Source organism: candidate division TA06 bacterium B3_TA06, from assembly GCA_005223075.1.
Classification (GTDB): domain Bacteria; phylum Hydrothermota; class Tepidihabitantia; order B3-TA06; family B3-TA06; genus B3-TA06.
Genome location: NJBO01000008.1, coordinates 1 through 57,671, shown reverse-complemented (window position 1 = coordinate 57,671; position 57,671 = coordinate 1). Strand labels below are relative to the sequence as shown.

Annotated in this window: 57 protein-coding genes and 1 tRNA gene (1 of these 58 running past the window's edge); 8 read left to right on the top strand and 50 right to left on the bottom strand. The window is 52.9% G+C overall.

Going from position 1 to position 57,671, the window contains the following annotated elements:
- The 3 genes in view from CEE36_06260 to CEE36_06250 are tightly spaced (at most 1 nt apart) and all read right to left on the bottom strand, a layout consistent with a single transcriptional unit that may run on beyond the window.
- Positions 1–536 carry the 5' portion of a hypothetical protein gene (locus CEE36_06260; GenBank protein TKJ42865.1) on the bottom strand. Its footprint begins 472 nt before the window's first position, so the window shows 536 of its 1,008 coding nt (coding positions 1–536); the start codon lies at positions 534–536; its stop codon lies off the left edge, out of view.
- On the bottom strand, positions 536–1,156 hold the full coding sequence (locus tag CEE36_06255; GenBank protein TKJ42864.1) for an electron transport complex subunit RsxA: 621 nt from the start codon (positions 1,154–1,156) through the stop codon (positions 536–538). The genes CEE36_06260 and CEE36_06255 overlap by 1 nt, the downstream gene beginning before the upstream one ends.
- 1 nt (position 1,157) lies before the next feature.
- Complete coding sequence (locus CEE36_06250) at positions 1,158–1,835, bottom strand: electron transport complex subunit RsxE (GenBank protein ID TKJ42863.1); 678 nt, start codon at positions 1,833–1,835, stop codon at positions 1,158–1,160.
- Between the two features lie 104 nt (positions 1,836–1,939).
- Here CEE36_06250 and CEE36_06245 point away from each other — a divergent pair, with 104 nt between their 5' ends.
- Both CEE36_06245 and CEE36_06240 read left to right on the top strand, forming a co-directional pair.
- Entirely contained in the window at positions 1,940–3,850 is a 1,911-nt protein-coding gene (locus CEE36_06245; GenBank protein TKJ42862.1) for a S9 family peptidase, read from the top strand.
- Between the two features lie 179 nt (positions 3,851–4,029).
- Positions 4,030–4,863, top strand: coding sequence for a hypothetical protein (locus CEE36_06240; GenBank protein ID TKJ42861.1), 834 nt, complete (start codon positions 4,030–4,032; stop codon positions 4,861–4,863).
- Between the two features lie 64 nt (positions 4,864–4,927).
- On the opposite strand, the gene recO is transcribed toward CEE36_06240, so the two are convergent.
- From recO to CEE36_06210, 6 genes are all read right to left on the bottom strand, one after another.
- On the bottom strand, positions 4,928–5,659 hold the full coding sequence (gene recO, locus CEE36_06235) for a DNA repair protein RecO (GenBank protein TKJ42860.1): 732 nt from the start codon (positions 5,657–5,659) through the stop codon (positions 4,928–4,930).
- A complete protein-coding gene (gene mgtE, locus CEE36_06230; protein ID TKJ42859.1) occupies positions 5,659–7,005 on the bottom strand; it encodes a magnesium transporter in 1,347 nt (448 codons plus the stop codon). The genes recO and mgtE overlap by 1 nt, the downstream gene beginning before the upstream one ends.
- Before the next feature lie 163 nt (positions 7,006–7,168).
- Positions 7,169–8,707 carry a hypothetical protein gene (locus tag CEE36_06225; GenBank protein ID TKJ42858.1) on the bottom strand — a complete coding sequence of 513 codons (1,539 nt, stop codon included), beginning with the start codon at positions 8,705–8,707 and terminating at the stop codon, positions 7,169–7,171.
- A gap of 219 nt (positions 8,708–8,926) precedes the next feature.
- On the bottom strand, positions 8,927–10,774 hold the full coding sequence (locus CEE36_06220) for a hypothetical protein (protein TKJ42857.1): 1,848 nt from the start codon (positions 10,772–10,774) through the stop codon (positions 8,927–8,929).
- 145 nt (positions 10,775–10,919) lie between these two features.
- Positions 10,920–11,822: a DUF58 domain-containing protein gene (locus CEE36_06215; protein TKJ42856.1), complete on the bottom strand. Its 903-nt coding sequence runs from the start codon at positions 11,820–11,822 to the stop codon at positions 10,920–10,922.
- A gap of 7 nt (positions 11,823–11,829) precedes the next feature.
- Entirely contained in the window at positions 11,830–12,675 is an 846-nt protein-coding gene (locus CEE36_06210; GenBank protein TKJ42904.1) for a pantoate--beta-alanine ligase, read from the bottom strand.
- Positions 12,676–12,806: 131 nt separating this feature from the next.
- On the opposite strand from CEE36_06210, the gene CEE36_06205 reads away from it, so the two are divergent.
- From CEE36_06205 to CEE36_06190, 4 genes are all read left to right on the top strand, one after another.
- The gene (locus CEE36_06205) at positions 12,807–13,475 is read left to right on the top strand and encodes a hypothetical protein (GenBank protein ID TKJ42855.1); all 669 of its coding nucleotides are present in this window, start codon (positions 12,807–12,809) and stop codon (positions 13,473–13,475) included.
- 210 nt (positions 13,476–13,685) lie between these two features.
- Positions 13,686–14,939, top strand: coding sequence for a hypothetical protein (locus CEE36_06200; protein TKJ42854.1), 1,254 nt, complete (start codon positions 13,686–13,688; stop codon positions 14,937–14,939).
- The gene (locus CEE36_06195) at positions 14,936–16,399 is read left to right on the top strand and encodes a sodium:glutamate symporter (protein TKJ42853.1); all 1,464 of its coding nucleotides are present in this window, start codon (positions 14,936–14,938) and stop codon (positions 16,397–16,399) included. The genes CEE36_06200 and CEE36_06195 overlap by 4 nt, the downstream gene beginning before the upstream one ends.
- A gap of 62 nt (positions 16,400–16,461) precedes the next feature.
- Positions 16,462–17,979: a sodium:glutamate symporter gene (locus CEE36_06190; GenBank protein ID TKJ42852.1), complete on the top strand. Its 1,518-nt coding sequence runs from the start codon at positions 16,462–16,464 to the stop codon at positions 17,977–17,979.
- A gap of 86 nt (positions 17,980–18,065) precedes the next feature.
- Here the strand turns inward: CEE36_06190 and CEE36_06185 are convergent, their stop codons facing one another.
- From CEE36_06185 to CEE36_06115, 15 genes are all read right to left on the bottom strand, one after another.
- Positions 18,066–18,341 carry a hypothetical protein gene (locus CEE36_06185; protein TKJ42851.1) on the bottom strand — a complete coding sequence of 92 codons (276 nt, stop codon included), beginning with the start codon at positions 18,339–18,341 and terminating at the stop codon, positions 18,066–18,068.
- Positions 18,338–19,294: a hypothetical protein gene (locus CEE36_06180; GenBank protein TKJ42850.1), complete on the bottom strand. Its 957-nt coding sequence runs from the start codon at positions 19,292–19,294 to the stop codon at positions 18,338–18,340. The genes CEE36_06185 and CEE36_06180 overlap by 4 nt, the downstream gene beginning before the upstream one ends.
- A gap of 237 nt (positions 19,295–19,531) precedes the next feature.
- Positions 19,532–20,587 carry a hypothetical protein gene (locus CEE36_06175; GenBank protein ID TKJ42849.1) on the bottom strand — a complete coding sequence of 352 codons (1,056 nt, stop codon included), beginning with the start codon at positions 20,585–20,587 and terminating at the stop codon, positions 19,532–19,534.
- Complete coding sequence (locus CEE36_06170; GenBank protein ID TKJ42848.1) at positions 20,506–21,477, bottom strand: hypothetical protein; 972 nt, start codon at positions 21,475–21,477, stop codon at positions 20,506–20,508. Before CEE36_06170 ends, CEE36_06175 begins: the two co-directional genes overlap by 82 nt.
- A gap of 66 nt (positions 21,478–21,543) precedes the next feature.
- A complete protein-coding gene (locus tag CEE36_06165) occupies positions 21,544–22,602 on the bottom strand; it encodes a hypothetical protein (protein ID TKJ42847.1) in 1,059 nt (352 codons plus the stop codon).
- Positions 22,603–22,775: 173 nt separating this feature from the next.
- Complete coding sequence (locus tag CEE36_06160) at positions 22,776–23,825, bottom strand: hypothetical protein (GenBank protein TKJ42846.1); 1,050 nt, start codon at positions 23,823–23,825, stop codon at positions 22,776–22,778.
- Positions 23,755–25,077 carry an S-adenosylhomocysteine deaminase gene (locus tag CEE36_06155; GenBank protein TKJ42845.1) on the bottom strand — a complete coding sequence of 441 codons (1,323 nt, stop codon included), beginning with the start codon at positions 25,075–25,077 and terminating at the stop codon, positions 23,755–23,757. Before CEE36_06155 ends, CEE36_06160 begins: the two co-directional genes overlap by 71 nt.
- Before the next feature lie 114 nt (positions 25,078–25,191).
- On the bottom strand, positions 25,192–25,557 hold the full coding sequence (locus CEE36_06150; protein TKJ42844.1) for an iron-molybdenum cofactor biosynthesis protein: 366 nt from the start codon (positions 25,555–25,557) through the stop codon (positions 25,192–25,194).
- A gap of 28 nt (positions 25,558–25,585) precedes the next feature.
- Positions 25,586–25,936, bottom strand: a complete 351-nt coding sequence (locus tag CEE36_06145; protein TKJ42843.1) for a hypothetical protein — start codon at positions 25,934–25,936, stop codon at positions 25,586–25,588.
- A gap of 18 nt (positions 25,937–25,954) precedes the next feature.
- Positions 25,955–26,179, bottom strand: a complete 225-nt coding sequence (locus CEE36_06140) for a hypothetical protein (protein TKJ42842.1) — start codon at positions 26,177–26,179, stop codon at positions 25,955–25,957.
- The gene (locus CEE36_06135; GenBank protein TKJ42841.1) at positions 26,179–26,601 is read right to left on the bottom strand and encodes an iron-sulfur cluster assembly scaffold protein; all 423 of its coding nucleotides are present in this window, start codon (positions 26,599–26,601) and stop codon (positions 26,179–26,181) included. The genes CEE36_06140 and CEE36_06135 overlap by 1 nt, the downstream gene beginning before the upstream one ends.
- A gap of 49 nt (positions 26,602–26,650) precedes the next feature.
- Positions 26,651–26,998, bottom strand: coding sequence for a hypothetical protein (locus tag CEE36_06130; GenBank protein ID TKJ42840.1), 348 nt, complete (start codon positions 26,996–26,998; stop codon positions 26,651–26,653).
- A gap of 34 nt (positions 26,999–27,032) precedes the next feature.
- A complete protein-coding gene (locus CEE36_06125; GenBank protein ID TKJ42903.1) occupies positions 27,033–27,224 on the bottom strand; it encodes a hypothetical protein in 192 nt (63 codons plus the stop codon).
- 11 nt (positions 27,225–27,235) lie between these two features.
- A complete protein-coding gene (locus CEE36_06120) occupies positions 27,236–29,044 on the bottom strand; it encodes a cobyrinic acid ac-diamide synthase (GenBank protein TKJ42839.1) in 1,809 nt (602 codons plus the stop codon).
- Positions 29,045–29,413: a hypothetical protein gene (locus CEE36_06115; GenBank protein TKJ42838.1), complete on the bottom strand. Its 369-nt coding sequence runs from the start codon at positions 29,411–29,413 to the stop codon at positions 29,045–29,047.
- A 1,062-nt stretch (positions 29,414–30,475) separates the two neighbouring features.
- Between CEE36_06115 and CEE36_06110 the strand changes: the two genes are divergently transcribed.
- A complete protein-coding gene (locus CEE36_06110) occupies positions 30,476–32,563 on the top strand; it encodes a hypothetical protein (protein TKJ42837.1) in 2,088 nt (695 codons plus the stop codon).
- Positions 32,560–34,617, top strand: coding sequence for a hypothetical protein (locus CEE36_06105; protein ID TKJ42836.1), 2,058 nt, complete (start codon positions 32,560–32,562; stop codon positions 34,615–34,617). Before CEE36_06110 ends, CEE36_06105 begins: the two co-directional genes overlap by 4 nt.
- A 292-nt stretch (positions 34,618–34,909) precedes the next feature.
- Here CEE36_06105 and CEE36_06100 read toward each other — a convergent pair whose 3' ends face one another.
- From CEE36_06100 to tuf, 26 genes are all read right to left on the bottom strand, one after another.
- Entirely contained in the window at positions 34,910–35,131 is a 222-nt protein-coding gene (locus CEE36_06100; protein TKJ42835.1) for a hypothetical protein, read from the bottom strand.
- Between the two features lie 284 nt (positions 35,132–35,415).
- Positions 35,416–36,603: a hypothetical protein gene (locus tag CEE36_06095; protein TKJ42834.1), complete on the bottom strand. Its 1,188-nt coding sequence runs from the start codon at positions 36,601–36,603 to the stop codon at positions 35,416–35,418.
- 220 nt (positions 36,604–36,823) lie between these two features.
- Complete coding sequence (locus CEE36_06090) at positions 36,824–37,345, bottom strand: hypothetical protein (protein TKJ42833.1); 522 nt, start codon at positions 37,343–37,345, stop codon at positions 36,824–36,826.
- A 944-nt stretch (positions 37,346–38,289) separates the two neighbouring features.
- The gene (locus CEE36_06085) at positions 38,290–39,156 is read right to left on the bottom strand and encodes a hypothetical protein (GenBank protein ID TKJ42832.1); all 867 of its coding nucleotides are present in this window, start codon (positions 39,154–39,156) and stop codon (positions 38,290–38,292) included.
- Positions 39,157–39,296: 140 nt separating this feature from the next.
- A complete protein-coding gene (locus CEE36_06080) occupies positions 39,297–40,181 on the bottom strand; it encodes a hypothetical protein (GenBank protein TKJ42831.1) in 885 nt (294 codons plus the stop codon).
- 211 nt (positions 40,182–40,392) lie between these two features.
- Positions 40,393–41,166, bottom strand: coding sequence for a hypothetical protein (locus CEE36_06075; protein ID TKJ42830.1), 774 nt, complete (start codon positions 41,164–41,166; stop codon positions 40,393–40,395).
- A 28-nt stretch (positions 41,167–41,194) separates the two neighbouring features.
- Positions 41,195–41,908, bottom strand: coding sequence for a hypothetical protein (locus CEE36_06070; protein ID TKJ42902.1), 714 nt, complete (start codon positions 41,906–41,908; stop codon positions 41,195–41,197).
- A gap of 15 nt (positions 41,909–41,923) precedes the next feature.
- On the bottom strand, positions 41,924–42,478 hold the full coding sequence (locus tag CEE36_06065) for a ribosome recycling factor (GenBank protein ID TKJ42829.1): 555 nt from the start codon (positions 42,476–42,478) through the stop codon (positions 41,924–41,926).
- Positions 42,475–43,197, bottom strand: a complete 723-nt coding sequence (locus tag CEE36_06060; GenBank protein TKJ42828.1) for a UMP kinase — start codon at positions 43,195–43,197, stop codon at positions 42,475–42,477. Before CEE36_06060 ends, CEE36_06065 begins: the two co-directional genes overlap by 4 nt.
- 27 nt (positions 43,198–43,224) lie before the next feature.
- Positions 43,225–43,821 (bottom strand): elongation factor Ts, encoded by a 597-nt coding sequence (gene tsf, locus CEE36_06055; protein ID TKJ42827.1) that lies wholly within the window; start codon positions 43,819–43,821, stop codon positions 43,225–43,227.
- Positions 43,815–44,573, bottom strand: a complete 759-nt coding sequence (gene rpsB, locus CEE36_06050) for a 30S ribosomal protein S2 (protein ID TKJ42826.1) — start codon at positions 44,571–44,573, stop codon at positions 43,815–43,817. The genes tsf and rpsB overlap by 7 nt, the downstream gene beginning before the upstream one ends.
- Entirely contained in the window at positions 44,570–44,956 is a 387-nt protein-coding gene (locus tag CEE36_06045; GenBank protein TKJ42825.1) for a 30S ribosomal protein S9, read from the bottom strand. Before CEE36_06045 ends, rpsB begins: the two co-directional genes overlap by 4 nt.
- Positions 44,956–45,393: a 50S ribosomal protein L13 gene (locus CEE36_06040; protein TKJ42824.1), complete on the bottom strand. Its 438-nt coding sequence runs from the start codon at positions 45,391–45,393 to the stop codon at positions 44,956–44,958. Before CEE36_06040 ends, CEE36_06045 begins: the two co-directional genes overlap by 1 nt.
- Entirely contained in the window at positions 45,387–45,857 is a 471-nt protein-coding gene (locus tag CEE36_06035; protein TKJ42823.1) for a 30S ribosomal protein S7, read from the bottom strand. Before CEE36_06035 ends, CEE36_06040 begins: the two co-directional genes overlap by 7 nt.
- A 9-nt stretch (positions 45,858–45,866) precedes the next feature.
- Positions 45,867–46,244, bottom strand: a complete 378-nt coding sequence (locus CEE36_06030) for a 30S ribosomal protein S12 (protein TKJ42822.1) — start codon at positions 46,242–46,244, stop codon at positions 45,867–45,869.
- 2 nt (positions 46,245–46,246) lie between these two features.
- Positions 46,247–50,278 carry a DNA-directed RNA polymerase subunit beta' gene (gene rpoC, locus CEE36_06025; GenBank protein ID TKJ42821.1) on the bottom strand — a complete coding sequence of 1,344 codons (4,032 nt, stop codon included), beginning with the start codon at positions 50,276–50,278 and terminating at the stop codon, positions 46,247–46,249.
- Entirely contained in the window at positions 50,265–53,969 is a 3,705-nt protein-coding gene (gene rpoB / locus CEE36_06020) for a DNA-directed RNA polymerase subunit beta (GenBank protein TKJ42820.1), read from the bottom strand. The genes rpoC and rpoB overlap by 14 nt, the downstream gene beginning before the upstream one ends.
- Positions 53,970–53,973: 4 nt before the next feature.
- Positions 53,974–54,480 carry a 50S ribosomal protein L7/L12 gene (locus tag CEE36_06015; protein ID TKJ42819.1) on the bottom strand — a complete coding sequence of 169 codons (507 nt, stop codon included), beginning with the start codon at positions 54,478–54,480 and terminating at the stop codon, positions 53,974–53,976.
- Positions 54,477–55,001, bottom strand: coding sequence for a 50S ribosomal protein L10 (gene rplJ / locus CEE36_06010; protein TKJ42818.1), 525 nt, complete (start codon positions 54,999–55,001; stop codon positions 54,477–54,479). The genes CEE36_06015 and rplJ overlap by 4 nt, the downstream gene beginning before the upstream one ends.
- Positions 55,001–55,717, bottom strand: a complete 717-nt coding sequence (locus tag CEE36_06005) for a 50S ribosomal protein L1 (GenBank protein ID TKJ42817.1) — start codon at positions 55,715–55,717, stop codon at positions 55,001–55,003. The genes rplJ and CEE36_06005 overlap by 1 nt, the downstream gene beginning before the upstream one ends.
- Positions 55,714–56,154 (bottom strand): 50S ribosomal protein L11, encoded by a 441-nt coding sequence (gene rplK, locus CEE36_06000; protein TKJ42816.1) that lies wholly within the window; start codon positions 56,152–56,154, stop codon positions 55,714–55,716. The genes CEE36_06005 and rplK overlap by 4 nt, the downstream gene beginning before the upstream one ends.
- Before the next feature lie 19 nt (positions 56,155–56,173).
- Positions 56,174–56,698 (bottom strand): transcription termination/antitermination factor NusG, encoded by a 525-nt coding sequence (nusG, locus tag CEE36_05995; protein ID TKJ42815.1) that lies wholly within the window; start codon positions 56,696–56,698, stop codon positions 56,174–56,176.
- Positions 56,695–56,844 carry a preprotein translocase subunit SecE gene (gene secE, locus CEE36_05990; protein TKJ42901.1) on the bottom strand — a complete coding sequence of 50 codons (150 nt, stop codon included), beginning with the start codon at positions 56,842–56,844 and terminating at the stop codon, positions 56,695–56,697. The genes nusG and secE overlap by 4 nt, the downstream gene beginning before the upstream one ends.
- A gap of 66 nt (positions 56,845–56,910) precedes the next feature.
- A tRNA-Trp gene (locus CEE36_05985) sits at positions 56,911–56,983 on the bottom strand.
- Between the two features lies 1 nt (position 56,984).
- On the bottom strand, positions 56,985–57,134 hold the full coding sequence (gene rpmG, locus CEE36_05980) for a 50S ribosomal protein L33 (GenBank protein ID TKJ42814.1): 150 nt from the start codon (positions 57,132–57,134) through the stop codon (positions 56,985–56,987).
- Positions 57,134–57,671, bottom strand: a 538-nt coding sequence (tuf, locus tag CEE36_05975) for an elongation factor Tu (protein TKJ42813.1), incomplete at its 5' end; no start/stop codon positions are given. The genes tuf and rpmG, both read right to left, overlap by 1 nt.

Sequence of the window (57,671 nt, the reverse complement as noted above, 5' to 3'; positions counted from 1 at the left end):
ACGCAGATGCCGCAGCCCGTGCATTTGGAGCGGTCAACTATAGGCAAGCCGTTAGATCCCATGTGGATGGCGTCAAAGGGACAGACTTCCTCACAGTCGCCGTATCCCAGACACCCGTATTGGCAGGCCTTGGTTCCGCCGGTGATCAGGTTAGCTGCACGGCAGGTGCGGATGCCCTGGTAGTCGGCTGACTCTGCCACGATGTCATTTCCGCACTGACATAAGAGAAACGCCACCTTGTGCTCGCCACCCACCACCTCCACGCCCATTATCTCACCGATCTGTTCTGCAAGGGATGGTCCGCCCACAGGACAGGCATCAGCCGGGGCATCTCCCTTGGCAATGGCAGCGGCAAACGCCTCGCAGCCCGGATAACCGCATGCACCGCAGTTGGCAGCGGGAAGAATCGCACGGATGCTTTCCTCCAAAGGATTCGGCTTAACCCCAAGCTTACGGTGGGCAAAAACAAGTATCGCCACCAGGATTAATCCCAATCCTCCCAGAGAAGCCAGGGCAACAAGAACTATCGTACCCATCAAGGCGAGATCCCGAACATGTTGACAAAGCCGAAGAAGGCGATTGAAACAAGTGCAGCGGCAATGAACGCTATAGGATAGCCTCGGAATGACTTTGAGATGGGCGCCAGCTCCAGACGTTCACGGATGGCTGCAAACAGAACCATGACCAGACCAAACCCAAGGGCCGTGCCGATGGCAAAGATCGTACCCTGAAGGAAGCCGAATTTGTTGTCGATAACAAGGAAAGCAACTCCCAGGATCGCGCAGTTGGTAGTGATTAAAGGAAGATATATTCCCAGAGCCGAATAGAGCACCGGAACGAATTTTTTGAGAAACATCTCAACCAGCTGAACGAGCGACGCGATCACAAGGATGAAGCTCACCGTGCGCAGGAAGACAAGACCTTGGGGGAGTATGCCGCCCAGGATCACCGAACCCGGGACAAGCACCAGATGGTAAACGCCCCAGGTGATCCACGTCGCAAAGGTCATAACAAAAAGCACCGCGCTGCTCATCCCGATGGCGGTGGAGAGGCGCGTTGAAACCCCGAAGAATGGACAAAGCCCCAGGAAACGCATGAGCACGATGTTGTTCACGAATATCGCGCCGAATAGGATAGCAAGAAGTGGAGTATTCATCCTACCCCTCTCTCTTGAATATCTTGTTTATACAGGCCTTAAGAAGCCCGATCACCAGGAATGCACCGGGAGGTAACCCGAAGAAGAGCACCGCGTTGGAGCGAAACCAGGAGGGTGAGACAGACATACCGAACCAGGTACCCTTACCGATAATCTCGCGGATAGAACCCATGAGGATAATCGCTAAGGCAAAGCCTATAGCCTTGCCCAGGCCGTCCAGAATAGATCTCCCCACACCGTTATGGTAGGCGAACCCCTCGGCCCGGCCGAGGATGATACAGTTAACCACGATGAGGGGAACGAAAATACCCAGCACACTGTAAAGGTCAGGGGTGTAAGCCTGCAAGACGTAGTCGGCAATGGTAACGAAGGTAGCGATAATTACGATAAATACCGGAATGCGGATCTCGTTGGGGATGATTTTTCGAAGCGCCGAAACCACGATGTTCGACATAAGGAGTACAAAGAGCACCGCGGCGGACATTCCGGCGGCATCGCGCGCGGTAGTCGAGGTGGCAAGCACCGGACACAATCCCAGCATGAGGATCAAAACCGGGTTCTCAAGGATTATGCCTTTGGAGAATATCTGCCAGTTGGACTCACCCTTGGGCTTGGGTGACAACAGCGGCTCCTTGATTTCTTTTTGGGTGAGGTCAAGATTTCCGGAGTCAGAGCTCATTGCGCGGATTATACCTTGGCCTGCGGTGTTGTCAAGATTTAAGAGAACAACTGCCTCTTGTTGACAAAGCTTCTGTTACTCTTACTATTAACAAAGGAGGAAACATGAAATCCTTGCGCGTTTCAGTTCTTTCCCTGCTGGTTTTGGCATTGACAGCGGGCGCAATACCTGGCTACGCCGAGCTGCCCGAGCTCATCCCAAGAGACATACTGTTCGGCAATCCGGAAAGGGCTATGGTCGAGATTTCCCCTGACGGGAAAAAACTATCTTACGTCGCTTCAAATGAAGGTATTATGAACGTATGGGTTAAGGCCATCGGAGAAGAAAAAGACAGACAGGTAACCTTCGATACCACCAGAGGAATAATCTTCTACGAATGGACAGCGGATTCCAAGCGAATCCTTTACCTCCAGGATCAGGAAGGCAACGAGAATTACCACCTTTACGGAGTGAACCTGAAATCGGGAAAGGTCACCGACTATACACCGTTCGAGAACGTAAGGGTAAATGTAGTAGCTTTCGACGATAAGCATCCCAAGAAGTGGTTCATCTCTATGAACAAGCGTAACCCCCAGATATTCGATGTCTACCTTCTTGATTTGAGGAACGGCAAGATCAAGCCGGTCGCCGAGAATCCGGGCAACATCCTGATGTGGGTTGCCGACTGGGATTTCAAACTGCGCGGTGCTCTTGCCGTAAATCAGGAAGGTGAGTACGATCTTCTTGTCAGGGACGACGAGAAGTCGGATTGGCGTACGGTTTTATCCTGGGAATTTGAGGATACCTGGTCAAGCTATCCATTGTCGTTCACACCGGACGGAAATCATATCTACCTGGAGGACTCACGTAACGCCAACGCCACCCGCTTGGTTAAACTCGGTATCAATACCGGTGAGATCGAGGTGATCGCCGAGGATCCCCAGTATGATGTAGGTCCAGCGATGTTTCACCCTGAAACAGGCGAGGTGCTAGGAGTCTCTTTTTTAAAGGACAAGCGGGAACGGGTGTTCTTCGACGAGGAGGTGAAAGCGGATTTCGAGATAATCAACCAACTCGAGGACGGTGAGGCCGGGTTAGCCGACTGGACCCAGGATTATAATAAATGGCTTATCTCATTCAACAAGGACGACGGCCCCATCCCCTACTACCTTTACGACCGGGAAACCAAGGAGGCCAGGTTCCTGTTTTCCAACCGGCCTGAACTTGCTGAATATACCCTGGCAAAAATGGAACCCATTACATTTACCGCCCGTGATTCCCTGACCATCCATGGATATATAACCTTTCCACCAGGTCTGGAGCGTAAAAACCTACCTATGGTTCTCAAAGTTCACGGCGGACCATGGGTGCGTGATTACTGGGGATACGCCCCAGGGGCACAGTGGCTGGCCAATAGGGGCTACATCTGCCTGCAAGTAAACTATCGGGGATCGAATGGTTACGGCAAAGAATTCCTTAATGCCGGAAACAAGGAGTGGGGTCGCAAGATGCATTACGATCTGGTTGATGCCGTCAACTGGGCTATTGATAAAGGTTATGCAGATCCTGAGCGGATCGCCATATACGGCGGCTCGTACGGCGGATACGCCGCCCTGGTAGGGGCGACCTTCACCCCTGATCTTTTTGCCTGCGCGGTGGACATGTTCGGGCCTTCCAATCTGATAACCGATCTTGAAGCCGCACCACCCTACTGGAAGCTGTACCAGGAGTTGATGTACCGCAGGATCGGACATCCTGTCAAGGACTCTGCCCTTTTGTGGGAACGTTCCCCCCTGTCGCGGGTGGACAGCATCCGCATCCCCATGCTGATTGCCCAGGGAGCCAACGACCCGCGAGTCAAGCAGTCGGAGTCCAATCAGATAGTGGCCGCCATGGAAGAAAAAGGGATTGACTACGAATACATGCTGTTCGAGGATGAGGGACACGGCTTCATGAAGGAAGATAACCGACTCGAGTTCTATGCAGCAGCTGAGAAGTTTTTGGCCAAGCACCTGGGCGGAAGATACGAGAAGTGATACAACCTGATACACTTTCGGGGCGAGGCATACCCTATGAGATGTCAAGCATCTCAAGGGGCAGGCTCTGCGTCGCCCCTACAGGTTCTCCGATCTTTCCGCCGTCAGGCGGAAAGGAGGATTCTGAAAAAGAAGCATTTAAAGGATTGACCTCTTTCCGAATCCGCGTAAGATAGGACATGCGCAGATATCTTTCGATCCTACCCCTTCTGGTGATGCTGGCCTGCAATCCATTTGACCAGCAGGCCGCAGAAGAACGTATCAAAGAGATAGTGGAATCGGAAATCGAGCGGCTGACCCCAATCGAACTATCTCTTGATCTAGCGATACCTGAGGCAGATTCGATTATGGTTGACAGCCTATGGATAGTGACCGGGATCAAGCTAAACACAACCTTTGAGTCCGAGAGCCTTGCCATCTACTTCAATGAGAAGATCAAAGGCGACACCATCGTTACCGTCGGCGACTCGGCGCTTGTGGCAGTTATAAGAAGATACAAAGGCACACTGAACTATAACCTCATAAGCAGAGAAGACGGCACCGAGTATGCAGCAGGGAAGGAACTCTCAAGCGAACGTATCCAGTGGGCGCAGTTTGCAGACAACGGCGACTGGGAGATGGTAGGCTACTCCATCACCGGGGAGCGCTCGGACACCAACACCACCAGGATCTTCTCGGTGGGGATTAAAGGTGGTGAACTTAACACGATAATCGAATCCTCAGACTCGCTCATCACTCTGGAGGAATTCCCAAAGGTTGTATCAGGGACAAAGCTCTCCCTTAATCTGAGAACGGTAGCCGACACAACACTTTTGGTCTCGTTTGCCATAGGAAGCGAAGCGGTAAGGTTTGTTCCTATAGTGAACGAAGCCGAGCATTGGGATGACCGCTGGGAAACCGAAGTGACGCTGGGCGATTCACCGCTGGTAGTCGGGATAATCCGTAAGGATGCGCTGGCGGATTCCGACTATCCCGCTGACTTTAACTTCTGGATATTGCCGATCACAGAATAGCGCGATATTTCTCGTCGTTCACATATTAGGATGTATCGTTGCGAGGATGTCCAGGGGTGGTGTGTTACGGATGGGGTGTTACGGGCGGGATGAGGCGTTCGTCGGCGTGCAGGTGGTAGCTGGCGTATTGTCGGATAAGTCTTGACAGGGTCGAGGAAAGCTTTCCCTTAATCTCGCCAACCGGAGCATCACTCAAGCGAACAAGAATATCGCGCTCTTGAATATTAAGACGAAATACGTTCTTCTCACCCTGGGAATGTTCGGAGCAGACGAAACCTCCTTGAGAAACAGAGAAATTAATCGCCTCGGATTTGCCACATACAAGGCAGACTTCATCTATTCGAGGCGGATAACCGCTAAGTGCAGTAGCTCGCCAGACGAAAAGGTCGTGAAGCGCATCTGGGGCTTTGCTTGTCTCCAGAGCGTTAAGCACTGCAAGCGTGAGATTGTAGAGTCCAGGATTACTCTGACCAGGCTGAGAAAGATGGGCTAAAAGTTTCATTATCCGGGCAAGCAGGGTAAGCGTTTCAGGATTCTCCCTTAAGCTCTGGTGTGAGCGAAGGATGTCCGCAGATGAAAGTGTCCACAAGCTCTTGTTCTCCCGTTCGTAGTAAATAAATTCCCCCTCCGTGCCTATCTCAAGCCCAGCGCCGAAGCGCGATCCTGGCTTACGTGCTCCTCGTGCCAGGAGATCAACGCGACCGGTACGGCGGGTGAGAACGGTGGCAATCTTGGAAGACTCGCGGAAAGCACGGGTCCGCAACACAAGACCTTCGGAACGGACAAGGGCAGACATCAGGCAGGGAAGTATTGAAGAGCCAGCGTGGCAAGACCAAGAAGTACAAGAAACCCCAGGGTATCGGTAGTAGCTGTAAGAAAGATACTGGATGCAAGAGACGGATCAAACTTCAACCTGCGCAGTATCATAGGCACAAGGGTCCCTACTATGCCGCCGATGATGATGTTGATTACGAGCGCAAGAAACACCAGCGGCGCAAGGATTATCGGGAGTCGAAAGATAAGTGCACCCACACCCACAAGAATCCCGGCGCCAAGGCCCAAAAGAAAACAGGTTAAGAGCTGACGCCGCAGCAGTCGCCAGGCGTCGGAGGAAGTAATCTCTCCCAAAGCCAAGCTGCGAATCACCATCACCACGGTCTGTGAACCTGCGTTTCCTCCCAGTCCGGCAACTATAGGAAGAAAGATGGTAACCGCCACCAGGGATCTGATTGTATTCTGGAATAGGCCTATCACGCTTGCCGCCACGAATGCAGTGCCGAGATTAACCAGAAGCCAGGGCAGACGCCTGCCAGCCGAGCGCACCGGCGATTCAAAAAGCGATGTCTCAGCGCCTACACCGCCTGAACGGTAGATGTCCTCGGTGGTCTCTTCCCGGATCACGTCGATGATGTCCTCGATGGTTATTATGCCTCTGAGTTTATCCTGCTCGTCCACAACAGGAACGATGGGCACCTCAGCCTTCTCCGCCTTACGGGCCACGCTCTCCTGATCCTCAAGAAGAAACGCCTTCACAGGATAAGGCACTGCGAGATCGCGAATCTTGGCGCGTGGGGAATGGAAGAGAAGCTTATCTATCTCCAACGCCCCTTCAAAGTGACCCTTGCGGTCGGTTACGAAGAGAAGGCTTGAGTAATGAGGATCAGGCCCCTTGCGCCGAAGGCGTTTGGTAACCTGCTGCACGGTATCGTTGGTATAGGTGTGAAGGAAATCCACTGTCATACGACCGCCCGCGGTGTCTGGGGGGAAGTGAAGGAGCTCGCCAAGGTCCCGGCGGTCATCGGCAGGAAGCCTTGCAATGACCGCGGCGCGGTCCTCTGCAGACATCTCGGCAACGATATCGGCCGCGTCGTCGGAATCCAGCTCCTCTACAAGCTTGGAGATACGCTCGTTTTCAAGCTCGCTCAGAACCACGTCAAGGGTAGCGTCATCGAGTTCCAGGATAACGTCAGCTGCCTTGTCGGTGTCTATCAAACGGAAGAGCGCTATAAGATCGTCACGGTCCAGACGCTCAAGCACACGAGCCAGATGTCGAGCAGGTATTCTCTCAAGAATCTCCTTGAGCTCGGCGGTCTTGCCCTGCTCAAGCAGGTCTTCTACGCGGTCGAGAAAATCCGCATCCATGCACGAATCATACTTTTGTAAACATGATTGTCAACGTGCACCCGCCCCCCGCCATCCGCTCACCGCCTACCGCTCACAGCTTACCGCCTGGCGCTGACCGCACACAGCTGACGACTTACAGCCCACGGCTAACGGCTCACAGCCTACGGCAGGCGGCTGGTGGTTATCTGTGAAGAATCAGCTTTTTTGTAGCGTTGAAGGAACCCGCTTCTAAACGTACGAAATAGACGCCCTGGGCTAACGATGCTGGCGCTTCCCAGATACCTTGGCCTTCCACCATTTCTTCAAGCACCTTTCGCCCATCGGCAGAGTACAGGGTAAGCGAAGCGCTGCCTGAGAGTTCGTAGGACAATCGGTTGAGAGAGGTAGAAACCAGTATGGGGGAGGATTCCGGAGCTTCCGCCACACCTGACCCCTGGCTATACTTTACGGTAGCATAGTCCCAGTTGGTTCCTGAACCTTCGCTCAAGCCTGTTACGTAGACGTTGCCTGTACCGTCAAGCGCCAGAGCAAAGGCTTCATCATTACCGCTTGCCGGGCCGTCGTACCGGGCTACCCATTCCTCGACCCCTGAGGAGTTATACTTTACGGTCGCATAGTCAGTAGAGGTTCCTGAACCCTCGCTGTAGCCTGTAACGTAGACGCTGCCTGTACCATCAACAGCTATGGCATAGACTCCTCCACCGCTTGCCGGTCCGTCGTATCGGGCTGCCCATTGCTCGACCCCTGAGGAATTATACTTTACAGTCGCATAGTCACCGGAGCTGGTGCCTGCCGCGTAGACGTTGCCTGAACCGTCAACTGCCATGGCAAAAGCTAAATCGTTACCGCTTGCCGGGCCGTCGTACCGGGCTGCCCATTGCTCGACCCCTGAGGAATTATACTTTACAGTCGCATAGTCACCGGAGCTGGTGCCTGTCGCGTAGACGTTGCCTGAACCATCAACCCCCATGGCAAAAGCTAAATCGTCACCGCCTGCCGGGCCGTCGTACCGGGCTGCCCATTCCTCGACCCCTGAGGAATTATACTTTACGGTCGCATAGTCATTGTCGACTTCTGAACCCAAGCTCCAGCCTGTGACGTAGACGTTGCCTGCATCGTCTATTGCCATGGCGGTAGCATAATCTTCATCGTCCCCTGGACCGTCGTACCGGGCTACCCATTGCTCGACGCCTGAAGAGTTGTACTTTACGGTCGCATAGTCATCGCCGCTGGCGCCTGTAACGTAGGTGTTGCCTTCACCGTCTATTGCTATGGCAGTGGCTCCATCACTAACGTTTCCCGGACCGTCGTATCGGGCTACCCATTGCTGGACACCTGTGGAGCCGTACTTGACGGTCGCATAGTCATCGGAGGTTCCTGAACCCCAGCTCATGCCTGTAACGTAGACGTTGCCTGCACCGTCTATTGCCATGGCTCGGCCTCCATCTTGAAAGCTTGCCGGGCCGTCGTAGCGAGCTGCCCATTGCTCGACGCCTGAGGAGTTGTACTTTACGGTCGCATAGTCAGAGTTAGTTCCTGAACCGTCGCTGTAGCCTGTAACGTACACGTTGTCTTCATCGTCTATTGCCAAGGCTTTGGCAATATCAAGGCCGTTTGCCTGTCCGTCGTAGCGAGCTACCCATTCTTCGACAACCTGGGCGGTTAAACCAACCGCGCTAACCAGCAGCACGCTGATTGTTAATACGAACACACGCTTCATTACGACCTCCTTGACTGTGTGATTTTTACCAATTACACTCTACCCTCAAAAAAACCCTTGTCAAGAGGGGACTTACGGTTTACGGCTCATGGTATAAGCCCTTAATCTGTGTCATCTGCGACTCCGAAGGAGAACCCTACCAGAGTTCAAATCTGCGGATAAAAATTAATGGATTATAGCACCCGGCGAGTACCCGCTGAGTCTGTTCCCACGTGATTTCTACAGAAAGATGAACAAAAACTCCGCTGCCAGGCACGCTGCGGCAAGAATGAGGAACCAGAACCACAGCTTGCGCGGAACTGATGCACCCAATGGATAGACCTTGACCCCGCGTTTTTGGAGATCGGGAGTGGTTATCTTTGCAACAGATGCCTCCGCAGGATCAGGATTAACAACGAAGCCCTCCGCGCCGATCCTGTAGAAACCACCATCAGAGGTATGGCTAAACTCCACTACATAGCCCCCATCCGATTGTCTTGGGGTAATCTCGTAATGCAACCGGGGCGTTTCCACAAAAAGCGGTTCACCTTTTTGGACCCTCACGCGCAGGGTATCGCCGATAAAACGTTCTCGCTGCGATTTCTCCCCTGCCACGTAGGTAACTATCCGCTGTAAGATAGCCGGAAAGAGCGCACGGTAAACAAGCTCTGTATGCTGGGCTGTGAACCGCGTGGCAAGGTAGTAGATATCCTGTGAGGTATCGGCCAGCATCAGGGGATCACCGCCGCTCAATGGGAGTATAACCTTGGCCCCTGTGGGCTCGAGCCGCGCATAACGCTTAATCCGCATCTGGCGGCGGTCTTGCTCCTCGAGATCCGCGAAGAGTGAGGATGGTCCAAGGATCTCAAAGCCTTCTCCAGATGAGACGCCCAGGGAGTTAAATGCGCCCGCGACATCTTCCACGTCGCCGTCAAGCAGGATGAGAACCGCTAAGCCCTGGGAAGCGGCGGTGCGGGCCTGGAAAGGACACGAAGTGGCACCGTCCCAGATGAGAACATCGTAAGAGGAAGAAGAGAGTCGAGCAGCGCCGGCAGGTCGAACTCTTTGCACCTCCAGGTCGCCTCCGACCCTTAAGGCAAGCTCAAGGAAATCCGAACCCGCATCCCCCACAAGACTTATGCGCAAACGCCTGCCGCCGGATGCGAGAACAAACCGCTGATCGTCTGCAGGAATCGAGTCCGGATCAAGAGCTACCCTTACCTCCTGAGCTGCCTGTGGAAGCCTGAACTCAATCTCCTTCCGGCCCTCGGACAATCTTATCCTGCGCTCCTCAACCATCCGTTCGTCCACCCAGAGCGAGAGGGTTTTCTCAACCTTCTTTCCCGAACGCCCTAATCGAATACGCAAGAACCGTTCTTCGCCCGGCAGCGGGAAACCAGGATAAAGCTCAACATCAAGGATGGAGGTATTGGCTGGAAAACTTGCCTCGTCTATAAAACAGAACACCTCGACGTCTGAAGGGATACGTTGGTTTTCCAGGAAACCGAGCGCGTGCTCCTGTCCGTCGGAGATTAATGCCACGCGCCGCGTAGACGCACGGCTCTTATCTAAAAGCTTTAAGGCCTTTAGCCATGCAGCCTGAAGATCGCGCCCGCTCTGGGAAGATGCAAGGGCTTGTATCCTTTCGGCAGCGGATTCAGGTTCACCCCATACGGTGTCCCATAAAGAGCCGGATGGAGAAAGCAACGCAACTCGGCTGCCAAGCGAGAGTTCGTCAAGAAGCCGAGAGGCGGTTGCTTTCAGATCGCCAAAACGCGCCGTGGTTGAGTAGGAGTCATCGAGGATAACGACTACATCTGCCCTCACCTTACCCAAGGGGAAACGGCCTTTCCATATGGGTCCGGCCAGGGCAAGAACCAGGAACATCAGGAACAAGGTGCGAAGTATGAGGAGGAGAACGTCGCGAAGCTTGAGCCAGCGGAAACGGCGCTCACGAAGCTTTCGCAGGAAGAAAAGCGAGCTGAACTCGGTACGTTTCATCTTCCGGCGACTGAGTAGATGAAGAACCAACGGCCCTGACGCCAGAGGCATAAGTAACAAATACCAGGGGTTGGCAAAGCTGATCATAAAAATGCTCCCTTCGCGCTACGCGTTCTCCACCAAGTGGGAGGAAATAAACATGTAGTGCGAGGCTTTAGCCTCGCGGCGAACCTAAGGGTTCGCACTACGTAGCTTCGGTCACAAAGAAGAACCGGATGATTACCAGCAGTCATCATCTTAGTCTGCGGCGCTTCTCAAGGTAACGAAACAAGGCGTGCTCAAAGCTCTGATCGGTAAGGATCGGATTGTAGTCTATGTGATGTTCCGAGCATGTGCTTCGCAGGCGGAACCGGTAATCTTCAAGCGCCTTGCGATACTCTGCACGAACAAGACGGGGATCAAGGCTTGCCTCCTTACGCGTCTCCATATCAACAAGCCTCGTGGGTGATGAGAAATCAAAGCTCTCCTCCATGGGGTCAAGAATATGAAAGAGAATAACTTCGTGCTTGCGATGACGAAAGTGGCGCAAAGCGAAGAGCACCCGGTCCGGATCGTCGAAGAGATCTGAGAAGAGTATCACCAGACCTCGCTTGCGCAATCGTTCGGCCAGGCTGTGAAGGCTTTCCGCAAGGTTCGTTTCCCCGCCTGCTGTCAGGTTCTCAAGCCTTGCCAGGAGCAGCTGCAGGTAGTTACGCGACGAGCGAGGCGGGATGTAGGACCTGATCCGGGTATCGAAGGTGGCAAGACCCACCGCGTCCTTCTGCTTGATCAGAAGATAGGCAAGTGCTGCGGCGAGTGTGGTGGCGTAATCCAGTTTGGAAAGCGCACTCGTAACACTTCCTGAACGGTAAGCCATCGAGCCTGAGGAGTCCACTAAAAGCATGGCGCGAAGGTTGGTCTCTTCCTGATACTCCTTCACGTAGAAGCGGTCTCGCTTGGCATAAACCTTCCAGTCGATGCGACGAGGTTCGTCGCCTGGGATATACGGGCGGTACTCGGAGAACTCGACAGAAAATCCCTTGTATGGCGAGCGGTGCAGACCTTCCAAAAAGCCTTCCACTACAAGTCGTGCCTTAAGATCCAGGCCTCGAAGCCTTGCCAGGGTCTCAGGCTTGAGAAGTTCTTCCCGCTTCATCTATGGATTAAGGCTCGACCAACCGGTTGTCTATGAGCCGCGACTTGCCGAACTTAGCTGCCAGAGCAAACAAAACCGGGCATTTGATCTCCTGGATAGGTTCTAGGGTGTTAGGATCCACCGCTGATACGTAGTCAATTCGGTCTGGATTCTTTGCCTCAATCATCTCCCTCATCTTTCCAAGGATAGTTTCCACGTTCCTCTCCCCTGCCTTAACCATCCGCTCCGCTTCTTCAAGTGAGTGGTTTAAGACAAGCGCCCTTCGGCGTGCATCAGATGATAGGTATGTGTTACGGGAACTCATGGCAAGGCCGTCCGGCTCTCGAACGATGGGACAGGTGATGATCTGGATATCGAAGTTGAGGTCAGCCACCATCCTGCGGATCACCAGCTGCTGTTGAAAATCCTTGGCCCCGAAGTAAGCCTTGTGAGGTTTGCAGATGTTGAAAAGCTTGGCAACTACCAACGAGACCCCGTCAAGGTGACCGGGACGATCAGCGCCGCACAGGGTCTCGGTAAGCAGGTGAACGTAAACGTAGGTAAGGCTGGGCTCAGGGTACATCTGCGCCACAGAAGGGGCGAAAATCACGTCAACCCGCTCCTTTTGAAGAAGCATCCGGTCGCTATCAAAATCCCTGGGGTAGCTGGATAAATCCTCACCTGGCCCGAACTGAGCAGGGTTAACAAAGATGCTTACCACCACCACGTCGCTTTCTTCTCTCGCTCTGCGGACAAGAGAAAGATGCCCCTCATGCAGATACCCCATGGTGGGAACAAGACCGATGATCTTGCTCCGTCCCCTTGCCTCATCTGCAAACATCTGCATCTCGCGGATAGTGCGGATGATCTCCATAATCGCTATGTTAAGCAGCAACAAAGCATTGTCAACTTTAACTATTGACACTCCTTGAAACTCCCTTATAATCTCTATAAGATTGAAAGTCGCTCGTCGGAGCAACTGCAAACCAGTCAAGGAGGAAAACCATGAAAAAAGCGCTCGTGGTGGTGTTTATGGCAAGCCTTGCGTTTGCCACAACTATCACAAGAACCCTGGAAAGCGGGGAAAAACAGGTCGTGGTCTTTGGCAGACCCACTGTCATAAAAGTAGAGAAGGGTTGCGCATATATTACGGGATACCTGGGAGAATGGCCTGATGGCGCCATCCAAACGCTCAAGATTGATAAAGAGGGCATTGTGGTGGAGAAGACCTATGAAGGCGATTACGCCGAGGACGTGATCTATGCCCAAACAACGGATGAGGCGGGCAACACCTATGTGACATGCTACTCCTTTAATGGACGCGATAACGACTACCGGACGATCAAGTATGACCCGGAAGGCAACGTCTTATGGAACAGCTTCTACGACAATGGTTCCATGGATATTGCCCAGGACATAACGGTGGACGAACTAGGCAACGTCTACATCACGGGTCTCACGGGTTACCGGGGAGAGGAAACCGCCTCCGACATTCTCACAATCAAGTACAACTCGAAAGGTAAGCTGCTCTGGAAAAAGGCTTACGACTCGGGCAAATATGATACGGGGCCACATGTAAGGGTGGACGCCTCCGGCTACGTTTACGTTAAATGCTACTCGGAAGACGAAGGCTTCCACACGATTAAGTATGACAAGCACGGCAGAATTCAGTAAACCGAAACCCATAACTTAAGGAACGAACACGTATAACGTATAGCTAAAGCCATCTGATTAACAATAAGGAATGCCTGCGGACGTTCCCTACCTTTTCTCGGACGTAATAGATTGCCCTGCTGATAGTAAATTGGATTAATATTTTATCCCAATAAATAATCTCTGCCCCCTCCTCTTGACTTTTGGCGAATTTTGTGTTTGCTTAATACTATGCTCGGTGAGAAGCTCTCCTTTCTGTGGAGGGATATCTTCTGGTGGTGGGCCAAGATTTTTTTGGGACCGCCCCTGCGTTTTTTCTTCCACATACAAAGCGAAGGCAAGAGGGGTTTTCCTCCTCGGGGACAGCCTGCGTTTTTGTTGGCTAACCACACAAACACGGTTGATCCATTCATGATCGCAGACTCCATCAACCGTCCCATACGCTACGTTGTTACTGATGAGTACTTCCGATACAAGATCAGCCGCACCTTGCTTGGATGGGTGAAAGGCATCCCCAAGACAAAAAACATCCCGGACTCGGTTACCATGCGCATATTGTTAAGGGCGGTCAAGCGTGGAGAGATAATCGGGGTTTTCCCTGAGGGCAAACGCAACTGGGACGGGCAAACCCTGCCTTTGGGCGACACGATTCCACGCCTTATAAAGAAGCTGAAGATACCGGCGATCTGTGTCAGGCAGCGCGGCTCCTACCTTGCCTGGCCTCGGTGGTCAAACTGGCCGCGCCGAGGCAGGGTGATATTTGATTTCAGCTATCTGTTTGAGAACCCGGATGAGGTCCCTGAGGATGAAAGGGAAATCAAACGAAGGATAGAAGAAAAGCTCTTCTACAGCGAACTGGAGGATCCCGAGGTCATAAAACATATCTTCACGAGTCCCACTGTGGCAGAACACCTCGAGCTTCGCTTATGGCTCTGCCCACACTGCAAGAGATTCTTTGTGCTTGAATCGAAAGGCAAGCATCTTTTCTGCACCGCCTGTGGTGCCCGCTGGAGGTTTGTTGGGAACGGGACCTTCCAACTCAACAAAGTAGGCGAACCGCTCGCAGTCGGAGCACGTAACTTCAAGCGCTACATAGACTGGACGCGCTGGAATGATGCCCAGACCATACCGATGCTTGCAGATCGCAAAAAGCAGGGTAGAAACCCTCTGGTCTCGCTTCCGGCCATGATGTGGTCTGTCCCCACCGAGACCGGAAGGGATCGCGACTTCGAACTCAAAGGAGATGGTATTGCAACCCTCACTCCCGACTTCAGGATGGTGTTTGTTCGAAGCAAGGACGGCAAGGTCCTCTTTGATGCTTCACTTAACGAGCTTAGGGGACCGGGTATCACCTGGAATCACAAGTTCGAGTTCTTCGGCGAAGACATGGCGTATCGTTTCACGTTCTTCGGCCAGTCGGCATACTTCTGGCACTTTTTGACCCAGGAGCTGGATAAAAGTAAGAGCAAAGGAGACCTGAGATGAGCCAGCCCTGGGATATGATGCTTCAGATAGCCTACCTTGCGATATTTCTCTTTATAGCAATGGTCATCCGCCGCGCTATACCCCGCTTCTCGCGTTTTCGCATCCCTGATGCAATCCTGGCCGGGGTGCTGGCTTTGATCGCCGGGCCGGGTATCCTGGGACTCGTTCCCTTCGACACCGGCCGGTTGACCACGCTGGTATACCATCTTCTCGCGATAGGATTCATCGCCTTATCCTTAAAGAGAGATACCCGCCAGGGACGAGGACGCACAGCGTTCTCCGCCGGACTGTTCAATGTGGTCTCCTACTGTGTGCAGGGAGCGGTCGGACTTGGTATTACGCTTGTGCTTATAAAAACCGTTTATCCAGACCTCTTTCCGGCCTTCGGCCTGCTTCTTCCATTCGGGTTCGCCCAGGGACCCATGGCAGGAGAGATGGCGGTTAAATGGGCTAATAAGATCTCTCCGGCAGGTATAAAAGCCTTCCCCAGCGTTAACGCCGCGGCATCGGTAGGATTCAGCTTCTCCACAATCGGTTTCCTGTGGGCATGTTTTGTCGGTGTGCCTTTGATGAATCTCTTAATAAGACGCAGGTCCCGCAGAGGGGAACCGGCTCCAGGTCTTGAGGCCAAACCCATGCCGGTAGTCCTTAAAGAGAAGCGAGAAGAAGGCGGATCGGGACGATTGGTAGAAAGGGCTACAACTCAACTTGTGTTGATAGGTGTCGTCTACATCCTGGTTTTTCTGTCCCTTAAGGGACTGACCTTCCTACTTTACACCCTGGTAGGTGAGATTGGGATAATGCAAACCATAGTGGGGATATTCTGGTCGATACATTTCGTCTTCGGTGCTATCATCGCGACTTTACTTGGCAAGCTAATCCACAAGTTAGAGGACAAAAGGATCTTTAAAACCCCCATCGCCGACAATCGCCTGCTTCAGAACATAGGGGGAGCGGCGATTGACTTCATGATCGTCGCATCTATTGCAGCCATAGACGTAAGGGTTCTGGGCGAGTTCATCGTACCCATCCTTATCATAACCACTGCCGGCGGACTTTCAGTGACCCTGTATACATGGTTCGTCGTCCGGAAGGTCTGGCCCAAGACCTATGTGGAACACTTTGTTGCGTTCTTCGGGGAGCAAACCGGGACGATTGCAACGGGTATGGCGCTTCTTCGCGGGGCCGATCCCTACTTTCGGACCCGAGCCGCATCAGACATAGTGTACGGTTCGGCATTGGCGTTGCCTTTGGTATTCCCATTGATCTTTATCGCCACCCTGCCCATTGAGGGGTTCGAGACCGGCAACCCCAACCTTTACTGGATTACCCTGGTGGCGGTTCTGGGGTATCTCGCGCTAACACTCGTGATCTGGTTTCTCCCGCCGGTCTTCCGCTTCCTCACGAAGTACTCGATAAGAGATGAAGAAGTAAGTTCGGAAGGCATAAGGAGCTTATAGAATTTTAAAGAAATGAAACACACCGATGGGAAGAGGTTAAAGGCAAACAAAGGAGGATTCGGATGCTTGAACCCTGGAGTTTGATCGTTGATCTGGCCCTTCTGGGCGTATTTCTTCTTATCGCGGTGGTTATAAGACGGTTCGTATCGTTCATCCGCAAGTTTCGCATCCCCGACGCCATCATCGCCGGATTCATTGGACTTATCGTCGGCCCCAGTGTACTTAACATACTACCTAAGATAACCCGCATCCACGGAGATTTCACGGAAGTCATAACCCCCCTTCAATCCGGAACCCTTCTGACGTTAATCTATCATCTAATGGGAATAGCATTCATAGCGCTCGCACTCAAGAGCAGCGAAGGAAAAGGCAGGACCCGCTCAGCGGTCTCCGGTGGATTCTACATGGTGGCCTCCTACGCCATCCAGGGATTCATCGGCCTTGCTGTTACGCTGATCCTCATGCTTACCATCTTCCCTGATCTCTTCCCGTCGTTTGGGTTCCTTTTGCCCTTCGGATTTGGCCAGGGCCCCGGTTTAGCCAGCCAGATGGGCAAGTTATGGTCGGATATCATGGTTCCCGGCACCGCCACCTCCGCTTTCCCGAACGGAGCATCGGTGGGATTAAGCTTTTCAACCATAGGCTTCCTTTGGGCATGTATAGTGGGCGTGCCGCTCATGAACATCCTGATTCGCAGGCGCAGACGTCGCGGCGAACCAGAACCCGGCTTTGGCAAACCACCACCACCCCAACCAGGAGCCCACTTCCTCATCGAGAAGGAGCGCGACTACTCCGGCATGGCGCGCTCAATCGACAAGGCTACCACCCAACTCATGCTGATTGGCGGAATCTATATTGTCCTTCTCTTAGGCCTGGAGGGACTCACATGGTTGTTGAATACACTGGTTCCCGGCAAACTCAGTGCCAATATGTTAAAGCTCTTCTGGGGATTCCACTTCGGGTTCGGCGCGCTTATCGGCACCCTCGTGGGCAAATTTGTACGCAAGATGGAGGATAAAGGATGGGTGAAAGGTGGTAAGGGGACCAACAACTACCTCCTGCAGCACATCGGGGGCACGGCGATTGACTTCATGATCGCCGCCTCCATCGCCGCCATAAACGTGCGGGTGCTCGGCCCTTACATCGTGCCGATACTTATAGTGACAACCATCGGCGGGGTCGTCACAATAGGCTACATCTGGTTCTTCGTGCGAAGGGTATGGCCAAAGACCTTTGTTGAACACTTCGTCACCTTCTTCGGAACTCACACAGGAACACTCGCCACCGGCATGGCGTTGCTGCGCGGGGTGGATCCGCAGTTTAGAACCTCTGCCGCCTCTGACGCCATCTACGGTTCGGGGATAGGGTTGCTAATGGGGATTCCATTGATCGCCATGGCCAGCTTGCCTGCCACCGGATACGAGCTGGGCAACCCCAACTATTATTGGATCACCCTGCTTTTAATCATAGGTTATCTGGCGGTCATACTCTTCATCTGGTTCAACCCCTGGACGTTTAAGTTCCTCACCAAGCATACAAGAGGGTCTGAGGAAAAAGAGGCGACGCCCTCCCAAAAGTAGCGCGAACCTTCAGGTTCGCCTGTTGTAGGGGCACGGCAGAGCCTGCCCCTTGAGATGCTTGGCATCTCATAGGGTATGCCGTGCCCCTACATTGACTCGGTTTGTGGTCTGGATTTCCGCGCTTCCTCAAGCAACTCGCGGATCTCAGGCTTTATGTATATCTCGTCTATGGGAAGCTCGGAAAGCGCCTTAAGGAAGAGCTCAGCCTTTATCTCATCAGCCAGACGGCTGTTGATCACGATGTAACGGTCCTCGATAACCCGACAGCCCCCTCCCCTACCCTGAAAGGTATCGTAGACCGTCTGTATGCCGAGCTTCTCGGCCACCAGCTCAAGTTCCTGTAAAAGTTTCTTAGATTTCACAACCAGCCTTTCTTTTTATACCAGTGAATTGTCCGCCTAACTCCCTCATAGATAGATACCTGGGGTTCCCAGCCGAGTTCGCGAATAGCGCGCTCCGGCGATACAAGCCAGTATGGGCTTCTGAACATACCTATCTGATCAGGGTTGAAGGCCGTCTTCTCCCTGAAGACATCGTGCACCAGCCAGGCACCAAAAACCACTAAAAAGAAGGGCAACGGAATACGCAAACTCCTTCTGCCCAGAGCATCACCGACAACATCGTAGAGATCATCAAAGGTATAGTTGACCCCGTCTGAGATGTCGTAGACCGAACCGGAAGCCACATCAGCACTAAGGGTGCGAACCGCGGCACGCGCCGCATCCTTCACGTAGATAGCGGAGATATAAATGGGTTTGAACCCTACCTTTACGCTAATCGGGCTTTTAAGGTTCTTAAAGAGGCGCAATGCTTGGATGTCGCGCGGCCCGTAGATCATGGGATAGCGCAGGATCACGACATGGAGCTGATCAAGCATCCCATCGAGTATCTCCTCGGCGGCTTTCTTGCTGTGCCCGTATGGAGAGATAGGACTATCCGGTTCTCCCCCATCCTTGGAATAAGGCCCCTTGCCCGGACCTCCTGCGGCCAGGCTTGAGATGTAGACAAAACGCTTGATCCCGACTTTAACCGACTCCTCGGCAATTACCCGTGTAGCCTGGGTGTTTACCCTGTAGTAATCACCCCACAGGGTTTCTGCACAGTGGATCACACCGTCCATCCTTGAAAGGATACAAGCCATGGCGTCCCGATCGTAGAGATCTGCGGTATGAATCACAAGCCAGGGATGATCAAGCCATCGCCGCGGACTGGTTTCTCGGATCAGGGCGTGAACCTCGTATCCTGCCTGGTGCGCCGCCTCGGATATGTGCGAACCAAGAAATCCAGATGCACCGGTTACCAGAACCTTTTTCATAACACCCACAACCTAACCTGATCGAACTGTCCTTTTTCGGGGTCCCCGCAACGGTACAAAGTAGCGTTGCGGGGTAAAAGAAATCCGGACGCGCCTGTGAGTAGAATCTTTTTTACTTCAGCCATTAACCTTAAACAACTTTCTCGCTCTTCGGGGTCCCCGCACGGACGCGGAGCGTACGTGTGGGGTGTATGCCCGGGGTCCCCATAAAGTTACTTCGTAACTTTATGGGGTAAATTATAGCCACCTTTTGTAACGATACCATCGTATCGTCTTGGCAAATCCTTCCTGAGGCAAAACCTGGGGTTTCCAACCAAGTTCGCGCATGGCCTTCTCAGAGGAGGCAAGCCAGAAGCGAGCCTTAAACTCCCGCACTTCCTCGCGGTTAAATGAAGGCCTCTTTTTGCGCACATCATGAACCCACCAGGCGGCAATACTTACTATCCAGAGGGGCAGCTTGATACGCAACCCCTTCTTCCCCAGAGCCTCACCGATCAAATCGTAGAGATACTCAAGGGTGTAGTCAACTCCGTCGGCGATGTAGTAGATCGAGCCGGAAGCGACCTTCGCCTGCAGTGCCGCAACCGCAGCCTGAGCCGCATCGGTTACATAGATCATGGATGTATAGAGGGGCTTGAACCCCATCACCGGCTGGAAAGGCCCGGAAAGTATCTTGAAGATGGGTAACATCTCTTCTCCACGCGGTCCGTAGATAACCGGATAGCGAAGAATCACTATCTGGATCCTATCGCGAAGCCCTAAAAGTATCTCTTCTGCGGTCTTCTTGCTAAAGCCGTAGGTGGAGATGGGGCAGTCGGGATCATCCTCGGTCTTCGGATATGTTCCTTTGCTTGGTCCGCCTGCTGCCTGACTCGATACGTAGACAAATCGCTTTACCCCGGCCTTGATTGACTCCTCCACAATGGCTTTTGTTCCTTCTACGTTGACCTTTTGAAGGGTTTCCTTGCTGTAACCTGACGTCGCACCTGCGTTGTGAATCACCACGTCCATCCCTTTAAGCACCCCCGAAAGGCCGGTAAGCTCATCCAGATTGGCAACGTGGATATTCAGCCAGTGATGCTTAAGCCACCGCCTTGAACTTGTAGAGCGTATGAGTGCGTGGACTTCATACCCTTCCTCGTGCGCTGCTTCGCAGACGTGTGAGCCGAGGAAACCGGATGCACCGGTGACGAGAACCTTCTTTTGTTTACTCACAACCACCCCTGTTTTCGGTACCACGCCACCGTCTCGGCAAACCCCTCTTTTGGCATCACGGTCGGTCTCCAGCCCAATTCCCTTCTTGCACGTTCACAGGATACCAACCGGTAGCGTGAACGCCGTTCCTTTATTACGTCGGGCGAGAAACCGGTTCCCTTCTTCATGATCCGGTTCATCCACCAAGCTGCCGAAGATGCAACCCAAAGTGGCACCCGCACACGCATCCCTCTTTTGCCCAACGCATCGCTGATGAAGTCATACAGGGTATCGATCGTGTACTCCACCCCGTCTGAGATGTAGTAGAACACGCCGGACTTCACCTGAGCTTTAAGTGCTGCAACCGCTGCACTCGCCGCATTGATTACGTACACCATAGGCATGTAGATTGGCCTGAACCCCATAATGGGAACAACCGAACCCGAAAGCATCTTAAAGAGCCGCAGGAGGTGTCTGTTCCGCGGGCCGTAGATGGTGACGTATCGCATGCTGACGATATCCATCTTCTCGCGGAAAGAACGCAGGACTTCCTCTGCCCGTTTCTTGCTCCCCCCATAGCCCCAAGTTGGACCGTCGGGCTCATCCTCGGTCTTAAGGAAACTCCCCAGGTTAGCCCCACCTGCAGAACGGCTGGAGGCGAAAACGAACCGACGCACCCCGGCGTTGACTGCCTCCTGTGCCACGATCCTGGTAGCGTCCACGTTAACCCGGATCAACTCCTCCCGCGTTGATCCGGGCAGAGCACCGGCGTTATGGATCACTGCATACATCCCTTTAAGCACCCCCGAAAGGCCGGTAAGCTCATCCAGATTGACAACGTGGATATTTAGCCAGTGATGCTTAAGCCACTGCCTTGAACTTGTAGAGCGTATGAGTGCGTGGACTTCATACCCTGCATCGTGCGCTGCTTCGCAGACGTGTGAGCCGAGGAAACCGGATGCACCGGTTATGAGAATCTTCTTAGTCATGGCTTTCCTGCCAAGAAATCGAAATCTAACCTGGGATCAAAACTGCAAGACATGCCTAAGGTTCGCTTACTCCTTGTAGCGGTTGAAGCGGGAAAGCTTCATAAGCCAGGCCGGGAAGGCTTTGCCAGGCTTACGCTTGCGCAGATCCAGGCTGATCTTCCTGGTAAGCCTCAATCTGGTCGGTTCGGAAAGCTCTATCAAGGTTCCATCCGGGTCGGCCAGGTAACCGAAGAGTGCTGAGACACCAAGTCCCAGATCGCGATCCTCGAGGTTGGGTTCAATAACCGGCTCGGCCCCACGTCGCACAAGTTCCTCAAAAGTTGAGCGGATATCATAAACATCGAAGCATATCTCGGTCTTACCGATATCACCCCAGCGGCGGCCGTGAAAGATATGCGGCGACTTACTGCCTTCGACTTCGACCAATTCGATCATCCCACGATCAAGATAAAAGCTAAAGAACGAGGTGGAAGGTCTGGGATCCGAAAGCATAACCCGACGCTGAGGACGTTCACCTCCAGGGATCGCCGAAAGCATGGGGTCAGTACCATTCCAGTCGTAAACCACATCGGTATAGTCGAGCACCTGGCGGTAGAAATCGAGGGAACGCTCCATATCGCTCACCGCGATGCTGGCAAAAACAATTCCCCCCACGTAATCGGTGCTGCGGCGCAGGGAGTAGTTCATACCAGGAATCTCGACCAGGTAGATGAGTAAGCCGTCAGGATCCTTGAGGAGTGCTGCTTTCCAGGCCGGATTGGCAGACCAGGGCGCGGGACCGGCAACGAGCATATCAGGTGTTTCTTCTAACAGCTCAAGTGCCTTGGCGAGGTCCGGAACCTTTAACGCCATAGCAGTAATGCCCGGATCGCCCCACTGCCAGTCCTTGGAGTAGGAAACAGGCTCGGTGGAAGTAAACTGAAATATCTCAATAGTTGCTCCACCCATAAGGTTGCCGGCCAGAACCACCTTTCGCTCGTAGTCCCCGCCGGTCAAAGGCTTAAGCCTCGTGATATAGCTCTGGTCCAAGGTCATGGGAACGTCGAAGCCTAGCCTGCGGTAGAAGGCCCATGAACGATCACGGTCAGACACCGCAATCCCTACGTGTTGAAGTACATTAATCAAATCGGCTCCTTTTCCAGTTCTACCCGGAACCTGAGTCACAAATTTACCTGTCCCCTTCTCTCAGCTTTAAAGAATAACCCGATCCCGGATACTGTCAAGCCCTTATCCTCAAAGGCCTTAACAGCTACGCCACCTCTGGGTTACAGATGAAGAATCAAGAGCCTCTCAATGCCTTACTGTAACCATCCGTATTCCTGGTAGCATTCGACGGTCTCGGCCAGGCCTTTGCTTAAATTCATCTCAGGCTTCCAGCCGAGCTCTCGAACCGCCTTCTCAGGCGATGCATACCAGTAGCGCGCCTTGAAGTTCCGCACCTGATCAGGAGAGATCCCCCTAAGCCCACGAACGTCGTGCCTGTACCATGCATTGAGCATAATCAGCCAGAAAGGAATCTTGATCCGCTTTGCCCTCTTCTTCTTACCCAAAGCCTCTTCAATAGAATCGCAGAGCTCCTCAATAGTATAAGAATTGCCGTCTGTGATCTGGTAGACTGAGCCGGAGGAAACATTCGCAGAAAGGGCACTGACAGCCGCACATGCCGCATCTCTGACGTAGATCACAGAGCTGTATAGAGGTTTTAACCCCATCAGTGGAACAAGGTTTCCCTGCAACGCCTTAAAAAATCCAAGGGTGTTATGCCCGCGCGGACCATAGATCATGCCGTAACGCAGGATGACCACCGAAAGCCTATCGCGAAGCTCGTAAAGCATCCCTTCCGCAGCTTTCTTGCTGCGTCCGTAGTCGGAGACAGGGTTATCAGGATCTTCTTCGGTTCGTGCCTGGGGTCCTTTGCCCGGTCCACCTGCGGCAAGACTGGAGACGTAGACAAGCCTCTTGATTCCGGCCCTTATTGATTCCTCTGCAAGCACCCGTGTGATATCAACGTTAACCCTCTGACACTCGGCTGCATCGCGTGCAACCGTAGCAAGCACACCTGCGTTGTGAATCACGTAGTCCATATCCTTGAGGAGAAGGATCATCGCTTCACGGTCACCAAGATCCGCAACGTGGATATGAATTTCATCCTGATTCAACCACTGGCGTGAACTTGTCTCGCGGATAAGGGCGTGGATCTCGTGACCCTCTTCGTGTGCCGCCTCACATATATGTGAGCCCAGGAATCCTGAAGCTCCGGTCACAAGCACCTTGGGGCTAGACATTCCTTCGCTCTTGCGTGATTCGCTCTGCCCAATCGCGTGCCTCGCCCAGAACGGACTCCTCATCAAGGGTGGTAATTTTGGCCTTCTTAACTACCCGACGACCGGCGACAAAGACATCCCGCACGTCCGCTGCTCCGGCGGCATAGACCAGGGTCGAGTAGATATCGTAGGTAGGTGTGGTGTGGGGGTTTGAGAGGTCCACGACTATCAAGTCAGCCTTCTTTCCAGGTTCCAATGACCCTAACCCCTCGTCCATCCCCCAGATGCGGGCCGCGTCTATGGTCACCATTCGCAAGGCTTGTCTGGCCGGGAGTTTTGTAGGATCAAGGCTGGTGCCTTTCACCAAGAAGGCGGCAAGCCTCAGCTCTTCCCACATATCCAGATTGTTGTTCGAGGCGGCACCGTCTGTTCCGAGGGATATGCGGATTCCTTCGTCGAGATAGCGAGCAATAGGTGGAATACCGGCACCAAGTTTGAGATTGGATTGTGGACAGGAAACAACAGAAACGTTGTCTCGCTTTAACAGATCCCAGTCTCCATCCTGGGGCCACACCATGTGAACAAGTCTTATTTGAGTATCCAGCAAACCCAAATCATTGAGATAGGCGACCTGGGATCTACCATGCTTTTCTATCGATTCTTGAACTTCTTTTCGGGATTCGGCGCAGTGAATCTTGATGGGTAGATTCAATTCCTCAGACAACTCTACACATTTACCAAGTTGATCTTCTGAGGTGGCATAGGTGGAATGAGCCGCAATGTGAACGCGAACAAGTTTGTCATCGCGGTACTTCTCGACCTGTCTGCGGATGTGATCAAAGACCTTGCCAGGCTTCTTTGCAGACACGGTAGGGAAGGCAAGTATCCCTTCACCGATAAGCACACGGATACCGACGTCCCTGGCAGCAGCCGCAACTTCATCTTCAAAAAAATACATATCGGCAAACAGCGTGGTGCCTCCTTTAAGCATCTCGATTGCGGCGAGACGGGTTCCTGCACGGATGAATTCAGGGGAGAGAAACTTTGCCTCCAGCGGCCAGATGTGGCCCTCTAACCAATCATCCAGAGGAAGATCGTCGGCCACGCCTCGCAGAAGCGTCATGGCCGCGTGGGTGTGGGAGTTGATAAGACCGGGGATTATGGCGGCATTGCCGTAGTCAATGCGTTCTTCTGTTCCTTGAAGACCTTCCAAGGAACCAACGGACTTTATCTTGCCTTCCTCAACAGACACGTAACCCGGGGAATAGACAGTAGCCGTTTTGTCCATCGAAACCACGTATCGGGCGGTCAGGAGAAAGCGATCCGCGTCAACCATCTATAGATATTACCGAGTCTTCCTTACAAAGTCAAGCACGAAAAATCGCCGCCGGCCTTTCAATCTGGTTTCGGAGTCAACTCTGCATTACACAGAAACGCCGTAGAATACAGATCAGCGAGGTCTGCAATCAGGACGACCGAGTGATTTGAGTGTACCCGCCGAGTAGGCCTTTACCGCTTCCTCGGCGTCAGTAAGATCGGTAAACACCGGTTTGATACCTGCCTCTTCGAAGTAAGAAATCGCACGTCTGCCCATGCTCGTAGCAATGATAACTTCGCATCCTTGCAAAGCCGGCATAAACCACCCACCAGCACCATGTCCTTGACCTGAATGAGACCCAGAATGCGGGGTATTGCTTTCGATCAACTGTTTAGAGGTAATCTCTCCCGACTCAACCTCGAATATGGCAAAGCTGCGCGCCCTGCCAAAATGTTGAGATATGGTCTTACCATCATCGGTAGGAACCGCTATCTTCATATCTCTTCTCCTTTACTGTAGAGCAAACTCACCAATGAGAGGCCTTGTTCGCGGCCTGTATCGGCTGAAGCTTGTCTTCCTTTAGCAGTTCAATCGCCTCTTTAACCTTCTTGCCCTCTACCGAATAGGCCTTGATTCCAGCGGCTTGTAGAACCTGGTAAGCCTTCGGGCCGAAGTTCCCGGCAATAACCGCCTCTACTCCCCGATCGGCAAGCATCTGAGAAGTCTGCACACCAACACCTCCACCTGCGGAAAGGTTTGGATTGGCAACTACCTCAACCTGATCTCCGTTGATGATTAGAAAGTAAGGCGCGCGACCGAACCGCACATCAACCTGATCTTCCAACGTCTTACCACTTGCAGAAACCGCTATCTTCATCAATTCCTCCTTCTTAATTTATGGATTTTCACAGCAGCGCTTTGGAGATTGGCAAGGATTATCCTTGCCGCAGCAACCTCCTTCATTCAAACTCCCCTTCACAATAAACCCTGCACCGCCTGATATCTTCCGTTTGGCTTTGACTCCGCACTTCGGGCACAGCACTTCGGGGTCTTCGCTCATTGCATGGAACCGCTCAAAGGCCTTCCCGCATTGTGGACATCTATAAACATAGGTAGGCATTATTCCTCTTTTCGCATCTTGCGAATCAACTCGACCAGCGCCTGATGAAGTACGGCAGCGGCAAGCGCTGCACAGTGCTCGTGCTCCTTGGGAAGACCGCCCAGGAAACTCTTGATCGAGGAGGCGGTAATTCCGACTGCCTCCGCTAAACTCTTGCCCCAGGCAAGAACGGTCATAGCACTGCTACACGCCAGGGTCGCCTCGCACCCGTCGGTCAGGAAACGAATCTCGTGAATCCTGCCGTTCTGCTCACGAAGCGAAACGCAAATGGTATCGCCGCAGGGCCCGGTATAACTTACCGATACGTCCGCGTTCTCCACCTCGCCCACGTTTTGCGGCTCCCAGGCGTGGTCGAGAAAGGTATCAGAGCCTTTTCCAAAAAGTCTTTTCCAGACCTCGGCGCCGGTTTGCTCATCCGTCATGGTTAGATTATAAGCTCTAAGGGGGAGGTATCAACCTCCCCCTTTGTGTTTATTTGACCGGTTTTTCCTTCTCAAGCTCTGCGATGCGTTCACGCATAGCCTTAAGATCCTCTTCAGCATACTTGAGTTGATCGTGAAGCATCTTCAGCTCGTCTGCCGCCGGAAGGCTTGGTGGGGGATAATACGGAGCAGGTTGGGTTACTGGAGCAACTCCGTAGCCGGGATACGCCCAGCCGCGGCCGAAACCTCTACCCCAGCCACGACCAAATCCTCGGCCCCAGCCGCGTCCGCCCCACGGGTTCATGTACCCTGGAACCGGATACCCGGCGCAAAAACCGACTGCTCTGCCGGTCATGGGTCCTAGACCCAGCGGTCCTGTTCTGTCTCCGCCTGGCATGTTGTCTCCTTTCTTTGTTTTTTTGAAGTTTTCATTATCCTCTTATCATCTTTGATTTGCACTTGGGGCAGGTGTGTTCAAAACAAGGGGTACCTCTCTGGTGAGGAATCTTTGCACCGCACTGCGGACAAACGCATTCCCCGCCCGGGCCTACCCTCCTACCTCCGCCTCTACCCATTCCTCGCCCCTGACCTTGACCTCTGCCTCCACCCATACCTTGTCCCATTCCTTGTCTGTTCATCTTTTCTCCTTTTCAAACTCGGCTAACACCCTTCCTGTTATCTCTCGCAGGAGCCCAGCCTGGTTGCAGCAGGAATCCATGGACGGAATCTGAGCCCGGGTAATGCTTTCGGTAATGGTTCGATCAAACGGGATACGACCCAGGACAGGCACGTTTTGATCCGTGCAGAACCCCTCGATCTCCCCGGTAAGTTTTAGAGACAAGTCGTATTTATTGATAACCACCCAGCGCTTCAGTGAAAAGAAGTCAAGCAGCTTGAGTATCCGTTTGAGGTCGTGCAGGCTGGAGATACTCGGCTCGGCTACCAGCAGAACGCCGTGCGTGCCGGTAAGGGCTGCATTGACCGGGCATCCGATGCCTGGAGAACCGTCTATGAGGATATTCCCTGCGCCGTTCCGGGTCGAGATACGCTCAGCGATCTTGCGAACCTGGGTTACCAGCCGGCCTGATGCTTCGGCACCCGGGAAAAGCTCCGCACTTACCACATCACCGTAAGGGGTCTCCTTGATGGTTATCCCACCTGAGCGCGGTCTCCGCAATGTAACCGCGTTCGGCTCGGCAGGACAGACAATCTGACACAAACCACAGCCCTCACAGAAAAGTTCCTGTACGTAAGCTTCACCTTCCTTTATCTCGATAGCGGAAAAATGACAGGCGTCGACGCATGTGCCGCAACCGGTGCAAAGCTGGGAATCGATTTCAGCCTGGAGACCCGAGGAAAAGGGCATCTCTTCGGTGATCTCGCCTTCCAACAGAATACCGAGATTTGCCGCATCTACGTCGGCGTCAGCCGCCACCTTATTTTGCCACGCAGCGGTAAGGCAAGCGGTAAGCATGGTCTTTCCGGTCCCGCCCTTGCCTGAAAGAACCGGAAATGAAGAAAGCGCAGATACCCTTGCCGCAGATTCAGAGGAGACAGAAGCCTGATCCAAAACCTTCTCCTCCGACTCAACGAAATCCGGAAGCGAGTAGTTCTCAATATCACTCAGTTTGCGAGCCAGGTTGGAAAAGATATCCCGCCACTTCGCCTGCTCGTCAACAATTAACTTGCCCTCGGCATAGAAAGCGGCAATCCGGCGGTCAAAGGGGATACAAGCAAGGACAGGGATACCCTGATCCTTACAGTAGCGTTCGACCTCCTCATCGCCGATATCTGCACGATTGATGAGAACGGCGCAAGGCACGCGCAGGCGAGTAAGCATGTCGCGGGCAAGCCTGAGATCGTGCAGTCCAAAGGGCGTGGGCTCGGTTACCAGAAGACACGCATCCGCCTTGCTCACAGCGGCAACCGCAGAACAGGACGTTCCAGGCGGGGCATCAAGGATAACGAACTCGGAGTCCTTGACCGTATCCACAACCTGCTTAATTACCTCGGCACTGCGAAGCTGACCTATGGCAAGGGAACCGTCAACGAAACTTTTATTGTCTGAGAACGTGCCGGTGCGAACCTTGCCAAGAACGTGAGGCCTCTCCTTAATTGCCCCTTCAGGACAGACCGCAGAACACACCCCGCACGCGTGGCATAACTCGCTGAAAAAAAGCACCTTACCTTTGACCACGGCAAGGGCGTTGAACTGACACTGACGAGCGCACTCTCCGCAACCGGTGCAGCGATCTTGATCTATCAGAGGAGTCTTGATGAAAACGTCTTCTTTTTTATCGATCCGCGGTGCAAGGAAGAGATGTCCGTTAGGCTCTTCCGCGTCGCAGTCGGCATACGTGGCCCCGGGGATGACTGCAGCAAGATTGGTTGCAACCAGGGTCTTGCCGGTTCCGCCTTTACCCGATGCGATCGCAATAATCATCTAACTCCTCTCTCCTCTTCCACCCCTCCAGCCGTGTCTTCCTCGCCTATGCCAGTGACGACAAATAACCGGATGCCCGGCGATCATGTAACTCCCGCCTGCCACCTGAAGCCCTTTTCCATTGATCAGCGCATCCGCCAGCTTCCTGCGGGCAGAAATCAAAGTCCTGCCGAAAGTAGGGCGTGAAACCCCCATCTCCTGCGCCGCTTCTTCTTGATAAAGCCCTTCCAGATCGGTAAGCCTCAAGGCCTCAACCTCCTCGTGACTGAGAGCAGTCATCTCCAGCTCGTGCATGGGAATACCCTTCGGGCCGAAGAAACTGATCCCGAACTCGCTTTGGATCATCCGGTATTTACGCGGTCGGGGCATTCTTCACCTCAGTTTTGAGCATATGCTCATTATAGGCAAAAGGCCACCCCTGTCAAGGCAAGAAGACAGATCATCGGCTGGTAAGGACTATTTCGGTGCCAAGGTAACTCGATAAAAAAAGAGGCACCCAAAGGTGCCTCCCCTGGTCAAGCGACTCCCTAAAACAAAGGGGTGTAGAAAGGGCACTTATCCCAAGGCATGTGCTTGGTAGCCAAAGGACATTCCTCTGGATGGCAACTGGTCTCAATACCCAATTTCGTAAGCTCCCCGCAAACGCCTTTCGGATTCGTCTTCTTCAGGAAACATCTCCAAACCGGTATAAGGCCCCTCCCTTGGCCTCGTGTATGGAACCTTCTATCCACATGCAAATATACATGCTTGCATCGGGATCGCGTTCCTACATTCATGCTTTACCTCCTTAACATTTTAGTTACCTATGCCTAATTAATGCTCAACGTATTTACCCGTTCTTTAGATGGGCTCCGCTACCTTTACCCCATATAGATTGTAGGAAGGAACTCCCCAATGTCAAGGGATTGAACCCCGATACTGCCGCATATGAGATCGCCACCCTCCCTTCGGTCGGTCGCGACGACAGGAGAGAGGAAGGTTTGTTTTTGATCATAGGATACGCAGGGGAGGGGATGTGTCAATGTGATTTGGGGCTTCTTCACCCTCCCCCTACCCCCTCCCGTCGAGGGAGGGGTGGATTTATGCAATCACCCACTTGATGGGGCGAAGTGCCACCGTCTGGCGGAGGATAGGGTGGGGGTGTCATTGCGAGGACGGACGAAGTAGAACTCTTGTCTGTTCAAAAGACCCGAAAGCATTGTAGGCTCGATAGTGTTCAATGATCAAAAGCCTTGCTTCGCAGTTAATCTGCATAAGCGGCGGATCTCCTTGGTTATTCTCTTTTTGTAAGTCTAAAGGAGATCCCCGCTTTTTCTAATACCCTCCTCAATCTCTCATAACACTGGTAACTATCTCTTGGCGCACGGACCAAGCGAGCTTGACTCCCTTCCGCTTTGGCCTAGAATTAAGCTTAGAATCCCTGGAGGATAGATGAGACGTTTGGTAATAAGTTTGATAACCCTTGTGGGGTTGGGACTTGCAGCCAAGGTTGAGCTCCACGACGGGCAGAGTTCCGCAACCGAAACGCTTGAATTTGACGGTTCGAACGTCATAACCGATCAAGAGACCATCCCTCGAGCGCTGGTAAAATCTATCGTCTTCGAGACGCAAGGTGGACAAGAAACAGGAACGGTACGCACGGACGAGGATGTGCAGGAACTTCTGGCAAAAGCTAACAAAGCCAAAGAACGCTTTCCAGAGACCAAGGGGATACTATTGATCGATGACGGGCGCAACACCCTGCACGATGACGGAACCAGAAACTACTCATATCACATGGCTTACGTTGTACTCTCCGAGGCACGTAAGGGTGTGGCGACATTCCGCCATTACTTTAAAGAGGGAGACAACGAGGTAAGGATTCACTTTGCGCGAGTTATAAAGCCGGACGGTCGTGTTGTTGATCTTGATCCGTCCACCGTAAAGATCGAAACCCCTCCGCGCGAAGGTATCGTCTTCTTCGGCAAGGGTAAATGGGTAACCTTCACTCTCCCCGAGGTCCAGATAGACGATATCGTTGAGTACTCCTACGAGAACATCCGTTTCAACCCCTGGAACAAGGAGTTCTTCGACGCAGGTTACTTCTTCCAGGGCGATGAGCCATTCATCTATTCCCGACTTGTCGTTGACGTACCCGAAGACGAGTTTATCAAATGGAAGGTCTATAACGCGCCTGGGGGTATGATGGATTTTAGACAAGAGGTAAAGAAGAGCCGCAAGATCTACACCTGGGTTGCGGAGAATGTTGATCCCTACGTACCTGAACCTGACGCACCTCCGGCAGGGGATTTCCTGCCGCGCGTAGAGGTAACGAATCAGGAAAACTGGAACGGCATACACGACTGGTACGCGGCCTTCCAGAACGAACGCATGAAGATTACCACTAAGGTTCAAGCCCTTGCCGACAGCCTGACCGCTGGTGCCGATACCGAGCACGAAAAGACAGCCGCCATATACCACTGGCTCCAGCAAAACATTCGCTATATCTCCATCAAGGGTTCCGCATCATCCGGGGTTTCAGGTCACCCTGCCCAGTTTACATTAGAGCAGGGCTTCGGCGACTGCACTGACAAGGCCATCCTTTTTGCAACCCTTTTGCGGGCCGCAGGTATAGACGCCGACCCGGTCTACGTAGGCACAAACGACGATGCATCAATGCTTGACCCAGAGATGCCAGGCTACTACGGCAACCATTGCATCACCGAGGTATTCCTTGCCGACACAAGTTTCTATCTCGATGCCACCGGTTCATCAAACGGAGGATACTCACGTTACCCCTCGTTCAACGCCGCAGACCACGGGGTCTACACGGTAAATTCGCAGAAGAGAAAAGTAGAGAAAATACCGGTTCCCGATCCCGGTCAGGAGCTGAGGGAGTACCATCTCGATATGGAGATAGACGCAGAAGGCACGCTCACCGTGAAATATCAGAGCTTCTATGAAGGCGATTACGAGACAGGCCTGCGCTACTTCTGGAATTACCTCTCAAGGGAGGAGGACCGCCGCATACGATTCGAGCAGATGGTGAAAGCTACATCACCTGACGCGGAGCTGATAGACTACGGGTTCGAAAATCTTGAAGATATAGGCAAGCAGCTCAGCCTCAAGATGACATACAGGGTCAAGGACTATGTTAAGTTCGCCGGGCCTCTGGCTATCATAAACCTGCCTGGGGTAGGTGAAAGGCTTACCTTTGACGAGGTGGCGCTTGAGAGCCGAAACTTCCCGCTTTCTTACTACACGAGCGAGAGTATTCTCCACGAAGTAACCCTCAAGCTTCCCGAGGATTGGGAAGTGGATTATCTGCCAGAGGATATAACGCTTTCTATGTCTGAGGTCTCCTATCACGCGGTCTACATCCAGGAGGAAGGAAACGTAATCCATTTCGAAGACACCTTCAGCCGTCCTGAACGACTCATCCAGTCTGATAGGTATCGAGATTATCGAAGACTACTTAACTCTATCACCAGCTACCACAAAAAACCCATACTCATACTCGTAGATGGAGGTGCCCAGTGAACCGTCTTCTATCATTCCTTATCCTGATCCTTGCAACCACCGGATGCAGGCAAGCGGTACGCACGAGCCACGACGTGATCTACCTCTTGAGCGGAGAAGAAAAGATAGGGGCACTTGAACGTATAACCGCAGACAGCCTGTGGTTTAGGGCTGAAGAGGGCACCCTTGCATTTGCCAAATCCGAGATAAGAGGACTTGATCTTCCCCAGCCAAGACAGGGTGAGGAATGGAAAACCTTAAAAGACATCGACGATTCAATCCTTAAAGAAATACTTACCACCTTCACCCCGCCTCAGATAGATGTACGGTACGTAAATCTCTACGTGGAGCATAATTTTATCCTGCATGAGGATGGAACCTTTGAGAAACGCATGAGGGTGATACGCTACGTATCCGCCGAGTCAGGCAAAGGTGCTGCCGCAAACAATACCTGGAGTTATCTGGCGGATAGGGCCTATGCAAAGGTAGACTTTGCACGCAGCTACAGCCCTGATGGAGAGATAAACCACATAACCGAGGCGGCAATCAACAGGGTAAGCCGCTATCCTGCTCCTGCTGAATATAGCAATCTTACCCAGCTACAAATAGCGGTTCCTGAATCAAGGGTCGGTTCGGTGCTTGATTTTCAGTTCTCGACCATCCAGAACGTAGCCGACAGCATCCACCCGATATGTGAAGAGATAGTACTGGAGGATAGGCAACCTACGATGATGGAGATCATCCGGGTTGAGCAACCCCAAGGCGGACATCTTGCAGTCTATGCGTCGAGCGGACAAAAGCCCGAACGCGAAACCAGGAAAGGCCGCGAGATACTCACCTGGCGCATACAAAACCAGCCACCACTACGGTTCGAGCAGATGACCCCGCCGGCAGCAGATTACCTGCCACATTTCATCGTCGCCGAGGAGAAGGATTGGCACTCCATTGCAAGGTCCCTACGCGCGCATGCAGATAAGGCAATCCAGCCCGGTGAAAGACTTACTCAGGTCGTTGATTCGCTCACACAAGGCCTCCCTGCATCGGAAGAAAAGGCCCGCGCCCTGTACGAGTTCGTTGCCGCCTCTATTCGTCCCGCTGGCCCTTCACTTGATTCCTATTCCTACGTTTCAACCCTTGCAGAAACGGTGCTCGTTCGAGGTTTCGCGAACAACCTTGATCGGGCGGCGCTGCTTTGCGTTCTTATGAGGGAAGCCGGTCTGGAAGCAGATCTTGTACTTATACGCGATCGCTCAAGCGGGCGAGTGGTCCCCACCTTCCCCACCTTAGGTCAGCTTAATACGGCACTTGTCCTGTTTGAGGACCGAATCTACCTCGACCCAAACTCAAACGTAGGTTTCGGTACCACCTCAGACCAGGATGCGATGGGGCTTTCGCTTTCCTCAGGCAAGCTCAAGAAGACGCCGCTGCGCACCCCCAACGAAGAGGCAACAATCACCAGTACCCTCGCCCAGCTAAGAGCAGACGGTTCACTTGATCTCACTGTGGACGTCGAGTTCAATGGCCAGAACTCAGCCTGGTGGAAGCGATATCTCAAACCCCTCTCCCCTGCCGAGCTTAGACAGGAGGCCGAAGAACTGGCAGCAGAGATCCATCCAAACGCCAGGCTTAAAGACTTCCGGTTCCGCGGGATAGCACCTCTGAACCAAAACATTACCTACACATTAAACGTCAGCATCCCTGATTACGCTACCCGTGCGGGCGAGTACCTTATACTCTACCTGCCTGGTGTTGAACACTCCGCTTACTGGGTAGGTGCAAGGGATCGAGCGTACCCGATAGATCGCGTTACACGAAGCGCGGATATCCTGAACCTCAGCCTGCAGCTGCCGCCAGGTGCCGAGCTTATATACTACCCACAGGATGTCTCCATCAGCAACTCCTATGATTCTTATGCCGCGACGTTTGTGCAGCCCGGACGCGGGGTTCTGCAGTTTTCAGAAAGCCTGCAGGTGCTTAAGCCGTGGATTCCGCCCCAGGAGTACCCGAAGTACAAGGAGCTTGTGGAAGGCATGGCCCGGCTGAGCCAGGAACCGATAGTGCTGAAGCTTCACTAGAATTTGTCGGCGACTATGCCAAAGTAAAGTTGGGTCTGCACGAACATTATGCAATTTGAGGGCGATGTCAAGGGGGGAAAGGTTACATGAGGAAGGCAGCTAGGGAGGCTTCATTTACCCTCAAAAAGGTTACAGGGAAAGCTATCTGGAAGGCGGTCGGTGAGGGATCGAAAAGGTCTTGCCGAGCAGGTTTCGTCCCTTAAAAAAGGTTACAAGTTCAGGTGGCCAAACAGAGTTCAATGTCCGGGGAATCCGGATCGTCTGAGCCTGGGGGGACATCTCTCTAAGTGCTTTATACTCCTCCCAGGTCATCCCCTGACACTCTCCAGGCGGACGAGAGAGGATCTCCTCTATTATCTGCCGCTCCGCGGTGCTTGGCAACTTTTAAGGCGTTCTCAGAGTAGTCCTTGCCGTCCTCAATAGAGATCACAAGCCGGGCGTTGTCCGGGGATAGCCCGTAGCGGCCTCGCAGAGCCTCATAGCGCCAGTTCAGTCCTGCGCCGCGAGGGAACACCAGTGCCGGGATACAAAGAGAGGCTTAGAACGACCATAGCCGCGATCCTGGAAGTAGACGTAAAGACGGGAACGGGCGCCGCCGGGGTCGTCTTTTGATACTGACTTCGGCGGCATAGCCCAGGCCCCGCCGTCCCAGTAGGTTTGGGGAAGGGTTATGCGCTCCCCGAACCGGTAAGGTGGAAGGTTTTTACGGGACGCCCCCCTTCGGTCGCTGCGGTATAGTTGGCCTGCATGTATCCGGTGCGCCAAGGTATACCACACCCAAAAGGGAAGATTCATGGATTACTCTTCCCAACTCTCATATTCGATGGCTCCGATTACCAACCATTTACCAGGGATAGTCTCCTCGTTCACCACACGGTCACAACGGGCGACCCAAACGTCGTAATGCCACGCCCAGGGCAGTCCTTTAAATACTCCACTCTGGAATATGCCGTGGGCCTCAACATCAAAAGTTTTGTTCCTGATCACCAATGTACCCTTCCCCATACACTCCAAATCTTCCGGCTCTAACATTGCAGCCGCCACATCGGGGTGCCCCTGAGAGATAAGGGCAAACTCCATGCCGTTATCAAGAATCATCCTCATCCCGAGGAGGCTGGCCCGGAAGTCAGGACCCGATCTTGCCGGGGGCAGCGAGCCAACGCATTTATAAGCACGATTAATCAGGGAGATCTGCGCGCCGAAGATCTGGCATTTCCTATAATATTCCCTTGCACGCATCCTGGCGGCACCTATGATGTTGGGGGGTTCGATAGTTGCTTTTAATGATAACGTGGGGGCAATACAATAGCCTTCTCTGGGACACCAGATGCTGAGCGTATCTCCGGCCCGCAGGATCACCAGCTCAGCCATGCCTCGATGGGGGTCCTTTTTGAGAGACTTTAAAAAAGCGATAACTTCTCCAAGTTCGGTTCGATTGATGCGTTCTCGGGTAGCTTCCCATGAAACATCCTTGAAAACCTGGGAAGAGTATACCGGTCTCCCGTCATAAGTAAGTAAGATATCTCCCTTTTCTAGCCCTACGCCTTCATCAGAAAAGTTGGCATCTACCCTTGTGACCACAAGCAAGGAATCGGGCAGGTTCCCGTAGCGTTCCCGATATTGCTTTTCGTATGCCATAGCCACCAGTGCTTCAATATTTACATTTTCGACAGTGTCCCTTGCGGCATCTGCTTGAGTGAGCCATGAGCGCAAGCTGTCTAACGATTGACGCTCCCAGTCTTTACTAACCCACATCCGCCCAATCGCCGGTTCTGGGTCCTCCTTGAGGATTGTATAGCCGGTAGCACCAGCCGGTCCTGAAGTTACGCCGTACTGATAGACTTTCTCCCAATTTTTACTGCAGGTTGCATTCAGCCAGTTGGTTAGGGTGGCTCGTGCGCTTATGCCTGCAGAGAGGGTCGTAACAAACAACCCTAAAGCCCCCACCGTCACCAACGAAAACCCCTTCGTCAAACGCTTGCCCATGTCTTCTCCTTTACCCTTGAGGGGCACTTTGTGTGTTTGAGTCGTTCATACCCTTTATTATCACCGCTTTCCGCAATTTGTCAAGTTTTCAGAAGCTCAACGCCTCTCTGATTCTTCGGCCTACCCGGGCGGCGGTCGAGAATACCCGGTGCCTGCCGGGCACGTACCTCACGCCGCGCCAGGGCGTACCAGACCCAAAAATGATAATTAGTTCTCCTCATTATTGGCCATGTTGCTTTATTCTTTCCTCATAATCAGGGGGTAGATATCCACGCTTTCTGCAAAGGGTATCCACCATTGCCCACTTACGGAATTCTAACATACTGTCTAGCTCAGCCTCGGGAGCACCCAAATTTGTCAAACCTATCACGAATGCCCCCGCCACGTATTGGCCCGCCACTATAGTCAGTGCGTCTTCTGTTGTACTGATGATTTCCTTGGTTGCATCAATACCAAGCTCTTTAGCCTTTTCGTAGAAGGCTGTAAGGGAATACCCTTGAGAAAAGAGTGTCTGTTCCGTAATTGCTTTTACAAGACTATCAACTGCATTGGTATCGTCCACTACCTCCATGAAAGTCACCACTCCTGTAGTATCCTCTAGATTTTCCCAAGCATCTAAGATAAGGGTTCCAATGACCTGTTTCTCTAGAGTCCTAAACTCCTCTGTAGATATAGCTCGAACGCACCCCCCCAAAAAACCATACACCACCAACAAAACCCCTATTGCCAAACGCTTGTTCATGTCTTCTCCTTTGTGTTTGAATCCTTCATCCCTTTATTCTCGCCGCTTTCCGCAATTTGTCAAGTTTTTGCTGACCCCCTAAAACCTATCTCGTAATAGCCCTATTTGTACGCATTTAGCCTGCCAGGCCCAGCCGCAGGACAGCATAGAGACCCCCCCAAGGTTTTTAGTTAAGGGAGTAAACCTCCAGGGTCTTCGATTCCTGGCCAAAAACCTACGGAACTTAGATTCCAGACAAAAATCCAAGGAACTCTAAATCCAGGCCAAAATTTCAGGTTCGCCCGAACAGTAATCTCCCCCTCCCCGGTGGACAGCGTGCCCCTTGGGATGCCAATTTTACTGCATCCCATAGGGTAGGGGGACAAAGGGGGAGGGGAAACCGCGGCGTTACGCCGTAACGGCGTGGGGTGGTATGTAACCCTTGAAATAAACTCGCGTATTTACGGTGAGCACTCAGGCAGGGTGTGGTTACGGTCGCTGAGAGCCCGAATAATTAAACTTTTTTTAAACCCCAGACGCCGCCTGCACGTCCGCTTCGCTTCACCCGACACTAGACGGTAGTTCGTAGGGGCTGACCTCAGTGTGCCCCTTGGGATATTTTTATCCCATAGGGTATCAGGTCAGCCCGAATAATTAAACGGGCCTTTTTTACCCCAGACGTCTGCTACGCAGCCGCCCGGGGACCCCGAACAATCAGCTGTGAGCCGATCGCTGTGAGCGTCACCCCTTGACCCTTTCAATTTACAATTTGCATTTTGACTTTTGCACCGGAGGGCGACGCTTGCGGAGCAATCGCGACTCAGTCGCGCTCTTGTCCATCTTTTGTCCACCTTTTGGGTAGCTTTTGACCAGCTTTTGACCACCTTTTTTTACCCCACGACGCCGCTAACGCGTCGCCGCGGGGACCCCGGAAATCGTGACGAGTGCAATGTAAACCTGACGAGTTATAAGAAGTTTTTCCTGGATGATAAGACTCGTATCTGGGATGGCTCCTCGCAGATGATCTCAAGACCGTAGTCGGGATGGTCGATAAGTTCGCCCATGACCTCGACTTGCCTCCCCTCGTAGGAAGTGATGTCTATCCCCAGCCTTTCAAACTTCACTGTCGCCGAGGAGAAGATAACAACGGTCAAGCCATTCTTGCCCTCTGAGAAATTAAGGAAGTAGGTGTTCGAACGCTCCGAGTAGCCGACACGCAGAACCTTACCGATGACTGCAACCTTCTCCCCAGCATTCTTCTTTAGCGCCCGTGTATCAGTTGCAGAAAGCTCGACGATCTCGCCTTCTCCTTCTTCCCAAACCTTTGCATCCCGCCAGATACGCTCGAACTCACGTGAATACGCCCTGTATGTTGCTGGAAATCCTATAAGGAGCAGCACGTTCTCGTCATTATCTGTCTCTGCCGAGGCCGTCCAGTTGAATGAGCCGGTTATGATGATAGAATCGTCCACAAGTGCAAACTTGTGATGCATCAACCCAACTCCTCGCTCAACCCTGACGTCTATCCCGTTATTAAGAAGATAAGTGGCCTTACTGTAGCTCCCCCCTGCGTTCGACGGATCAAGGATCACGCGTACCCTCACCCCACGCTTCTGAGCATCCACAAGTGCCTGGGCAAGGGGGCGCGATGTAAAGGTATAGATCGCTGCGTCGATTCGCTTACCAGCCGCATCGATCTCGCGCTCGATGACCCACTCGATTCCATCCTGTGAGCTGAAGTGAGACTGGACCGATCCTTCAACCGTACGCTCCCTGGTCTGGCAAGCAAGAAGCAGGATCAGTGTTGTAGTATACAACCAACCGCGTCTCATGCTGACCTTCTTCTAGTTTGGGTTGGAGACACAACCAACCGCTATTTCAGATAGCCGGATGCGGATAAAAGAAGTTGCCGAAGGTAATTTAGGCGAAGCGTAGCGAAGCCTTTTATCCGCTGTTATTATGAAGTTCTGGGCTACTGCTCTTCATCAAAAAGTCCGATGATTCGGTTTATAATGTCTTGGGCCTTTACATTGTTAGAGTCCAGAAAGGATATCTCATTTAAAAGTTTGTCGATGAATCCAATTGTACTCTTAGGCGCTATAGTCGTGGATATACTAAGAATCATGGCTGCCATTTTACCACCATGATCCGGATCCGCTTTAAATGTCTCTTTTGATTTTTCAGCTTCGGCTTCAGCCTCGCTGAGCCTTTTTTCATAGTCTTTTCTCTTATCCTCAAGAAACTTCTTTACTCTTTTAACCTGCATGTCTTCAGCAAGTCCCTTAGTGATCATTTTCATCTCGTCCAATAGATTACGACGTTCAATCTTCGGCCATTCATAAGTCACTACATCAATACTTTTCGAAATTTTCGAAGAAAATTCTTCACTGTCGTCAGTTTTTTTCTTTGGAACAGATTCGCCTCTGCTCTGTGCACTGCCTGTTTCAATGGCAAATCGAATGTCTTCAAAAATTGATTCTATTTTATCATCCTCGAATTCTTTATAAATGAGACCCGATATATTTGCAAACAACTCTACATTAAATTGCTTTAGTAATAAGACTTTATCTCTACCAAGAATTCCATGAAAGAATCCTAATTCATGAATAACATTCTGCCTAGCTCTAATACCACCATTAACGGTTTGATCATCAGCCGTAAGAATAATTAAGGCAAAATCACAATCCTTGCCGTATTTTTCAAGTTTTTCTATTATAGTCAATCCAAGATCAGGTTGCTCAGCAAGTATCACTGGGTACAATCCTAACCGTTCGGCTATAAAATTTTTCAATTTCAGTTTCAGCAGTTCGTTGTGACCATGACTGATAAATATTTTTGCGATTTTATTCTGATTCAAAGCTAATCCTCCTTCTTTTTAACCCAGAATTTCACATAACGTCTTGTGTGTTTGCGAAGTGCCGAAGGGGATCTGGGTAGTGTGGCGAATTGCTACGTCGTCCTATACAACAACTGCCTCTCATCTTGGCCTTTCTCTATCTTAGTATAGACAACTTCTAACAAGATGTCAAGCATTTTATTCCTTCATTCTGCCGAAGACGTAGCCTGCCTTATAGGCTCAAGATCAAGAGATAGAGGTAGTAGTAGATAGCCACGCCGAACATGAGGCTGTCTATCCGATCGAGGAACCCGCCGTGCCCGCCGAGTATCTCAGAAGAATTCTTAACCCCGCGTTCACGCTTGATTGCAGATTCAAGCAAGTCGCCAAGAACACCTATCAGGGCCACTGCAAGCGCAAGAATTACTCCACACCATAACGGCTGATCGGGTAAAAAGAGCGCTGAATATCCAACACCGGCTCCTACGGTAACAACAATCCCTGAAATCAGACCCTCTACCGTCTTGCGGGGCGAGATCTTCGGGCATAAAAGTGTGCGCCCCAGCCAAGAACCCAAGAGGTACGCAGCTGTGTCGTTAACCCAAGTCATTACAAACGGAAACGCAAGCCAGGCGTAACTAAGGCCTTGCCTGACGACCTCCTGTTTAAGTAAAACAAAGTGGACAGGCACAAAGCCGAGATACAGGGGCAAAATCAGTAGAGGCAGTATAAGCGCCGGCTTGGAGGGGAAGAAGAGGAGCCAGAGTAATACCTGAATTACAAATGCTGCAAAAAGATGACTCGCAAGCGAGAAAGGGGTTAGGAAAAGTGTATACGCCCAGATTAGTATGGGGGCAATAAGAAAAAGAAGATGATAGAACCGGAAGGGTTTGATGTATAGGCGAAGGAACTCAAAGGAGGCAGCCAGTATCCACAGCAAGGCATAAATCGCTGCAATCCATACTGGTGCGGCCATAGCCGCGAGCGTCAGGGGAATAAGCACCACCCATACCAGCCACCTCCCCTTGAAGATCTTACTCCTTGACGCGGCCAAAGCGGCGCTCCCGACCGACGTAGTCGGCAAGGGCTGCCTCAAGCTCTTCTCGCTTGAAGTTGGGCCAGAGCACGTCGGTAAAGTAAAGCTCGGTGTAGGCCGACTGCCAGAGAAGGAAGTTGGAGATCCGCTTCTCCGCTCCGGTGCGAATCAAGAGATCAGGATCGGGCAGCCAGGGGAGATACTGAAACGAACCCAAGGTTTCCTCATCAATGGAATCGACATCCAACTTCCCCTCCGCTGCCGCCTGAGCCGCCCTTTTAGCCATATCAACAATCTCCTGACGTCCACCGTAGTTAAGCCCCAGAACAAGCACCAATCCGGTATTCCTTGAAAGCCGCTCGTGCATCTTGCGTATGCCTTCCTGGACCTTGGAGGGAAGAGCTTCTGTCCGACCAATCGCCTCGAACCGAACGTTATTTTTGTTAAGCTCCTCGACCTCGCCGCGCAGAAGCCTTTCAAGCATCTTCATTAGCTCTTTAACTTCGCTCTGGGGCCGATCCCAGTTCTCGGCCGAGAAGGTGTATAGTGTGAGATAGGAGATACCAAATTCACCGCATGCCCGGACAATCTCGCGAACCCGCTTAACCCCCTCATAGTGACCTGCCGCCCTCGGAAGCATCTTTCGCCGTGCCCAGCGACCGTTGCCGTCCATGATGATCGCCACGTGACGAGGCAGCCTGCCCTTGGGAATAGAAACGCTCACTTCTTACTGTTCGAGGATCTCCTTCTCCTTCTTGGCGAAGAGCTCGTCCAGCTCCTCGACGTAGCGATCGGTAAGCTCCTGCACCTGTTTCTGGCCGCGGTGCATATCATCCTCGCTGATCTCGCTGTCCTTCTCCTTGCGCTTGAACTGCTCGATCGCCTCCCTGCGGATGTTACGCACCGAAACCCGGCTCTCCTCGGTAAGACGAGAAACAAGTTTCACCAGATCCTTGCGCCGCTCCTCGGTAAGGGCAGGTATAGAGATACGGATAAGATTGGCCTCGACGTTCGGGGTCAAACCCAGGTCAGAGGCTTGTATCGCCTTCTCGATCGCGCCAAGCGCATTCTTGTCCCACGGCTGGATAACCAGACTGCGCGGATCGGGCACTCCTATAGAGGCGATCTGCTTTAAGGGTGTAGGAACCCCGTAGTAGTTGACTTTTATCCCCTCGAGCAAAGCAGGGTTGGCACGCGAGGTGCGGATACGTGCAAACTCGCCTGCCAGTAACTCGACGGTCTTCTTCATCTTTGCTTCACTGTCTTTAAGGATTTCCTTCATGCGCCAACTCCTCTTTTGATAATTGTTCCCACCCGGTGGCCGCGAACAATACGGCCGATGTTCTCCGGGCAGAATACATCAAAAACCTGAACAATAAGATCGTACTCGCGCGCAAGTGAGAAGGCGGTCTGGTCCATAACCGCCAGATTCTGCGCGAGTGCCTCTGCGTAACTGAGCTCTTTAAAGAAGCGAGCCTGTTGATTCTTTTCCGGATCATCGGAGTAAACCCCCTTCACCTTTGTTCCCTTAAGCACCCTGTGCGCGCCGATCTCAACCGCCCGCAGCACAGCCGAGGTGTCGGTGGAAAAGTAAGGCAGGCCTGTGCCGCCGCTAAAGATAAGTAGCTTCCGATCGTTGAAGGCATCCCGTGCCCCTACAGGGTCGTAACGGCTGACCCATGCTATAGACACAGCACTCATGTGAACGGCACAAATCCCTGCATCGCGCAGCATGCTCTCAAGCCGCAGACCGTTAAGAAGGCTCCCGATCATCCCCATGCGATCGGCAAAGACGCGGGCCTCGCCGCTGAGTCCCGACCACGCACCGCGGACGTGGTTACCGCCGCCCAGGAGAACTGCAAGCCTCACCCGGCCGGCAAGATTCGCTATCTCACCCACTATCCCATCAAGAACCTCGGCGTGAGAAAAAACCTCCCCGCTCAACTTGAGGAGGAGACCTTCATCCTTCAAATCTCGAGACGTTTTATTAATCTTCTTCAACTTTACGTCACTCTAATCTATTGATTCTCACTCTTCTCCGATCTTGAACCGCTGGAACCTCTGAACGACGATGTTCTCGCCAATCTTGGCGATCTTCTCCGTGATAACGTCCTTAACCGCCTTATCCGGGTCTTTGACAAACGGCTGTTCGAGAAGGCAGCTCTCCTTGTAGTATTTGTCAAGGCGGCCCGCAACGATCTTTTCTATAACGTGTTCCGGCTTACCTGAAGCCCTGGCCTGCTCGGTGTATATCTCACGCTCCCGCTGTAGAATCTCATCAGGAACGTCTTTGCGTGATACAGCGACAGGGTCAGAGGCGGCTATATGCATGGCGATGTGATGAGCAAGGTTCTTGAACTCCTGGTTGCGAGCCACGAAATCCGTCTCGCAGTTGAGCTCAAGCAAAACCCCGAGTTTCGCACCAGGATGGATGTAGGCTTCAATAATCCCTTCCTTTGCTTCACGTCCCGCCTTGGATTCGGCCTTGGCAATGCCCTTCTTGCGAAGTACATCTATTGCCCGCTGGATGTCACCCTCAGATTCAGCGATCGCCTTTTTGCAATCAAGCACCCCTGCGCCGGTCCGCGCCCGCAGTTCCTTTATCGCGTCCAGCTCGCTCACGATTTATCCTCGCTTTCTTCCTCAAGCTCAGCCTCAAAAGCCTTCTTGCTACGCATAACCGCATCAGCAACGACCGAGGTCACAAGCTTGATCGAACGCATAGCATCATCGTTGCCAGGGATTGGGTAGTCCACCGAATCCGGATCGCCGTTGGTGTCAATCAAGGCGATAACCGGTATCTTGAGTCTCCTGACCTCGGCTACCGCGGTGGCTTCCTTCACCGGATCAACAACGAACATCAACCCAGGTATGGAATCCATGTTCCTGACACCTTTATAAAGCTTGCTCATCTTGCGGTGAAGCCGCATGAGTCGCACCTGTTCTTTCTCAGGAAGCTCCTTGAACTGCTCACCCGTGATGATCGAATCAAGCTCTGCGTAACGCTGAACACGCTTAGAGACGTTCTCAAAGTTAGTGAGAAGCCCGCCAACCCAACGGTCAACCACGAAGTAACTGCCGCAGCGTCCGGCTTCTTCGGTTATTATCTCGCGTGCCTGCTGCTTGGTTCCCACGAAGATAGCATCGCCGCCAGTCTCAAGTATCGAACCGACCGCCTCGTAAGCGAGCCGCAAACGCTCAATGGTCTGACGGATGTCGATAATGTGAATACCGTTGCGCTTCCCGTAGATGAAGCGTTCGAACTTCGGGTTCCAGCGCCTGGCCCGGTGACCGAAATGTACACCGGCCTCAAGCAAGTTCTTGAGATCAAAGGACACAACTGGAACGCCCACAGCCCTATCTTGCTCTTTATTCATCGCTTTGTCCATTGGAAACTCTTTCTGCGTTTAGCTAAACCATACTTCATACGTTCTTTCTCTCTAGGGTCTCTCGTAAGAAGTCCGGCGTGCTTCAAGGTTCTCTGGAGATCCGGCTCATGTTTGGCAAGCGCGCGGGCCAGCCCCAGACTGATAGCACCTGCCTGGGCAGAGGTCCCCCCGCCTTTAACCTGAACGCGAACGTCAAATCTCTTGAGGCTATCTGTTACCTCAAGCGGACGAATGGCCGTAAGAGAAAGATCCTTACGTTTCAGGTACTCCTCAAGCCCCTTGCCGTTGGCCGTGAATTTACCTACGCCTGGGGTAAGCCAGATCTTAGCAGTTGCACGCTTGCGGGTTCCGACGGCGTGCTCGGTTGCCATCAGCGACCTCCAATCTCAAACATCTCAGGCTTCTGCGCCTGGTGTGGGTGCAAAGCCGATGCATAGATCTTAAGCCTCCCCAGCCTGCGAGCGCGAAGCTTATTCTTTGGCAGCATGTTCTTCACCGCAAGGAACAGCACACGCTCCGGGTGACGCTTAAGCATCCTCTTGAATGGGACTTCCTTCAAGCCGCCGGGATAAAAACTATGATGGTAGTATACCTTATTTTCAGCCTTCCTACCTGTCAGACGAACCTTGTCCGCGTTTACGACAACTACAAAGTCGCCTGCATCCACATGCGGCGTGTAGGTCGGCTTGCTCTTGCCCATCAAGATCGTGGCTATACGCGTTGCCAGACGACCCAGAACCTGGTCACGGGCATCCACCAGCCACCATTTATGGGTTTCTTTTCTCATTCCTGCTCCAGTCTCTACCATCGGAAGTGTGCGAACGCACGGTTTGCCTCGGCCATCTTGTGGGTCTCCTCCTTCTTCTTGCATGCTGCACCATGATTACGGGAGGCATCCAAGAGCTCGTTGGCCAGCCTTTCAGACATGCGATACTCACTTCTTGAGCGAGCCGCGCGGATGATCCACTTAACAGCCAAGGATTGGCGGCGCTTAGACCTTACCTCCATCGGGACCTGGTAGGTGGAGCCACCTACACGACGGGGCCTGACCTCAAGCACCGGCCTGACGTTTTTGAACGCGCGTTCAAAAACCGTGTAGGCGTCTTCCTTCGTCTTGCGCTCCATAATCTCCAGCGCTTCGTAGAAGATCTTCTGCGCAACGGTCTTCTTGCCAGCCCACATAAGGCTGTTGATGAACTTGGCAACAAGGGTTGAGTTGTAGCGCGGATCCGGCTGGATCTCACGCACAGAGGCTCTACGTCTTCTGCCCATAGAGCCTCCTTAAGCCTTCTTGGGTCGCTTCACCCCGTACAGTGAGCGAGCTTGTTTTCGGCCTTCGACGCCTGCGGTATCCAACACCCCTCGAATCACACGGTAGCGCACACCAGGCAGGTCTTTAACACGACCGCCCTGGATCAAAACAACCGAGTGTTCCTGAAGGTTATGCCCCTCGCCAGGGATGTAGGCAATTACCTCGTAGCCGGTTGTTAAACGCACCTTACACACCTTCCTGAGAGCCGAGTTCGGCTTCTTAGGTGTGGTGGTGTAGACACGCGTGCAGACACCGCGTTTCTGCGGATTGCCCTCAAGCGCGGCTGTCGAGGACCTCCTCTTAGGCATCTTTCGGCCGTAACGAACCAACTGATTAACTGTCGGCATCTCTATCCGGCCTCCGTTTTTGGCATTTCTCTTTGCTCTATGATCTCTTCTTCTGCATCTTTAAGGACAAAGCCCGGGAACCCGGTTCCGGCCGGGATCAGCTTGCCCACGATCACGTTTTCCTTAAGACCTGTAAGGTGATCTACCTTGCCCTCCACGGCAGCCATCGAGAGAACCCTGGTGGTCTCCTGAAACGAGGCGGCTGCAAAGAAACTATTAGTGGTTAAAGAAGCTTTTGTGATACCCAGGAGGATGGGATGGAAGGTCGCAGGAGCAACCCCATCAGCGCGAAGCTTATCATTCACCTCCTGGATACGCTGCTTCTCGATAATCTCTCCCTCCACGAATGTGGAGTCTCCTGGATCGTCTATCTTTACCTTGCTAAGCATCTGCCGCACAATAAGGGCTATATGCTTGTCGTTGATCCTTACACCCTGCATGCGGTAAACCTCCTGAATCTCGTTGGTCAGATACTCCATCACAGCCATGCGTCCCTTTACGCGCAGGATGTCGTGAGGATCTATGTTCCCCTCACAGAGCTTCTCTCCCGCCTTCACGTAGCCTGTATCTTCAACAAGAAGATACTTGGCATAAGGGATCTTGTATTCCTTCTCGGTCCCTGACTCTGATAGTATACGCAAACGACGCACACCCTCCTGTGGTGGATCTATACGGACAGTTCCGTCGATGTCTGCAATAATCGCGGGGTTCTTAGGGTGTTTGGCTTCGAATAGCTCTGAGACTCGAGGCAGACCCCCGGTGATATCGGTAGTCTTGCCGATCTCTCGCTGGAACTTGGCAAGTATCTCTCCTGGGCCTATCTCGGCACCGTCTTCAACAAGGAGATATGCACCCGCCGGCAGCTCATAGCGTCCCAACACCTTACCTTTAGCACCGCAGATCTTAAGCTGAGGGTGACGACGTTTCTCGCGGTCCTCGACGATAATCATCTGTTTGCGCTCAGAGGTGCCAACCACATCCTCACGCAGGGTAACACCGGGGATGATATCCACGAAGCGGACCTTACCAGGGTTGAGAGCGATAATTGAGATCACGTAAGGCTCCCATTCGAAGAGCACGGTTCCTTCGCCAACCTCCTCACCGTCCTTGAGTAGAAGCAAAGAACCCTTAGGAACAACAAACGTCGCCTTGCGTTTCTGTGAGGTAAGTTCAATCGTCCCCCCCTCGCCAATCACGATCACCGCACCATCGGAGCGCTGGACCGTCTCCAGCTTCCCGACCCCTACCTTGCCGTCGAACTTGGCCTCCATACTCGTCTCCTCAGCCGCGCGCTGGGCAACTCCGCCATAGTGGAATGTACGAAGGGTAAGCTGGGTGCCAGGTTCGCCAATGGACTGGGCACCCATGATTCCAACCGCCTCGCCTATCTCAACCATCCTGCCGGTCGCCGGATTGCGACCGTAACACTGAGCACATACCCCGCTGGCGGCCTCGCAGGTAAGGACCGAACGGACACGTACCTTCTCTATGCCCACCTGTTCGATCTCGGCTGCCTTCTCTTCGGTAATCTCCTCGCCGGCGTAGACTATCGCTTCACCGGTGATAGGATTCTGAACGCTCTGCAGTGCTATCCTACCTGTGATACGCTCAGAAAGCGCCTCCATCACCTTTCCACCTTCACGCAGGGCACCAACTTCCTCACCCAGAATCGTCCCACAGTCCTCAATGGCAACGATGACATCCTGGGCGACGTCAACAAGGCGACGGGTAAGGTAACCGGCCTCCGCGGTCTTAAGGGCGGTGTCAGTGAGACCCTTACGCGCACCGTGCGTAGAGAGGAAGTACTCGAGAACCGTAAGGCCGTTCTTGAAGGAACTAATGATAGGACGCTCGATCACCTCTTCACCGGTAAGGCGACGCGAAGGACGAGACATGAGACCGCGCATCGCGGCAAGCTGCTTGGCCTGATCCTTGGAACCACGAGCATCGGAATCGATCAACATAAACAGGGGGTTAAATCCCTCTTGGTCCTCCGTGAGATCATTCATCATGTAATCTAGAAGCTCCCTCGAAGCATTGACCCACATGTTTACTACATTGTTGTACCTCTCCCGTTCGGTGATCACACCCTTTTCGTAGGCGTCATAATACCGCTTGGCCTCCTTCATGGCCTGTCCGATGATCTTTTGCTTAACACGCGGCTCAACCAGATCATCCATCCCTATCGAGGCACCGGATCGAGTAGCATAGTCAAACCCCAATTCCTTAAGGGAATCGAGAAGTTCTGCGGTGCACCTGAAGCCGAAGCCCCTGAAGCAGGCATCAATCAGGTTAACCGTCTCCCTTCTGTTAAGAGCCTTGTTGACGAAACGAAGCTCCTCTGGAAGAACCTCATTAAGGAATACACGCCCAACGGTCGTCTTGACCCGCTTGCCCTTATGCAGCCAATCGATCTCATCAAAAAGACCCATGGTCTTGTTCTCGTAGGCGAGGTGCAGTTCCTCGAATCTGTCGTATAAGGGCCTGGGATCACGGGCCTTACCCGGATGCTGTTTGGTCAGGTAGTAGATACCAAGAACCATGTCCTGTCCTGGCACCATCAACGGTTTCCCGTTCGCAGGTGAGAGGATGTTGTTCGGCGCCAAGAGGAGCACCGAACTTTCAAGAATCGCCTCAGGTGTAAAGGGAACGTGGACAGACATAGTATCACCGTCGAAGTCGGCGTTGAAGGGTGGACAGACCAGAGGATGAATACCGATAGCACGGTTCTCCCACAACCGAGGATAGAAGGCCTGCACCGAAACACGGTGCAGGGTAGGTGCACGGTTAAGGAGCACAGGATGTGATTTAACGATCTCCTCCAGAACCTCCCACATCTCAGGAGCCTCCATGCGGAATAGCTCCTTCGCGCTGCGATCGGACTGGGCGACCTTGCGCTCCTCAAGACGCTGCAGGACTATCGGTTTGAAGAGCTCCTTACCCATCTCCTTGGGCAGTGAGCACTCGTAAAGCTTAAGATGTGGATCTACGACGATCACCGAACGACCGGAGTAGTCAACTCGTTTTCCGAGAAGGTTGCGGCGGAATCGTCCCTGCTTACCCCTAAGGGTTTCGGACAAGGATTTGAGCGGCCTATTGCCGCGTCCCCTGACCGGACGAGAAAGGTGCTCGTTATCAAAGAGCGCGTTTAGAGCCTCCTGAAGCATCCGCTTTTCGTTCTTGAGGATGATATCCGGGGTCTTTATGGACATGAGATGCTTGAGGCGATTGTTGCGGACGACGACACGCTTATAGAGGTCGTTGATGTCCGAGGTTGCATAGCGACCTCCCTCAAGCGCCACCAGGGGACGCAGATCAGGCGGGATAACCGGTATAACCTCAAGGATCATCCACTCCACGCGGTTCTCCGATTGGCGGAACGCCTCTACGATCTTGAGGCGATCAAGCAACGCCCGGCGTTTGGAGACCTCGTGCTTGATACGCGACTTCAGCTCTGCCGAGAGGTCGTCAAGGTCTATCGCCCTGAGGAGCTCCAAAAGGGACTCCGTCCCCATGCCGGCCTTAAGACCCTCATATCTCGATATCACATCATGATACTCGTCCTCGTCGTAGATAAGGGAAAGCTTCTTGTAAGTTGATGAACCTGTCTCAAGCACAACGTAGGCTTCGTAGTTGACGATACTTTCAATCTGGCCTGCGGACAGGTCCAGAAGCTTGCCTATCTTGGAAGGAGGCACCTTGTAGAAAAGTGAATGCACCACCGGGATGGCAAGCTCGATGTGTCCCATACGTTCACGGCGCACCGCCGAGGTGGTAACCTCCACGCCGCAACGGTCACAGACTATTCCCTTGTAGCGAACCTTCTTGTACTTGCCGCAACTGCACTCGTAGTTCTTCACAGGACCGAAGATACGCTCGCAGAAGAGCCCGTCACGCTCAGGTTTCTGCGTGCGGTAGTTGATGGTCTCTGCCTTGGTAACCTCTCCCATGGACCAGCTACGTACGTCCTCAGGTGAGGCTATCTGAATCCTGAGTGCATCAAAATCCCAACCTTCAACTCTATCGGGAGGCATTCTTCTTCTCCTTTAGTGGAACTAGATTAAGCCCAAGCCCTCGAAGCTCCTTGACAAGCACGTTAAAGCTTGCCGGCATCGTTGGAGGCGGAGGGTTTTGCCCCTTGATAAGCGCCTCATACAAGGCGTTGCGCCCTTCCACGTCGTCGGACTTAATGGTTAACATCTCCTGAAGGGTATGAGCGGCACCGTAAGCCTCAAGCGCCCAGACCTCCATCTCTCCGAAACGCTGACCGCCAAACTGAGCCTTACCGCCCAGTGGCTGCTGGGTGATAAGCGAGTAGGTTCCGGTCGAACGGGCGTGAATCTTGTCATCAACCATGTGAATGAGCTTCATCATATACATGTAGCCTACGGTGACGTCTCCGTCGAACTCCTCTCCGGTGCGGCCGTCGCGCAACCTCACCTTACCGGACAAAGGCAGGCCGGCTTCACGAAGTTCTTCTTTGATCTCTTCAATCGTGGCGCCCTCAAAGATCGGACAGACAGCGTTGTAACCCAACCGGTGAGCGGCGTATCCCAGGATCGTCTCAAGGATCTGTCCGATGTTCATACGCGAGGGCACACTCAAGGTGTTAAGGACCATGTCAACCGGCGTGCCGTCAGACAGGTAAGGCATGTCCTCGACCGGAAGGATCTTGGAGACAACACCCTTGTTACCGTGACGACCTGAAAGCTTGTCACCTACCGAGAGGTTTCGCTTCTGAGCGATGTAGATCTTTAGCGATTTAAGCACCCCGTGCGGCAGATCATCGCCCCTTGAGGCGTTTTCAAGCTGGCTACGCAGCTCGTCTTCCAGCTCGGAAAGAACCTTTGCCGTTCGCTGTAGTAGTTCGGAGAGCTTGGCTGTCTTCTTCTTATCGGTAAGTTGAATCTTTGCAAGCTTCAGTTTGTCAAAAGGCAGATCCTCAAGAAGCGAATCTGTAAGAACCTCACCCTTGGCAAGTATCTCCTTACCGCGTTTACTGAGAACCGCAGCGGCAAGTTTTTGGCCTGAAAGCAGGCGGCGCAGTTCTGTGTCGCGCTGAGCAAGTAGTAGCTCACGACGGTCGTCGAAGCGCCTCTCAACGCTGCGACGGCGCTCCTCGATTACACGACGTGCCAGGGGATCCTGGGTATTGCGTGTAAGGATCCTGCACCCTATCACCGTGCCGAAGACGCCGGGCTCCACGCGCAGAGAGGTATCGCGGACGTTTGTCGCCTTCTCTCCGAAGATCGCACGAAGAAGACGCTCCTCAGGGGTAAGCTCTGTGTCTCCTCGAGGGGTGATGCGGCCCGCAAGGATATCGTCGGGTTTAACCTCCGCCCCGATGCGAACGATCCCGAACTCATCAAGATCAACCAGGTCAGATTCTGACGCCCCTGGTATATCACGAGTAATCTCCTCCGGGCCAAGACGGGTCTCACGGGCCTGGACCTCGTACTCAAGAACCTGGATGGAGGTAAACTCATCCTCCACCAGAATCCGCTCTGAGACGACGATCGCATCCTCATAGTTATAACCCCATAGAGGCATGAAAGCAACCAGGATGTTGCGTCCCAGTGAAAGATGCCCCTGGCAGGTTGAAGGGCCGTCGGCCATAACCTGGCCACGCTTTACACGCTCGCCAGGTTTAACAATCGGCCGGTAGTGGATACAGGTATACTGATTGGATTTCTGGAAGTTGCGCAACCGGTACTCGCGGATGCCTTGCTTCGTCTCGAGGAGTATCCTCTTGGCATCCACGTAAGCCACTCGTCCGGGTTCGTCTGTTGCAACAACCGACTCCGCCTTTCGGGCAACTGTCTCCTCTACGCCTGTCATAACATAAGGAGCCTCTGGCCGGATAAGTGGTACGGCCTGACGCTGCATATTTGAACCCATGAGAGCCCGGTCGCCGTCGTCGTGCTCAAGGAATGGAATAAGAGAGGTTGAGGGCGAGAATATCTGTCTGGGAGAGAAGGTCACGTAGTCAATCTTTTCGGGCGGAACCATCACCACCTCACCCCTCAAGCGTGCGGGGACCTCCTTGCCCTTGATGCGGCGCTCGGAGTCAAACTCAAGCTCGTCAGGGGGGGCGATGCTAAACTCCTCTTCGGCTTCGGCGTTCAGGTAATCAATCTTGCCGGTTATACGACCGTTCTCGACCTTTACGTAAGGGGTCTTGATAAAGCCGTAAGCGTCGATCTTACTGTAGTAGGCAAGCGATGTGATGAGACCGATGTTCTGCCCTTCCGGGGTCTCTATAGGACAGATGCGGCCGAAGTGGGAGTAGTGAACGTCGCGCACCTCGAAACCTGCTGTCTCCTTGGTGAGTCCACCCGGGCCGAGTGCTGTCAGACGACGCTTATGCGTAAGCTCTGCCAACGGATTGACCTGTTCCATAAACTGGGATACAGTGCCGGTGGTAAAGAAACGCGTAACGCTGTTGGAGACGACCGGAGAGTTGAGAAGTTCAAGCGGGGTCGCCTTTTCCTCGTCGATGAAGCTCGCGCGCTCCTTGGAGTTCTGTCCCAGTTGCAGAAGCGATTGACGGAAAACGTTGTAAAGCTGCTCTCCTATACCCTTAACCCGACGGTTGGAGAGGTGATCCATATCATCAGAGGGATGACGGCGCTCGGCGAATTCGATAAGTCTCTTTGAGATGGCAAGCATCTCGTCCTTGCGCAGGATCAGATCCTTTCTTTTCTTAAACCCGAGTTTCGCGTTAAGCTTGTGTCTGCCTACCCTGCCCAAACTGAACCTGCGGTGATCGAAAAGCATCCCGAAGACAAGTCTTTTGGCCAGATCGATCGTTGAGGGCATCACCGAACGCAGCTTGTAGTAGATCCTCCGCAAGGCGTCATCTTCCGAGGTAGACTTATCGGCACGGATCGAATCAATAAGCACACGCACACCGTAGCGGTCCTCATCGAATACCTTGACCTTGGAGATCCGGCGTTCCCTAAGGAATCCACACAGCTCGGCGGTAAGCTCGTCACCGAGATCGGCCAGGGTCACCCCATCCGGGGTCTTGACCGTGGCGGCCAAAACAACTCCCTCTTTGGGAGCTGTCTCGCGCGTGCGAACGAACTCGTCTACCAGATCCTCAGGGGTATACCCCAGAGTCCTTAGGAAGGTAAAAAGGGGCACCTTGCGCCTTCGCTCAAAGACCGCGGTGAGGACGTTGTTGTTGCCAACGTCTATCTGGAACCAGGCGCCGCGTTCGGGAACAATCAGCGTGGAGTAGGCGCCCTTCATCAATGAGAAGTAGATACCAGGTGAGCGCTGCAACTGGCTGATAACCACGCGCTCCACCCCGTGGATGATAAAGCTGCCGCCCGAGGTGATGTAGGGAACGTCACAGATGTAGACCTTCTGTCCGATTACATCCTTTAGGCGTGGCTCGGCCCCCTTTTCTTCGGGTTCAAAGAACCGGGTCAGCCTGAAGAAACCGTTTACAGGTCTGGAGTAGGTGGCGCCTCGCTCAATCGCCTCCTCAGGCGTATAAAGCGAAGGTCCTACTTCGTAGCCCAGATATTCAAGCCGAAGATGACTATGAATATCCTCTATAGGAAAGGCCTCGTCGAAAGCGGCCTCCAGGCCTATGAGTTTTCGCTTCTCGGGCACAACATCGGTCTGCAGACACTCCTCGAAAGAGCCTATCTGGATGTTCTTCATCGCCTCGGCCGTTCCGTATCTCGGAAGCTTAGAGAAGTCCTTGAACTTCATCAGCCTACTTCAGCTCTACCTTGGCTCCAACCGACTCCAGTTTCTTCTTGATCTCCTCGGCTTCCTCTTTGCCAGCGGCTTCCTTAACGGTTCCAGGGAGGTTGTCGATAAGATCCTTGGCTTCCTTGAGTCCGAGGCTGGTGACGCTACGAACCTCCTTTAGAACCTGCAGCTTCTGTCCGCCAACATCGGTAAGAACAATGTCAAACTCATTCTTCTCAGCGACAACTTCGGCAGAAGCACCAGCAGCAGCCCCCGCAGCAGCGGCGGGAGCAACTGCAACCGCCTGGATTGAAAACCTCTCCTTCAAGGTCTCCACCAGCTCAGCGAGCTCAAGCACGGTAAGAGAACCGATCTCATCAACAAGCTTGTCCAGCTTGACTGTGCCGGCCTTGACCTTCTTTACCTTCTTCTCCTCTTTCTTTTCTGCAACCGCAGTGGCGGCTTCCTTGGTTACTTTAGCCTTTTTAGCTTCTTTAGTCTCCTTAGCCTTGACGGCTTCTTCGCTCATTGTACCTCCTTTTGCGCTCTGAGCGAACTCAAAACTCCTACTAACTCCTGCAGCTTGGCCTGCAATACACTGACCAGCGCACTCTTTGCTCCTTCAAATAGGCCAACGAGTTGCGAAAGCAACTCATCATGTGATGGAATCTTTGCCAGACGCTCTACCTCCTCAACCGTAAAGAAACGTCCTTCAAGAAACGCTCCCTTGAATCTTATGGGAACATCCTTGCTGGCGAACTCCGAAACCTTGCGTGCCGGAACCAACTCATCATCCAAGGAATAAAGCACAGCGGTAGAGCTAAGCAGAACCGCTGGATCAGGGATCTTTATATCGAGCTCGGATAAGACACGTACCAGCAAGCGGTTCTTGACAACCCTCATCCGGGCGTTCTCAGCACGCAGCTGGCTACGTAGGCGGGTCACATCGTTGGCGTTGATCCCGGTAAAGTCGGCAAAGTAGTAGTTATCTACCTTGCTGAACTCCCGGACGAGCTCGGCAACCAGCTTTTTCTTCTCCGCCTTGATCATTACAACTCCTCTTTGCGTACAAGCTCCGTAACTTCTTTTGGATCAAGCTTTATAGACGGCCCCATCGTGGCGGACATATATATGGAGCGGATATACTGCCCTTTGAAGGTCTTGGGGCGCAGTCTCGCAAGCTCGGAAATAAACGCCAACAGGTTCGCTTTAATGTCCTGGGTTGAAAAACTCATCTTGCCGAGCACAGCGTGGACGTTACCTGTCCGGTCAGTGCGGAACTGCACTCGCCCGCCCTTGATCTGCTTAACCGCCTGAGCGACGTCAAAGGTAACGGTTCCAGCTTTGGGAGAGGGCATAAGACCTCTGGGACCCAGGAGCTTACCCAATCTTCCGACTACAGACATCGCATCCGGCGTAGCTACCGCGACATCAAAGTCAACCCATCCCCCTTGAATCTTTTCAGCAAGATCATCAAGGCCGATGTAGTCAGCTCCTGCTTCGGCTGCCTCCTGTTCCTTCTCGCCCTTGGCGAAAACCAGCACCTTAACTTCCCTACCTGTTCCTTTGGGCAAAGAGACCGTGCCACGCACCATCTGATCGGCCTTGCGCGGATCAACGCCCAGCTTGACGCCTATATCCACGGTCTCATCAAATTTGGCGCTTGCCGTCTCCTTGAGCAAAGGCAAAGCCTCATCCAACGGGTACACACGGCTTGTGTCGATCCTCGTTGCCAGATCGCGAAATCGTTTACCGTGCTGCATCAATCCTCCACCGTGATGCCCATGGATCGGGCGGTTCCTTCGATAATCCTTATAGCCGCCTCCTCGGATGCAGCATTGAGATCATCGGCCTTCTTGCGGACGATCTCCATAAGCTGTTTTCTTTTGATAGAAGCCACCTTCAGGGTGTTAGGCGTGCCTGATCCCTTGGCTATCTTACAGGCCTGCTTCAAAAGGACCGACGCCGGCGGGCTCTTCGTAACGAAGGAGAAGCTCTTGTCTTTGTAGACGGTGATCACTACCGGCGTGATCAATCCCGGAGAGAGCTTAGAGGTAGCAGCGTTAAACTGCTTGCAGAACTCCGGGATGTTAAGCTGCCACTGACTCAAAGCGGGGCCTACCGGAGGAGCAGGGGTCGCCTGGCCCGCAGGGATGTGCAGCTTGATCTGTCCAATAACCTGTTTACCTTTAGCCTTGGCCACTTTCTTTCTCCTTCATGTGCTAAATCGTTTGCACCTCGATAATATCAAGTTCTATGGGCGTCGAACGCCCGAAGATCGTCACAAACACCCGCACCTTCCCGCGCTCCGGGTTGATCTCATCCACCGTCCCGATAAAACCGGCAAATGGGCCTGAGGTGATCTTGACGCTCTCGCCGGTCGAGAATGGCACCTCTGCAGTCATCTTCTCCTGCCCCTTGTTCATCTCCTCCAGAACGGCCACAGTCTCTTCTTCTGACAGGGCGGAGGGACTCTTTTTGGTACCCAAGAGTCTCACCACTCCAGGAGTAGAGTTGATCAGCTTAAACGTCTCCTCGGTGGGCTCCAGCTCGACAAGGATGTGTCCTGGAAAGAGACGTCTCTCCTCTACACTCTTCTTGCCCTTCTTAATGCGCCACACCCGCTCCACAGGCACTATGATCCGACCGAACTTATCCGCCAACTCACTGCGTTCAATCAGCTTGGAAAGAAGCTTCTTCACCTTGGCCTCGTGCCCGGTGTAGGTGTGAACGACAAAAAACTTCATAAGAACGCTTTCAAAAGAAGCGCTAGAAGTGTCTTAAATACCGTATCTATACCCCACACAAACAGCGCCATTATGGTGCTCAGGATAAGAACAGCTCCAGTAGCGCCTATAAGCTCCTTGCGTGATGTCCAGGAGACGCGCTTCATCTCGCTGATTACACCTTTGAAGAAATCTCTAAGCTTACCAAACACTCGCTCCTCGCTTGGTTCAAGCAGGCCTGGAGGGATTCGAACCCCCAACACCCGGATTTGGAGTCCGGTGCTCTGCCGTTAGAGCTACAGGCCTGTTACTTAACTTCTTTGTGTTCTGTATGCTTGCGGCAGAATCGGCAGTATTTCTTTAGGGTAACACGATCCTGTGTGTTGCGCTTGTTCTTGGTGGTAGTGTAGTTGCGTCGCTTACACTCCGAACAGGCAAGTGTTATGATTACACGCATCACTCCACTACCTTGGTGACTACGCCGGCGCCTACGGTGCGACCACCCTCTCGGATCGCAAACCGGGAACCGTCCTCCAATGCAACGTCGGAGATCAACTCCACCGTCAACTCTACGTTGTCACCAGGCATCACCATCTCTACTCCATCTGGAAGCGCAACAGAACCCGTAACGTCCGTAGTACGAATGTAGAACTGAGGACGATAACCGGCAAAGAACGGACTGTGACGTCCGCCCTCCTCCTTCTTTAAAACGTACACCTGTCCGACAAACTTCGTGTGAGGCGTTATCGAACCCGGCTTCGCTACCACCATACCGCGAGCCACCTCGTCCTTGTCTATACCGCGCAGAAGAACACCAACGTTGTCTCCAGCTATAGCCTCGTCCAATATCTTGCGAAACATCTCCAAACTGGTAGCTACAGTCTTGCGGTGCATACCGAAGCCGATAAGCTCTACCTCGTCGCCAGGAACAATCCTACCGCGCTCCACCTTACCCGTTACCACCGTGCCGCGACCCGTAATAGAAAAGATGTCC

Coding starts and splice junctions, on each gene's coding strand:
- CEE36_06135 (TKJ42841.1), bottom strand. CDS start 26,601: ATGACGGATGAGCAAACCGGCGCCGAGGTCTGGAAAAGACTTTTTGGA.
- recO (TKJ42860.1), bottom strand. CDS start 5,659: ATGTCTGCCCTTGTCCGTTCCGAAGGTCTTGTGTTGCGGACCCGTGCT.
- CEE36_06170 (TKJ42848.1), bottom strand. CDS start 21,477: ATGACTAAGAAGATTCTCATAACCGGTGCATCCGGTTTCCTCGGCTCA.
- CEE36_06040 (TKJ42824.1), bottom strand. CDS start 45,393: ATGGTAGAGACTGGAGCAGGAATGAGAAAAGAAACCCATAAATGGTGG.
- CEE36_06065 (TKJ42829.1), bottom strand. CDS start 42,478: ATGAAGGAAATCCTTAAAGACAGTGAAGCAAAGATGAAGAAGACCGTC.
- CEE36_06190 (TKJ42852.1), top strand. CDS start 16,462: ATGCTTGAACCCTGGAGTTTGATCGTTGATCTGGCCCTTCTGGGCGTA.
- CEE36_06150 (TKJ42844.1), bottom strand. CDS start 25,557: ATGAAGATAGCGGTTCCTACCGATGATGGTAAGACCATATCTCAACAT.
- CEE36_06130 (TKJ42840.1), bottom strand. CDS start 26,998: ATGCCAGGCGGAGACAGAACAGGACCGCTGGGTCTAGGACCCATGACC.
- CEE36_06205 (TKJ42855.1), top strand. CDS start 12,807: ATGAAAAAAGCGCTCGTGGTGGTGTTTATGGCAAGCCTTGCGTTTGCC.
- rpoC (TKJ42821.1), bottom strand. CDS start 50,278: ATGCCTCCCGATAGAGTTGAAGGTTGGGATTTTGATGCACTCAGGATT.
- CEE36_06195 (TKJ42853.1), top strand. CDS start 14,936: ATGAGCCAGCCCTGGGATATGATGCTTCAGATAGCCTACCTTGCGATA.
- CEE36_06110 (TKJ42837.1), top strand. CDS start 30,476: ATGAGACGTTTGGTAATAAGTTTGATAACCCTTGTGGGGTTGGGACTT.
- CEE36_06220 (TKJ42857.1), bottom strand. CDS start 10,774: ATGATCAGCTTTGCCAACCCCTGGTATTTGTTACTTATGCCTCTGGCG.
- CEE36_06045 (TKJ42825.1), bottom strand. CDS start 44,956: ATGGCAACCGAGCACGCCGTCGGAACCCGCAAGCGTGCAACTGCTAAG.
- CEE36_06240 (TKJ42861.1), top strand. CDS start 4,030: ATGCGCAGATATCTTTCGATCCTACCCCTTCTGGTGATGCTGGCCTGC.
- CEE36_06030 (TKJ42822.1), bottom strand. CDS start 46,244: ATGCCGACAGTTAATCAGTTGGTTCGTTACGGCCGAAAGATGCCTAAG.
- CEE36_06255 (TKJ42864.1), bottom strand. CDS start 1,156: ATGAATACTCCACTTCTTGCTATCCTATTCGGCGCGATATTCGTGAAC.
- CEE36_06200 (TKJ42854.1), top strand. CDS start 13,686: ATGCTCGGTGAGAAGCTCTCCTTTCTGTGGAGGGATATCTTCTGGTGG.
- rpmG (TKJ42814.1), bottom strand. CDS start 57,134: ATGCGTGTAATCATAACACTTGCCTGTTCGGAGTGTAAGCGACGCAAC.
- nusG (TKJ42815.1), bottom strand. CDS start 56,698: ATGAAGTTTTTTGTCGTTCACACCTACACCGGGCACGAGGCCAAGGTG.
- CEE36_06245 (TKJ42862.1), top strand. CDS start 1,940: ATGAAATCCTTGCGCGTTTCAGTTCTTTCCCTGCTGGTTTTGGCATTG.
- CEE36_06210 (TKJ42904.1), bottom strand. CDS start 12,675: ATGGAGATCATCCGCACTATCCGCGAGATGCAGATGTTTGCAGATGAG.
- CEE36_06225 (TKJ42858.1), bottom strand. CDS start 8,707: ATGAAGCGTGTGTTCGTATTAACAATCAGCGTGCTGCTGGTTAGCGCG.
- secE (TKJ42901.1), bottom strand. CDS start 56,844: ATGAAGCGCGTCTCCTGGACATCACGCAAGGAGCTTATAGGCGCTACT.
- CEE36_06090 (TKJ42833.1), bottom strand. CDS start 37,345: ATGAACAAGCGTTTGGCAATAGGGGTTTTGTTGGTGGTGTATGGTTTT.
- CEE36_06145 (TKJ42843.1), bottom strand. CDS start 25,936: ATGAAGATAGCGGTTTCTGCAAGTGGTAAGACGTTGGAAGATCAGGTT.
- CEE36_06140 (TKJ42842.1), bottom strand. CDS start 26,179: ATGCCTACCTATGTTTATAGATGTCCACAATGCGGGAAGGCCTTTGAG.
- CEE36_06160 (TKJ42846.1), bottom strand. CDS start 23,825: ATGAGGAGTCCGTTCTGGGCGAGGCACGCGATTGGGCAGAGCGAATCA.
- rpsB (TKJ42826.1), bottom strand. CDS start 44,573: ATGAATAAAGAGCAAGATAGGGCTGTGGGCGTTCCAGTTGTGTCCTTT.
- rplJ (TKJ42818.1), bottom strand. CDS start 55,001: ATGATCAAGGCGGAGAAGAAAAAGCTGGTTGCCGAGCTCGTCCGGGAG.
- CEE36_06180 (TKJ42850.1), bottom strand. CDS start 19,294: ATGAAAAAGGTTCTGGTAACCGGTGCATCTGGATTTCTTGGTTCGCAC.
- CEE36_06120 (TKJ42839.1), bottom strand. CDS start 29,044: ATGATTATTGCGATCGCATCGGGTAAAGGCGGAACCGGCAAGACCCTG.
- CEE36_06115 (TKJ42838.1), bottom strand. CDS start 29,413: ATGCCCCGACCGCGTAAATACCGGATGATCCAAAGCGAGTTCGGGATC.
- CEE36_06015 (TKJ42819.1), bottom strand. CDS start 54,480: ATGAGCGAAGAAGCCGTCAAGGCTAAGGAGACTAAAGAAGCTAAAAAG.
- CEE36_06095 (TKJ42834.1), bottom strand. CDS start 36,603: ATGGGCAAGCGTTTGACGAAGGGGTTTTCGTTGGTGACGGTGGGGGCT.
- CEE36_06035 (TKJ42823.1), bottom strand. CDS start 45,857: ATGGGCAGAAGACGTAGAGCCTCTGTGCGTGAGATCCAGCCGGATCCG.
- CEE36_06125 (TKJ42903.1), bottom strand. CDS start 27,224: ATGGGACAAGGTATGGGTGGAGGCAGAGGTCAAGGTCAGGGGCGAGGA.
- CEE36_06215 (TKJ42856.1), bottom strand. CDS start 11,822: ATGAAGCGGGAAGAACTTCTCAAGCCTGAGACCCTGGCAAGGCTTCGA.
- mgtE (TKJ42859.1), bottom strand. CDS start 7,005: ATGGATGCGGATTTTCTCGACCGCGTAGAAGACCTGCTTGAGCAGGGC.
- rpoB (TKJ42820.1), bottom strand. CDS start 53,969: ATGAAGTTCAAGGACTTCTCTAAGCTTCCGAGATACGGAACGGCCGAG.
- CEE36_06250 (TKJ42863.1), bottom strand. CDS start 1,835: ATGAGCTCTGACTCCGGAAATCTTGACCTCACCCAAAAAGAAATCAAG.
- CEE36_06155 (TKJ42845.1), bottom strand. CDS start 25,077: ATGGTTGACGCGGATCGCTTTCTCCTGACCGCCCGATACGTGGTTTCG.
- CEE36_06085 (TKJ42832.1), bottom strand. CDS start 39,156: ATGAGACGCGGTTGGTTGTATACTACAACACTGATCCTGCTTCTTGCT.